This is a genomic window from Bradyrhizobium guangzhouense (assembly GCF_004114955.1).
GTDB lineage: Bacteria > Pseudomonadota > Alphaproteobacteria > Rhizobiales > Xanthobacteraceae > Bradyrhizobium > Bradyrhizobium guangzhouense.
Map to the genome: position 1 here is coordinate 2,942,683 of NZ_CP030053.1, position 56,640 is coordinate 2,999,322.

Consider the following 56,640-nt stretch of genomic DNA (forward strand, 5'->3'; position numbering starts at 1 on the left):
TGCTGTCACCGGCGAGGCAATCGACGCCGTCTGCACGCCACCGCAACGCGTCGAGACCTTCGAGCCGGACCGGGCCGTGGCGGAGGCCTATGCAGAGCGGCTTCCCGCCTGGCGCCATTTGTATCGGCCGGGCCACTAGTACCGCTTTGGTTGCGCATTTCTCCCTGTTCGCTGTTGCCCTGTGCGATCGGCTTTTGTTTAATGGGCGAACCGCGCTCGATACGAAACGCGGACAGAAAATGCATTGTGCGCCGGGAGGCACGATGAACGAGCCAATCCTCGAGATGCGAGGAGTGTCAAAATCCTTCTTCGGCATCAAGGCGCTGCGTGCGGTTGACCTAACCGTCTATGCCGGTGAGGTTCATGCCTTGATGGGCGAGAACGGCGCGGGCAAATCGACCCTGATGAAGATCCTGTCGGGGGCCTACCGGCCTGATCCCGGCGGGGAGATCCGCATCGAGGGCAAGCAGGTGCGGATCGAAGGTCCGCTCGGCGGTCGTGCCGCGGGCATTTCGATCATCTACCAGGAACTATCTTTGGCCCCCAATCTGACCGTTGCGGAGAATATTTATCTCGGCCGCGAGATGTCGCGTTCAGGTTTGCTGGCGCGCGGCACCATGCGCGAGGGCGTTGGGCCGATTCTGGAGCGGCTGGGAGCTGACTTCCAGCCGTCGACCTTGGTGGCACATCTTTCCATGGGCCAGCGCCAGCTCGTCGAGATCGCGCGTGCACTGCACGCGCGCTCGAAAATCCTGATCATGGACGAGCCGACCACGGCGCTGTCCGCCGGCGAGAGCGAGCGGCTGTTCGCCCTGATCCGTCAGCTCCGCGCCGAAGGGCTTGCCATCATCTATATCTCGCATCGTATGGACGAGGTTTACGCGCTGGGGGACCGCGTCACCGTGCTGCGCGACGGCCGCCTGGTCGGCTCGCTGGACAAGCAGGACATCCGCGCCGAAGCCATCGTCCGCATGATGGTCGGACGCGATGTCTCATCCTTCTACAAAAAGGATCACGATCCCGAGGCCGGGAAGGGGCACCCGGTGCTTACGGCAACCGACATGGCGGACGGGCAACGCGTCAAGGGCTGCTCGCTCACCGTGCATGCGGGCGAGGTGGTGGGGCTTGCCGGACTGATCGGCGCCGGCCGCACCGAGCTTGCGCATCTCATCGTTGGCGCAGCACCGAAGACATCAGGCCGTCTCGAACTTGAAGGCCAGCCAATCGACATCCGCACGCCCGGCGAGGCGCTCGAGGCCGGCATCGCCTACCTGACCGAGGATCGGAAGGCGCTTGGCCTGTTCCTCGACATGTCGTGCCTGGACAACATCAATCTCGCCGTGATCGGACGCGATGCCAAGCTCGGCTGGTTCCTGGATCGCGACAAGGCGCGCGAGCGCGCCGACAGGGCGTTTGCGGGGCTCAGTATCCGTGCCGCCAACGCCGGCGTGCCCGCAGGAGGCCTGTCCGGCGGCAACCAGCAAAAGGTGTTGTTGTCACGGTTGCTCGCCATTGCGCCAAAGGTGCTGATCCTCGACGAGCCGACGCGCGGCGTTGACGTCGGCGCCAAGTCGGAGATCTATTCCATCATCGACAATCTCGCCAAGGCCGGCACCGCGATTCTCGTCATCTCGTCCGATCTGCCTGAAATCATCGGTATCTGCGACCGCGTCCTGGTGATGCGGTCGGGGCATATCGCAGGCGAGGTCCGGCGCACCGAGACGGCGCCCTTGACTCAAGAAGACATCATGGCCCTCGCCACGGGGACGGAGCATCTCGATGCCTGACAATGGATCGACGCCGGCGAAGGCCGCGACGACGAACGGCCCCGCCGCTGCCGAGGCGACGAAGCGCCAACGCGTCAGGCTCCTGATCCGCGCGGCCGGCATGCTGCCGGTGCTGCTGCTGCTTTGCATCGGCTTCCACTACCTGTCGGACGGCCGTTTCTTCACCGGACAAAATCTCGGCATCGTTCTGCAGCAGGCTGCCGTCAACACCGTGCTCGCCGCGGGCATGACCTTCGTCATCCTCACCGGTGGCATCGATCTCTCGGTCGGCTCGATCCTGGCAGCCTCCGCGATGGCGGGCCTGACGATCTCCAAACTGCCCGAACTGGGCGCGCTTTGGCTGCCGGTCGCCGTGATCACCGGTCTTGGCTTCGGCATCGTCAATGGCGCGCTGATCGCGCTCTTGCGCCTGCCGCCCTTCATCGTCACGCTGGGCTCACTCACTGCCGTGCGCGGACTGGCGCGCCTGCTCGGCGCCGACACCACGGTGTTCAATCCGTCGATTCCCTATGCCTTCATCGGCAACGGCTCGCTTACGTTGATTCCCGGCGTGGCCTCGATTCCCTGGCTGTCGGTCATTGCGCTGCTCGTCATTTTCGTTTCGTGGGTGGTGCTGCGCCGGACCGTGCTCGGCGTGCACATCTACGCGGTCGGCGGCAATGAGAGCGCCGCGCGGCTTGCCGGCATCAAGGTCTGGGCCGTGCTGACCTTCGTCTATGGCGTATCCGGACTTTTCGCAGGCCTCGGCGGCGCCATGCAGGCGGCGCGGCTCTATGCCGCCAACGGCCTGCAGCTCGGACAAAGCTACGAGCTCGACGCCATCACCGCGGTCATCCTCGGCGGCACGTCTTTCGTCGGCGGCATCGGTTCGATCTGGGGGACGCTGGTCGGCGCGTTGATCATCGCGGTGCTCTCGAACGGCCTGATCCTCGTCGGCGTCTCCGACATCTGGCAATATGTGATCAAGGGCCTGGTGATCATCGGCGCCGTCGCGCTGGATCGCTATCGGTTGCAAGGCTCGGCCAGGACCTGAACGTTCTGCGCGCGTCCGAGCGCGCGGTGTGAAATTCGGTTGCGGCAACTGGTCTGCCGTACCGTCTTTGAAGACAGACCAGGGAGGAAGACAATGTTGAAGACGACCATGCTCGCCGGCGCCGCGATGGCGCTTGCCCTGACCATCGCTCCGGCCTCCGCCAAGGAGCTCAAATCGATCGGCGTCTCGCTGGGCTCGATGGGCAATCCGTTCTTCGTCGCGCTGTCGAAGGGCGCCGAATTCGAGGCCAAGAAGACCAATCCCAATGTGAAGATCACCACCGTCGGCTTCGAATATGACCTCGGCAAGCAGGTCACCCAGATCGACAACTTCATCGCCGCCGGCGTCGACCTGATCCTGCTCAACCCCGGCGATCCCAAGGCGATTGGACCTGCGATCAAGAAGGCGCAGGCGGCGGGCATCGTGGTGGTCGCGGTCGATACTGCGGCCGAAGGCGCCGACGCCACCGTGACGACCAACAACGTCCAGGCCGGCGAGATTTCCTGCCAGTACATCGTCGACAAGCTGGGCGGCAAGGGCGACGTCATCATCGAGAACGGGCCGCAGGTCTCGGCGGTGATCGACCGCGTCACCGGCTGCAAGAACGTGTTCGGCAAGAATGCCGGCATCAAGGTGCTGTCGAGCGATCAGGATGGCAAAGGCTCGCGCGAGGGCGGCCTGACCGTCGCGCAAGGCTATCTGACCCGCTTCCCCAAGATCGACGCCATCTTCGCCATCAATGATCCGCAGGCGATCGGCACCGACCTTGCGGCGAAACAGCAAAACCGCAGCGGCATCATCATCACCTCGGTCGACGGCGCGCCCGACATCGAGGCCTCGCTCAAGGATGCCGGCTCGCCCCAGATCCAGGCGTCGGCATCGCAGGACCCGTTCTTCATGGCGCGGCGCGCGGTGCAGATCGGTGTCGGCATCCTCAATGGGAAGAAGCCGGCCTCGACCGTCGAGCTGCTGCCCTCGAAGCTCGTGACCCGCGACAATATCAAGGATTACAAGGGCTGGACCTCGGACCGCTCGCAATAGAGCGCCCCTGCATTGGGCGGCGACCTCTTGCGGGGGCGTCGCCCATCTATCTTCGCGCGACGGCGCATTTCAGCGCCAACGGCGCGGCGGCTGCGCGAGCGGCGCAAGGCGTCCCTGTCAACGGCCGACCACGGCCTCGGCCTTGCGACTGGAATCCTCGGAAAGAGAACGGTTTAGCGCCATAGTGGGTTGACCCCGGCGAGCGATATGTCAGAGAAGGACGGGTTTTCGGCGGCCGCTGGAAGCAGGTCCAGTCAGGGCATTTTGGGACATCGCGAATGGCAAGCGCGCCGTTTGAGCTGAAGGGCAAGAGCGTCTACGTCGCCGGCCATCGCGGCATGGTGGGCAGCGCGATCGTGCGTCGGCTGGCGCGGGAGAATGTCAATCTCGTCACCGTCGACCGGCGCGAGGTCGATCTCTGCAACCAGGCGGCCGTGTTCGACTGGTTCGCCCGCGTGCGGCCGCAGGTGATTTTTCTCGCCGCGGCCAAGGTGGGCGGCATCGTCGCCAACAACACGCTGCGCGCCGAGTTCATCTACGACAACATCGCGATCGCCGCGAACGTGATCCAGGCCGCGCATCAAAACGGCGCCGAGAAGCTGATGTTCCTCGGCTCGTCCTGCATCTATCCCAAGCTGGCGCCGCAGCCGCTGCGCGAGGATGCCGTCCTCACCGGTCCGCTGGAGCCGACCAACGAGCCCTATGCGATCGCCAAGATCGCCGGCATCAAGATGGCGGAGGCCTATCGCAGCCAGTACGGCAGCGACTTCATCAACGTGATGCCGACCAACCTCTACGGCCCCGGCGACAATTATCATCCCGAATTGAGCCACGTCGTGGCAGCCCTGATCCGCCGCTTCCACGAGGCGAAAGAGTCCGGCGCAAAGAGCGTCGTCGTCTGGGGCACCGGGACGCCGCGGCGCGAGTTCCTCTATGTCGACGACATGGCGGATGCCTGCGTGCATCTGATGAAGAATTATTCCGGCAGCGACCTCATCAATATCGGCACCGGCGAGGACGTCGCCATCGCCGAGTTCGCGCGCGTGGTCGCCGGGACCGTCGGCTACCGCGGCGAGATTTCTTTCGACACCTCGCGCCCCGACGGCACGCCGCGCAAGCTGCTGGATGTCAGCAGGCTCGACAAGCTCGGCTGGCGCGCGACGACGCCGCTTCACGACGGCTTGAAGCGCGCCTACGAGGCATATCAGGCGACCCTGCTGGTTCCGGCGCAGCCGTAGGAACCATCATCGCAAGCACGAGTTGGCGGCACGGGCAGGGCGACATGCGAGACTTACCGTGCAAGACATCGTGCGCGTGCGCTCGACAGCGCAGATCGCCGGCCATCCCATTCATCCGATGCTGGTGCCGATCCCGATCGTCTGCTTCATCGGCGCGTTGCTGACCGATGTCGCCTATCTCGTCTCCGCCGAGATGATGTGGGCGGATTTCTCCGCCTGGCTTCTGCTCGCCGGTGTCATCTTCGGTGTGCTGGCCGCGATCGCAGGCCTGACCGATTTCCTCGGCAATCGCCTGGTGCGTGCGCAGGCGCCGGCCTGGCCGCATCTGATCGGCAATGCCGTGGCGATGATCCTCGCGATCATCAATCTGCTGATTCATACACGTGATGCCTGGACCTCGGTGTGGCCCTGGGGCCTGGTTCTGTCGGTGCTCACCGTGCTGATCCTGCCCGTCACCGGCTGGCTCGGCTGGGCCATGGTGTATCGCCACGGTGTGGGAGTTGCGCGATGATGTCTTTTGCCATGCGCGCGCTGTTGTGTGCCTCGCTCCTCGCTGTTCTCGCCGGCTGTAATGACGGCAGCGGCGATCCGAAGGCGCAGATCGGCGCCAATCCCGTCCTGCCCGAGATTCAGCAATATCTGCTGCCGCCGATGCACATCGCCCGCATCATCGGCTGGAAGAAGGACGAGACGCCTGATGTTGCGCAGGGCCTGCAGGCCAAGGCGTTCGCGACCGGCCTGCAGCATCCGCGCTCGATCTATGTGCTTCCTAACGGCGACGTGCTGGTGGTGGAATCCAAGGCGCCGAAGGCCGCCGCGATCAAACGGCCCAAGGAAATCGTGATGGGCTACATCGAGTCCTGGGCGACCTCGGGCGGCGACACGGGCGAGAGCAACCGCATCACGCTGCTGCGCGACACCAACGGCGACGGCGTGCCGGATACGCAGAGCGTCTTCCTCGACCATCTCAACTCGCCGTTCGGCGTCGCCCTGGTCGGCAACGATCTCTATGTCGCCAACACCGACGCGATCGTGAAATATCCCTACACCGAAGGCGACACCAAGATCACCAAGCCCGGCACGGTGCTGACGCCGCTGCCGGGCGGCCCGATCGATCACCACTGGACCAAAAGCCTCGTGGCGAGCCCCGACGGTTCGAAGCTCTATGTCGGCGTCGGCTCCAACAGCAACATCACCGAGAACGGCATGGAGGCCGAGCACAATCGCGCCGATATCCTCGAGGTCGAGCGCGCCAGCGGCCGCTGGCGGATTTTTGCGAGCGGCCTGCGTAATCCGAATGGTCTCAGCTTCGAGCCGCAGACCCACGCGCTGTGGACCGTGGTGAACGAGCGCGACGAGCTCGGCCCCGATCTCGTGCCTGATTACATGACCTCGGTGAAGGACGGCGCCTTCTATGGCTGGCCCTACAGCTATTACGGCCAGCACGTCGATCCCCGCGTCAAGCCGCAGCGGCCGGATCTCGTGGAAAAGGCGATCGTGCCCGATTATGCGCTGAGCTCGCATGTCGCACCGCTCGGACTCGCTTTCTCCACCGGCAGCAGCTTGCCGGATGCCTATCGAGGCGGCGCTTTTGTCGGCGAGCACGGCAGTTGGAATCGGCAGGTGCTGAACGGCTACAAGGTCGTCTACGTGCCGTTCACGGACGGCAGGCCGAGCGGGCCGGCACAGGACGTCGTCACCGGCTTTCTCACCAGCGACAACCAGGCGCGCGGCCGTCCCGTCGGCGTCGCCCTCGACAAGACAGGCGCGCTGCTGGTCGCCGACGACAGCGGCAACACGGTGTGGCGGGTGACGGCGGCGCATCCTCAAGTGACGCAAAGATAGGCAAGCCGCGCAGCGATAGGAGAGGGATGATGGGCCTTGCCCAATATGCGATCGTACCGGTCCAGGACGAATGGGGCGTGCTGCATGACGGCAACGTCAAGAGCAGATACGCCACGAAGGAAGCCGCGTTCGAGTCGGCCGTCGCGGCAGCATCCCTGGCGCTACGTGAGGGCCACGAAGTCCATGTCAGCGTGCCCGGCCGCGAAGCGGGCGAGAACGCGCTCGGAATCTAACCGCTTCAAACGATCAGTCGGCCGCGCCGCTTGGCGATTCCGATTGTGACCTCGGCACCCGCGTTGAAATCGATGCGGTCGGCTTCGACGCCGTCGCTGAAGATCACACCATTCTCGGCCATCAGCGAACGGATGCGCAATTGCTGCTCGGATGCGAGCCGGCCATAGACGAGACTGGTCTCTGAGTGCCGGCTCGGGAAGGGCTCGCGAACGGCAAAACGCAGCTCGGCTGCGTCCCAGGGCAGGGCGTCGTAGCCAGTCAGAGCAGGGGGCTGGCCAAAGCTGCCGGCGATTGCAAGCGAGCCGGTGACGATGCTCTTGAACCAGGCGGTCGATCCGAGTCCGGTCGAGACGATGAGCCCGCTCGAGGATTGCCGCTCCGTCGTCCCGCCGGCCGCGATCTCGTAGATCGCCGAGACATGCGTGCGCGCGCCGATGAAGAGATCGTTCACGGCATAGAGCACCTGGCCGTCGCTGAGCCGCGCCTCCGCCATCGTCACGGCCCGGCTGTCGCGCTTCTCAGCGGCGACATCAGGCAGCAGCTTTGCAAGGTCGCGCGGCGCGAAGGGCAGCAGGATGCCGTCGTAGCGCGCGGGATCCGGGTTGAGGCCAACAAGCGGATGGCCGTCGAGATATTTCATCGTGTTGGCGACGACGCCGTCCTGGCCGAGTGCGACGACGATGTCCTCAGGGGCGAAGATGAAGTTGGGAAGGAAAGCGCGCTCGATCATTTGATAGCGTCCCCATTGCTCGAGCACCCGAACCGTCGCGTGCCTTTGCGTCTGGTAGATCTCGTGCTCGCGCTCATAGTCGGAGAAGTCGGCGCCGAGATGCTCGACATAGAAGCGCGCCTGCGCCGCCGTCTGGTAACGCGCGACAAGGTCTTCCAGCCTGGTCTTGCGCGTCACCAGCACGATCTTGCGGTCATTGGCGGCGGGCATTGGCGGCCTCCGGCTTCGGCTTCTCGATCAGCTGGCTGAGCAGGTCCGGCGAGACGTTGAGCTGGCCGATCTTCTCGGCCTTCTCGGCAATGCCGGAGAAGGCCTGCGCGATCAGCTGGCCCGGCTGCATGCCTGATGCGGCGAGTGCCTGGATCACGCGGGTGTCGACACCCTCGAAGATCTTCATCAGTGCGCCGACGCGGTAGGCCTCGGCATCGGCCAGCGTGCGGGTGTTCTCGGCATTGAGGCCGACGAAATCCTTGCGCTTGCCTTCCAGCACGATGTCCGCGGCCATGCCGGCCTCGCGCAGCTCGTTGCGTTTGGCGGCAACGCTCGCCTCGGCGTCCATCTGGGTCTCGCGGATCGAGCGCTTCTTCTGCTCGACCGCGATTTCGGTGTCGAGCTCGCTCTCGCGGATGGCGCGCTCCTGCTCGACGGCGAAATTGCGCCGGGCGAAGATCGCTTCGTCCGCGTTCTTCAGGATCGCTTCGCGTGCCTGCGCCTCCAGCGCCTTTGCCGTATCGGGCGTCGGCTTGATGCCGCGGATCGAGACGCCCAGGATTTCGAGGCCAAGCGCTTCGATGTCGGCGCGCTCCCGCAATCCGTCAGCGATGATCTCGGCTATGCGATCGGAAGCCTGCAGTGCATCCTTCAATGTCAGCTCCTTGATCGCCTGCTGCGCCAGCACCTCGACCGTGCCGAGAATGCGCTCCGGCAGCTTCTCGGGATCCTCGCTCTCATAGGTCTTGCCGTCGGGCTTCACGGTGAAGTTGAGCATCGACGCCGCCTTCCGGGGCTCGCTGACGCGATAGGTGACATGGCCCTGCACGGTCAGGGTCTGAAAGTCGCGCGCGATCTGCTGAAAGATGAAGGAGGCGTCGCGGCTGCCGACGGGCACGGCGACGAGCGTGGTCACCGGCGCATAGTAGAACGCGGAAAGGCCGGTGCCCTCGGCGACGACGGCGCCGGCGCGGTACTTCATCAAATAGGTGGTGGGCTGGGCCTTGATAAATCGGATGCCGAACATGGCTGTCTCCAACGGTTGGCTATAAGTTGGTCTGAGCAACTAAGTAAGTTGGACTGTACAACTAACTATGCTACTGTCAAGGCCCAACAGGGGAGGCTGCCGGTGGGGGATGAAGATCGGACCGAAGGCATTGAAAAATCAGGGCATCTGGATTTCGTGCGCCCCCTGACCACGGTCGACGTCGTGATCTTTTCGATTCTCGGCGACAGGCTTCAGGTGCTGCTGGTGCAGCGCCCGGCCGGTGAGGGCGAGCCGTTTCCGCTCAGCCTGGCGCTGCCGGGCGGCTTCGTAGACGTCGCCAGGGATCGCGACCTCGCCGCCTGTGCGGCGCGCAAGCTGAAGGAGAAGACCGGGGTCACCAGCCCTTATCTGGAGCAGCTCGGAAGCTGGGGAAGCGCGTCGCGCGATCCGCGCGGTTGGTCGGCAACCCACGCCTATTTCGCGCTGATCCCGGCGGAGGCGGGCGCGCTCACGCCAGATGCGCGCTGGTTTCCGATTCGAGACGGCAAGCTGAAGGAGAAGCTCGCCTTCGATCACGGCGATATCCTGGCAAGCGCGATCCAGCGCCTGCGCAACAAGGTGGAATACACCTCGCTGCCCGCTTACCTGATGCCCGCGGAATTCACGCTGCCCGATTTGCAGCGCGTCTACGAGATCGTGCTCGACCGTCCGCTGGAGAAGAGCGCCTTCCGCACGAGGATCCTGTCGGCCGACATGATCGAGCCGGTCGCGAAGATGCGGCGTGGCCCGAACCGGCCGGCGCAGCTCTATCGCCTGAAGAAGAACAGCGAGCCGGTCTATTTCGTGCGGACCTTCAATCCGCCGGAGTGATGCAGCGTCCGGACGCTAGAATAACATCATGTTAGGTTTATCGCATAACTGGGTAATTGTGTTAGCCCGGCGAAAGCCTATTGTCGCGCCACTCAACACGTATCGGCAGTGACAAACGCTTGCGGGAAGTCCGCACAGTGCGCGGACACCGCTGCCCAATTTCTCCGAGAAGCCCGCCAAGGGACGCCAACAAACCGATTTGGAGGACTCCCAGGATGACCGGAATCCATCACGTGAGCCAGTCAAGGAAGGCCGCTGCGAGCGGCTGGATCGGGTCGGCTCTCGAATATTATGACTTCTTCATCTACGCGACCGCCGCTTCGCTGATCTTCCCGCAGATCTTCTTCCCTTCGGAAAATCCGATCGTCGCCATCGTCGCATCGCTGGCGACCTATGGCGTTGGCTATGTGGCCCGGCCGATCGGCGCCTTCGTGCTCGGACATTGGGGCGATACCCATGGCCGCAAGACCGTTCTGATCGTCTGCATGTTCATGATGGGTCTGTCGACCATGGCGGTGGGCCTCCTGCCGACCTATCAGCAGGTCGGCATCCTCGCGCCGATCCTGCTGGTCATCCTGCGACTGATCCAGGGCTTTGCCGTTGCCGGTGAAATCTCCGGAGCGAGCTCGATGATCCTGGAGCACGCGCCGTTCGGCCGTCGCGGCTTCTATGCGAGCTTCGCCCTGCAGGGCGTGCAGGCCGGACAGATTCTCGCGGCCGCCGTCTTCCTGCCGTTGGCGGCCTATATGCCGACCGACGCCTTCAACAGCTGGGGCTGGCGGATTCCGTTCCTGCTCAGCTTCTTCGTCATCGTCGCCGGCTATATCATCCGCCGCGAGGTCGACGAAACCCCTGCCTTTGCCCGCGAGGACAAGCGGGGAGAAACGCCGCGCTCGCCCATCATGCAGGCCATCAGGCTGAAATGGCCCGACATGCTCAGGGTCATCTGCATGGCGTTGATGAACGTCATCCCGGTGGTTGCGACCATCTTCGGTGCGGCCTACGCGGTGCAGCCGGCCTATGGCATCGGGTTTGCCAAGGACGTCTATCTGTGGATCCCGGTGCTCGGCAACATGCTGGCCATCTTCGTCATTCCCTTCGTCGGCAATCTCTCCGACAAGGTCGGCCGCAAGCCGCCGATCGTCGTGGGCGCGCTGCTCTCCGGCTTGCTCGCCTTCGGCTATCTCTACGCCATCAGCATCAAGAGCGTGCCGCTTGCGATCGTGCTGTCGCTGCTGATGTGGGGTGTGGTCTATCAGGGCTACAACGCGATCTTTCCGAGCTTCTATCCGGAGCTGTTTCCGACGCGCACCCGCGTGTCGGCGATGGCGATCTCGCAGAACATCGGCACCACCATCACCGCGCTGCTTCCGGCCTTGTTCGCGACCGTGGCGCCTCCCGGCTCGGCCAACATTCCAGTAACGGTGGGGGCGATCGCCTTCGGCATCACTGTGATCGCGGCGCTGGCAGCCGTCACGGCCCGGGAAACCTATCGTATCCACATCGACGATCTCGGTAATCCCACGGCGGTTCCGATCGCGCGGGCCGACTATGATCGGCAGCGTGCAGGCGCTGCGCGCGGTGCTGCTGCAGCACGGACCTGACGGCGGAAGCTGCGCTGCTGCAATGGTTCGCAGCGGCGCAGCTTCACGGTATAAGCTGACTGTCGATCAAAATTTTATGCGCGTGAGCGCGATCATGATGAGGTTGCCGGATGAATCCCGCTGTTGTTGCCGTCGCCATCACTGGCTCCGTTCCGCGCAAAAAGGATAATCCTGCGGTGCCGATCCTGCCGGCCGAGCAGATCGAATCGACACACCAGGCCTTCGAGGCCGGTGCCACGCTCGCCCATATCCATGTTCGCAACGACGACGAGACGCCGTCCTCCGATCCGGAGCGCTTCGCTCTGGTGCAGGAAGGCATCCGGAAGCATTGCCCTGGGATGATCGTACAGTTCTCGACCGGCGGGCGCGGCCGCGATCCCTCGGCACGTGGCTCGTCGCTCTATCTGAAGCCGGACATGGCCTCGCTGTCCACGGGATCGGTGAATTTTCCGACGATCGTCTACGAGAACAGCGCCGCGCTGGTCGAGACGCTCGCCACCGGCATGAAGACGAACGGCATCCGGCCGGAGATCGAGATCTTCGATTTGTCGCATCTGCACGGTGCCCGCCGCCTGATCGAGGCGGGGCTGATGGACGCACGCCCGCACGTGCAATTCGTGATGGGCGTCAAGAACGCGATGCCGGCCGACGAGCACGTGCTCGACATTCTGCTGGCAGAGCTGCGTCGCCTGATCCCGAAGGCGACCTGGACCGCGGCCGGGATCGGACGCCACCAAGCCGAGGTCATGGAGTGGGCCCTGGCGCGCGGCGCCGATGCCGTTCGCACCGGGCTCGAGGACAACATCAGGGTGGACAAGACGCGCCTCGCCGCCAGCAATGCGGAGCTCGTCAGCATCGCCTGCGCGGCTTTGGCGCGCCACGGCCGCCGCGCCGCGACGGCAGCGGAAGCGCGATCCTTGCTCGGGATTGTGCGGTAGGGACGACCGTCCGCGCCTGACATGCTCCTGGCTGCCTTCTGCCATTCGGCGGCCGGCGTTCCCGTTCGCTGAGTCTGCGGGTAAGACGAAGCTCACAGGCGTGATCGGCGCCTGCCGGGCAGGCGACGACTGGAATGCGGTTCTTGAAATCTGACAGCAGGCTCATCGGGGTCCTGCTGGTGCTTGCAATCACCCAACTCATTGGATGGGGTACGATCGGCCTTCCGGCCGTGGTTGGCCGCGATCTCGGAGCCGATCTTGGCATGAGCTTGCCGGCGGTGTTCGCGGGCAGCTCAGTCCTCTATGTCACCATGGGCCTGTGCGCGCCCTGGCTCGCCAAGGCTTTTACGCGATACGGCGCGCGCAAAGTCATGATGGTTGGCACTGTCGTCTCCGCGCCGGGCTACGTGGTTCTGTTTTTCGCGCGCGAGCCGATCCTCTATTTCATCGGCTGGATCTTGCTCGGCATGGGCGGCAGCGCCACGTTGTCGACCGGCGCCTATATCATGCTGAACGAGGTCGCGGGGCGGGGCGCCAAGAATGCCATCGGCGGGCTGATGCTGGTGACGGGTCTGTCCAGCAGCATTTTCTGGCCGACCACGTCATTCCTGAGCGATTGGCTCGGCTGGCGCGGCACTTGTCTCGTCTATGCGGCGATGATGCTGGCCATCAACCTTCCGCTCTATGCGTTTGTCGCGCCGCGCCGCAAAATATTGACTGACGATCCCGGCGGGGCCGTGAAGCCGGCGCCGCCGCCCGCGATTCCAAGGAGCACCTTCGGTCTCGTCGTCTGCGTGATCACGATGAACGCCTTCGTCAATTTCGGCATCAGCGCGATCCTGATCGAGCTTTTGCGGGCGGAGGGGCTTGCCCCCGCACAGGCCCTCGCATTCGGCTCGATGCTCGGCGTGATCCAGGTCAGCGCCCGCGGCCTCGACTTCCTCGGCGGCGGCCGATGGGACGGCATCACCACCGGGCTCGTTGCCGGCACGGCACTTCCCATCGCCATGGTACTGCTGATGCTGAGCGAGGGCGCGACCTGGGCGGTGGCGACCTTCATCCTGCTCTATGGCGCCGGCAGCGGTGCGATGGCGGTGGCGCGGGCGACGATCCCGCTCGTCTTCTACAACCAGGCCGAATTCGCCAAGGCAATGTCGATGATTGCACTGCCGCTCAATCTGGCCTCGGCGATCTCGCCGCCGCTGCTCGCAGGTCTGCTCACCCAGTTCGGCAGCCGCGGCGCGCTTGGCCTCACGCTGGTGTTCTCCTGCGCGACGGTGCTGATCCTGGTCCTGCTCGGACGGCGGCGCCCGCGCTTGGCTGCGGCAGCCGCGACCTGAGGCGTTCTTCGCGGCGCGGAATTCGACACTGCGGGACTGCGTCCGCTGCCGCGGCAGGGATGGCCGTATGCCGCCAGTGCAGTGCTCGGGGCAGCAAAATGGTGTATCCGCAGGGAGTGCGGGTCACGGCCAAACCTCAGGGTTTGCGCCGCCGCGCCAAGATCAGTTCTAAGATCCAGTTCCCCGGAGGAAATCGACATGTCGGCCCTGCCGCTCTCAGGCATCAAAGTTCTTGACCTCACGCGTGTGCTCGCCGGGCCGTTGTCGGCCCAGATGCTGGGCGATCTCGGCGCCGAGGTGATCAAGATCGAGCGGCCCGGCACCGGCGACGACGCGCGCGCGTTCGGCCCGCCTTACCTCGCCGACCCCGAGGGCAAGGCCAACAACAACAATTCGTTCTATCTCTGCGCCAACCGCAACAAGAAGTCGGTCACCGTCAACATCGCGAAGCCCGAAGGGCAGGCGATCATCCGCGAGCTCGCCAAGGACGTCGACGTCTTCATGGAGAACTACAAGGTCGGCGATCTCAAGCGCTACGGCCTCGACTACGAGACGATCAAGGCGATCAATCCCAAAATCATCTATTGCTCGGTGACCGGCTTCGGCCAGACCGGTCCTTATGCGCCGCGCGCCGGTTACGACGCCATTCTGCAGGCGATGGGCGGCCTGATGAGCGTCACCGGCCACATGGACGGCGAGCCGGGCGAGGGCCCGATGAAGGTCGGTCCCTCCATTGTCGATTACATGACCGGCATGAACACCTCGATCGGGATTCTCTCGGCGCTCTACCATCGCGACGCCAGCGGCGGCGTCGGGCAGCATCTCGACGTCTGTCTGTTCGACACGGTGATCGCCTCGCTCAGCCACTGGCTCCAGATCTACCTCGTCAACGGCAAGACGCCGCCGCGCCGCGGCACCTGGGGCAACGGCGGCATGCCGGCCGGCGTGTTCCGCTGCACCGACGGCGAGCTGATGCTGGTGGTCGGCAATGACGGCCAGTTCCGGAAAACCTGCGCCGTGCTCGGCGAACCCGAGCTTGCCCACGATCCGCGCTTCGTCAAGAACAACGACCGCGTCGTGCATGGCAAGGAGATCATGGCGATCTTCGCCGGCCTGTTCCTGAAGAAGCCGGTGGCCTACTGGCTCGACAAGTTGGAGGAGGCCGGCGTGCCGTCGGGCCCGATCAACAATTTCGAGCAGGTGTTTTCCGATCCCCACGTCCAGTCGCGCGGCATGCGGGTCAACGTCGAGCATCCCTTCGCGCCGAATCTCTCGCTGATCCGCAATGCGCTGACCTTCTCCGGCACCCCGATTACCGACTACCGCGCCCCGCCGCTGCTCGGCGCCGACACCAAAGACGTGCTGGCGGCCATCGGTTACGACGAGGCCAGGGTCGACGCACTGAAGGCGCAGGGGATTTTGTAATCTTCTGCGGCGGCCATGACGCACCTCGTCACGGCTCTTCCGGTGAACGCGACAGCGCATCTGTGTCGTCGCAACACCGCCCGGCACGGATGTCGGACGGCGTCGCGCCGTAGCGTTGACGAAAGCTGCGGTTGAAGTAGGACAAATCGCCGAAGCCGCACTCGAAGGCGACGGCGCCGATCGACCGGTCGAGCGGATTGGGATTGGCGAGCAGCCGAAAGGCGCGGTCGAGACGTTGTTCCAGCACATATTGGCCGAGACTCGTGCCGTCCCGCTCGAACAATTTGCGGACATAGACCGGCGAGATGTCGTGGCGCGCGGCGAGGATGTCCGCGGAGAGATTGCGCTGGGTGATGTTCGCGACAATGTCCGCCTTCAGCGCCGCGAGGCGTGCGGCAGGGACGCCGCGGACTTTCGCAACATCCGCAGCCTCGCGTGTTGCACCGACGACGACTGCGACGAGGTCGCGCAAATGCGTCGCGCACAGCGCCCGCAACGCCGGCGTCATGCCGTCAAGTTGTCCATCTCCCAGAATGGAGAGGTAGCGTGACAACAGCTTCATCGCGCCCAGATCGTCCGGCAGCAGCCGCATCAGGGACCGATCGATGTCGGCGACGGCGACCTGGGCGCGGGGGACGACGAGGGCCACGAAGTCGATCGGCCTTGCGTAGTCGCAGACCCCGGGCGATGCGTTGGACCACAGCACCGCTTCACCCGCGTGGAACACCACCTCGCGCCGGCGCTGGCTGATCATCGCTTCACCCTTGGTCATGAGCGCGAAGACGAGATCATCGCTGCCGTCGGCGACCAGCTGGGGCGTGCGGACCACGCGGTTGGCGGTACTTGCGATCGAGGCGATGGTCAGGCAGGGCAGGCAGTCGATCCTGGCCTTGCTGCGGAACGGCTCGCCCCGCGCAGGCTCCATGTCCATCTTGACGACGGAACGGCCGAACACCTCGCGCCAGGCCGGAATCTTGTCGCTGTCGACGAAAGCGTCGGTCGAGAATGTGAGGATGTCGGCCACCGGGTCTCCACAGGGCGCGCGAAATGATTCCAGAGTCCGGACTTTCTCGGAGGAATCGCGCAGCCGCTTCAGAATTCCGGCATTGTAGAGCGACGGTCACTGCCTGACTTGGACTATGTGGAACTCCACCCGCGGCCTGGATGGTACAATCGGCCGGCGCTCTAGTCCGGCCACGACTGTCTTGCGACGTCGCGGACGTCTGACGGCGAGCCGCCAAACTGGCGGCGGAAGCTGCGATTGAAATAGGAGAGGTCGCCGAAACCGCTGTCATGGGCGATCTGCGCGATGGTCAAATGGCGAAGGCGCACATTGGTCAGCATGCGATGCGCCTTGGTTAGCCGCTCGGTGAGCACGAAGACGGAGAACGACGAGCCGGCCTGCTCGAACAGCTTGCGCACATAGCGCGGTGAGATGCCGTGGCGGGTCGCGATCAGTTCCGCCGACAGATCGCTGCGCGACAAGGCCCGTACGATGTCCGCTTTGACGGCGGTCAGCCGTGCGGCAGTGGCGCCACGCTGGCGCGCGACCTCGGCGTAGTCGCCAAACGTGCCGAGCGCGAGCGCGGTGAGATCGATCAGATGATCGGATACGCTCTGTGCAACGGCGCCATCGGTCAGGACATTGTCGCTCTGGAGCACATCGACATATTGGGTGAGAAGACGCAGCGCCGCGTTGCTGCTGGGGATTGGACGGCCGAAGGCGCTGGAATAATGCGGGGCCAATCGCACGATGGCCGGGAGCGAGAGCGCAAGGGTGATGAACCGGCCTTCCGTCAACATCGTCGCGGTGACGGCTTCCCGCGGTGCGATCACGCTGGCGCTGCCGACCCCATCGAGCAGCTCTTTGCCGAACTGGGTCACCGAGGCCGCGCCGGAGCGCGGCACGCTGACGACGATGGCGTCCCGGCCGCGCGCGGCGAGCTCCTTCGTCATACGGTAGTGCGCCGGCGTCCGCCAGCCGGCGGCCAGGCCGACATTGGGCAGCTGGTCGAACGTCACGCCGGCGCGGAACGGCACGTCACTGAGCGGCTCGATTTCGACATTGGCGATGCCGCGCCCGTAGACTTCGCGCCATAGCTCCAGGCGCCTGGGCCCAGGAAGGTCGTCAGTCGAAATGCTCGCCCGTTGAAAAGTCCCGGAATCCTGCATCTGCCCCGCCGATGGCCTCCTCGCCACGTATTGGACGTTGCAGCAAGGCGACAAGTTCATCACCTCGTAGTTTGACGGGGCGCCGCCACGCGTTGCGGGCGCGGGCTGCCCGGAGATCGGGCAGGGCCGCTCAGGCCGTGCCGATGTATCCGTCAGTCCAAGACAGACGACTTGTCGTCAGGTCAGCTTGGCGGCCATCGCAGCCCGGCCGGCAGCGAGCCGCCTCGGCCCCCGAACAAGGAAACCAGATGCTGGATGCCCATCAATTGCTTTGGACGCAAATTGCCGCCGGCTTCTGCCTGCTGATTTGCGGCGCAGTGCTGTTCAATCTGATGCGCATGCGAGGCCTGATGCAGGCGGCTCGCGACTGGGACAAGGTCGAGGGCGTCATCACCGTCTCCGGGGTGGATCAGCCGCCCCAGCATGCCTCGGATGATCTGAACGACGCCACCCCGATCATCCGCTATCGCTATCGTGCCGGCGGGCGGGACCTCGAAAGTGACCAGGTCGCGATCGGCGGCCAGCCGATGATGACACGCGTGCTCGCGGGTAAATTGGTCGGAAGATATCCGGTCGGAGCCCATGTCGACGTCTATGTCGATCCGAAAAATCCGGAACAGGCCCTGCTGGAGCCGGCCGAGCCGCGCAATATCACGGCCTCAGTCGCCCTCGCGATCGCGTTCGGCCTGGCTGCGGCCGTTCTGATCGCGCATTCGATCGCCGGGCACGTGCTCTACACCAGCAAAGGTGTTCCGCTGTTCCTGTTTCCACTGCCGATCCTGGCGCTGCTCGGCGCGATCTCGGGCGTCGTCGCGTTCTTTCGCGCCCGGCAACGCGCCAGCGCCAGCATGCAATGGCCGACCACTGCCGGCATCGTCACCGCCTGTGACGTGATCGAAGAGGCCATCGCGGAAAAGAGCGATGACAAGTCGGTCGTCGCGCCGAAGATGATCCACCGCTATCAGCTCGACTTGCGCTATGCCTACCGGGTCGACAAGCGCGACTTCGTCGGGACCGAAGCGCATTGGGGAATGACTGCGATCTATGGCCGGCGCGACGTCGCGGAAAAAGCCGCGGGCCGCTACCATCGGGGACAAGCCGTCACAGTCTCTTATGATCCGGAGCGGCCGGGCACCGCCGTGCTGGAGCCGGACAGGCGAGAAGGCTCATCGGCACCGCTCGTCCTCGCGGCCATTTGCGCCGTGATCGGCGGCATATTCTCGGCGTTCTTCATCCTGGTCGGATTTGACTAGAGAGCGGATGAATCGCGCCGCCGGTTGGCATGAGCGGGATCTCGTGGTGCGCAACCGCCACACTGGCTGAAATCAGGCCCTAGTGCCGTATGAGCCGTGCCGCTGTATCCGACCGCCCAAGACAGCATTTCCGCCCCGGGTCAATTTCTCGGCGATGTCAGCTTCGACTTGCAAGACCAGGGATTGATTAATGAAATTGAAACACGCCGTGCCGCGGCCGACGATGGCGGATCGCCCTTGCATTGCGCGCTCGCTGCAACGCGCCGCGCCGCTGGTGTTGTCGGTGGCCGGAACGATTGCGCTGCAGATAGCTCCAGCGAGCGCAGCTTGCGTGCAACTCGGCAGCACCGTGACGTGCAGCGGCGCGACCACGACATCGTTCGGCACCGGCACGGAGAACAATCTGGCGCTGACGGTTCAGCCGGACGCATCGATCACGGTCGGCGCAGGCGTGTCTGCGATCCAGCTCAATGGCAGTAACACCGTCTTGAACAACGGCACCATCACCGTCGGCAACAACAGTGCCGCCATCCAGGTGTCCGACAACAATATCGTCACCAATGCCGGCGCGATCAACTCGACGGCCTTATTCAGCGACGGCATCAACGCGCTTGGCAATGCAAACACAGTGACCAATTCCGGCACGATCAGCTTGACGGGTGCGGCATATGGAATGTTCGTCAACGGCAGCGGCAACACCGTCAACAATTCCGGTGTCATTGCGGTCGGCAGTAGCGCGAACAGCGGCGCTGTGGGCGTCTGGATGCTCACCAACAACAGCCTGACAAACAGCGGAACGATCACGGCGCTCGGTCAGGGCAGCGCAGGCGTCATGTTCTGGGGCGACGGCAATACCATCACCAACATTGGGACCATCAGCGCGGCCAATGGCGCGGCGGTGTGGATGACTGGAGACAATGCCACGATCGTCAACAACGGCACGATCAGGGGCAGTGGGGCCGGCAGCTTCTCGCTGGGGACGTTCGGAACGGGCGGGACCGTCGTCACCAACAACGGGACGCTCGACGGTCAGATGCTGTTCGTCGGCTTCGGCAACACCAACGCGCTGATCAACAATGGCCTGATCACCATCACCGATCCGGCAACGCCGCTCTTCATCGGTGATCTCGGCGTCAGCGGTGCCTTCACCCAGTCGGCGCAGGGCATATTGGCGTTGCGCATCGACAACACCGGTGCCCGCGACGGCTTGTACGGCAACACGGTCAATCTCAATGGTACGCTGCGAGCCGTGCTGCAGTCCGGGCTTTATCAATCCTCGACCACCTATTCGAATGTCGTGCAGTCGTCCTCGGCCATCATCGGGCAGTTTTCCAATGTCGCAACGTCATCGGCATTCTTCAACGCGACCGCGACCTATAATCCCACCTCCGTCGACCTGACGCTGACACGCATTGGTTTCGGCAGCGTGGCGGGCGAGACCGCCAACCAGCGCGCGGTCGGCAGTGCGCTGGAGGCGGGCTATTCCACCGCGCTCTCCGGCACCGCCGCGACGTTCTACTCCAACCTGTTGCAGCTGGGCTCGGTGCGGGTGCTCGACCAGCTCTCCGGCGAGGGCACCAGCGGCACGGAGAATTCCGCCTTCGCCGCGGGGACGCAGTTCGGCCAGACCATGGACGGCCAGATGAATGCGTGGCGTACCGGTAACCGCGGCAGCGGTCCGAACGGCGCTGCGCTCGGCTATGCCGAGGAGCGCTCGGGCGGCCCGATGTCGGCCTTCGCCGCCCTGAAGGCGCCGGCGATGGCGCAGCCGCTGTGGAACATCTGGGCCTCCGGTTTCGGCGCCGCACAGTCGCTGTCGGGCAATGCGACGATCGGCAGCGCCTCGTTGAGTGACCGCGTCGGCGGCGGCTCCGTCGGTCTCGACCATCTGCTCAATCCGGACCTGCTGATTGGTCTCGCCGTCGGCGGCTCCAGCGCCAGCTTCTCGGTGAACGATCGCGCGACCAGCGGCCGGCTCGACGGCGGCCATGTCGGCGCCTACGCGATGCAGCGTTTCGGTACGACTTACCTGTCGGCGCAGATCGCCTACAGCCATTTTGGCAATTCGACCACGCGCACCATCACCGGCATCGGTGCGGACGAGATCGCCAAGGGCTCGTTCGGCAGCGATCAGCTCGGCGGCCGGTTCGAGATCGGCCGCGCCTTCGACTACGGTGCGCTGACGGCGACGCCCTATGCCGCGATCCAGGCGGCACAGCTTTGGCAGGCGGCTTATACCGAAACCAGCACCGCGGGCGCGGTGCCCGGCGTATTGGGCCTGAACTTTGCCGCGCACCGTGTGACCTCGTTGCCGAGCTTCCTTGGCGCAAAGTTCGACGGCCGCGTCGATCTCGGCAATGGCATGGTCTGGTCGCCCTTTGCCAACCTTGCCTGGGTGCATGAGTTCAGCCCGACCCGCGACGTCACGGCGACGCTGGTCAACATGCCGGCGCCGAGCTTTACGGTCGAAGGCGCGCGCGCGGCCTCCGATACCGGACGGGTCGAGCTGGGCTCGCGGCTTGCGCTCAACCACTGGTCAGAACTGTCTGGAAGGGTCACGGGCGAATTCTCGCGGGCGGGTCAGAGTTATGCCGGCATCGGATCGCTGCGCATCAGCTGGTGACCGAAGCATGACGATGGCGCGGCCTTACCTGGGGCTTGCGCGCAATCCCCAGATAAACCCGGTCCGTACTCGCACAGGCTTCCGCTTTGGCCCCGACTCAGATTCGATCTCTCCCACTGAGTTCGGGGAGACAGGTGAATGTCCTACACGATCGGGTTCCAGGCGAAGAACCAGAAGGCAATTCTGGCGACTGAAGCGGCGACAGCAAACCAGGCGGTCGCGATCATTGCCGCGCTGCGGCAAAGTGCCGAAGAGATCAAGTTCATCCGCTCGCCGCAGGAAGGCGAGATGGGCATCGAGATGCTGCTGCTGCTCGCCAAGGAAGAGGCCGAGGAGATGCCGCAGCGGGCGTAATTCCGCAGCCACACTTCGATCAGAAGCGAAGCATGCTGGCTACAGAATAATGTAGTCAGCAGCCAGTCTCGCTTGAACCGAAGGTGGCTGCCATGAAACGCGAAGCGCTCCGCGTCGAACCGATTTCGTCCTTTCTCGATCGCGTGAAGGCGCCGACTTCGCCGGTCACGCGCGCCGGCAACATGATCTTCGTCGCCGGCTTGCCGCCGTTCGATCCGGAGACGGGCGAGATCGGCGGGATGGGAATCGAGCGCCAGAGCGAGATCATCATGGAACAGATGAAGCTGTGCCTTGAGACGGCCGGCGCCTCGCTCGACAACGTCATGAAGTGCAACGTCTACTGCACCTCGACCAAGCATTTCGCGACCTTCAACGCGATCTATGCGCGCTATTTCCCTGAGGATCCACCGGCGCGGATCTTTGTCGTGACGCCGGAATGGTTCGGCCCCTTCGACGTCGAGATCGACTGCATCGCGATGAACTAACGCGCTACCGCGCCGCCACCTTCGACGGCGCCTTGGCTTCGGCCTTTCCTGCCGTCAGCGCCATCGTCGCGACGCCGACGACGCGCTGCACCACGTCTTCGACGTCGTCGAGGTCGCATCGACCTTCCGACAGCTTGGTCAGGCGCTCGCTCTCACGGATGGTGTGGTGCGCCATCGCCAGCGCGAAGTTCAGGCCCCAGTAGATATCGACGTCGCTGCGGTCGGGCAGGGACCTGCGCATCGCGCCGGCGAACTTTCGCAGATGGTCGATCTCGCGATTCTTGATGCGGCGGATCGGCGGCACGGATTCGATCGAGGCGCGGATCATGAAGCGCGCGGCCGTCGAGCGCTGGTTCTCTGGCCCCAGGCAGCCGCGCAAGGTCGGCCCGACCAGCGCGCGCAAGATCGCCTCGATCGGCGCGCGGCCGCCGCCTGCTTCTTCCGCCGCCTTCAGCTCGCGCAAGCGCTCGCGGTTGGTCGCGATCGAGCGGGTGACAAATAATTCCGCAATCAGCTCGTCCTTCGAGCCGAAATGATAGTTCACCGCCGCCAGATTGACGTTGGCCTCCGCGACGATGTCTCGCAGCGTGACGTCGCCAAAGCCGCGATCGGCATAGAGCCGTTCGGCGGCGGCGAGAATGGCGGACCTCGTATGATCGCTGGGCATGGACGCTCTCCCTGAGGGAGTTGCATTTCAAACAGTTGTATGAAACTATCGTTTGAAGGCCGGGAAAAGTCAATCCGCATGATGGAATTGCGCCGTCGATAGCGCGGCGCCGGTTCCAGGCCCCGCGATCCGCCTGATGGCGCTTGCGGGCCGGACATCGCGGGAGGACAGTCCGGCGCAAAACAGGCTTTCAAAGCGAGAGACGAGGAGCGTCCCATGGACTTCGATATGTCGCCCAAGCAGAAAGAATGGCTCGAGCGCGTGCAATCCTTCATGGCCAAGCACGTGCGTCCGGCGGTGCCGATCTATGATCAGCAGGACAAGAGCGGCGACCGCTGGAAGGTCATCCCTGTTCTCGAAGACCTCAAGAAGAAGGCGAAGGCCGAAGGCCTCTGGAACATGTTCATGCCGCCGAGCGAGCACGAGGACGACGAATTCCGCGGCGCGGGATTGACCAATCTCGAATACGCGCTGCTGTCGGAGGAGATGGGCCGCATCACCTGGGCCTCCGAAGTGTTCAACTGCTCGGCGCCCGACACCGGCAACATGGAAGTCTTCATCCGCTACGGCACCAAGGAGCAGAAGCGCAAATGGCTGCGTCCGCTGATGGACGGCGAGATCCGCTCCGCCTTCCTGATGACGGAACCGGCGGTGGCGTCCTCCGACGCCACCAATATCGAGACCCGCATCGAGAAGGATGGCGATCACTACGTCATCAACGGCCGCAAATGGTGGTCGTCGGGTGTCGGCGATCCCCGCTGCAAGATCGCGATCCTGATGGGCAAGACCGATTTCAACGCGGCCAAGCATCAGCAGCAGTCGCAGATCCTGGTTCCGCTCGACACCCCAGGCATCAAGGTCGAGAAGATGCTGCCCGTGTTCGGCTTCGACGACGCGCCGCACGGCCACGCCCAGGTGCTGCTCGAGAATGTGCGGGTCCCGAAGGAGAACATCCTGCTCGGCGAGGGCCGAGGCTTCGAGATCGCGCAGGGCCGCCTGGGACCTGGCCGTATTCATCACTGCATGCGCACCATCGGCAAGGCCGAGGAGGCGCTTGAGAAGATGGTGAAGCGGCTCTCCTCGCGCACCGCCTTCGGCAAGAGGATCGTCGAGCACTCGGTGTGGGAGCAGCGCATTGGCGAGGCCCGTACCAACATCGAGATGACCCGTCTTTTGTGCCTCAAGGCCGCCGACATGATGGACAAGGTCGGCAACAAGACCGCGCAGGCCGAGATCGCCATGATCAAGGTCGCAGCTCCGAACATGGCGCTCAAGATCATCGACGAGGCGATCCAGGCCTTCGGCGGCGCGGGCGTCTCCGACGATGCCGGCCTTGCCAAGGACTACGCCCACATCCGCACGCTGCGTCTCGCCGACGGTCCGGACGAGGTGCACAATCGCGCCATTGCAAGGCTCGAGGTTCGGAAGTATGCCAACTCTCCCAAGCATTGAGCGGGAGAGCCGGGAAGCGCTCCCGACTTGAAGATACGACAGGGCATGACTCGGTGACCGCTTGACGCAAGTGCGTCGGCGGTTACCGATTAGGATCATGTTCGGACTGAAGAGGGAGCGTCACCGTGGCTGACGGCGTCAGGAAAGACGAGGAGTTCTCGGGCACCAAGCCGGTCGAGGAGCGTCATCGCTTCGACGAGCTCAGGCTCGAGGCCTGGATGCGCGAGCACGTCGAAGGTTTTGAGGGGCCCCTGGTCGTCCTCCAGTTCAAGGGCGGCCAGTCCAATCCGACCTACCGGCTCAACACGCCGAAGCGCTCCTACGTGATGCGCCGAAAGCCCTTCGGCAAATTGCTGCCGTCGGCGCATGCGGTCGATCGCGAGTACCGCGTCATCGCCGCCCTTGGAAAGCAGGGTTTCCCTGTCGCGCATGCCTACGCGCTGTGCCAGGACGACAGCGTGATCGGCGCCGCCTTCTACATCATGTCGATGGAGGAGGGCCGCGTGTTCTGGGATCCGACGCTGCCGAGCCAGGACAATGACGCGCGGCGAAAGATCTTCACCAGCAAGATCGAGACGCTGGCCAAGCTCCACATGTACGATCCCGTTGCGATCGGTCTCGGCGATTTCGGCAAGCCGGGCAATTATTTCGCGCGGCAGATCGATCGTTGGACCAAGCAGTATCGGGCGTCCGAGACCCAGCACATTCCGGAGTTCGAGAAGGTCGCCGAATGGCTGCCCAAGACCGTGCCGGAGCAGGCGCGCGTCTCGATCGTTCATGGCGACTATCGCCTCGACAACATGATTTTCCACCCGACGGAACCGCGCGTGCTGGCCGTGCTCGACTGGGAGCTGTCGACGCTCGGCGATCCCATGGCCGACTTCACCTATCTGTTGATGCAGTGGGTCATGCCGGGCCTCGAGGGCGCCGACCTCAAGGCGCTCAACATCCCGAGCGTGGAGGAAGCCGCGCAGATCTATTGCAGCGTCACCAAGATGACGGTGCCCGATCTCAACTGGTACTTCGCTTACAATCTGTTCCGCCTCGCCGGCATCACCCAGGGCATCGCCGGCCGCGTGCGCGACGGCACCGCTGCCAACGCCAAGGCGCTGGAATCCGCCAAGCGCACCGTGCCGTTGTCGAAAGCGTCTTGGGAGTATGCGCAGAAGGCGGGCGCGGTGTAGCAACGACGAGCGCGGCTGGCGGCCGCGCTTTTTTGCTTGCTCGTAACTCGCGTGTCCCGGACGCGGTGCAGCACGAAGTGCTGCTCCGCAGAGCCGGGACCCAGTCACGTCGCCAAGGTATTCAGCTCATCCGCGAGATCGCGCCAATTCGGATCGAATCCTTCGATCAGCTTGAGTTTCCAAGCACGATGCCAGCGCTTCAGCGGCGCCAAGCGTTCTGGGTCCCGGCTCTGCGGAGCGTCACTTCGTGCCGCACCGCGTCCGGGACACGCAAGTCCCGGACCGTAGTCCCCGATTTGACAGTGCGCCGTTCGACCATATCTCCTCCGCAAGGAGATGGTCATGATCCTGCAACTGCGCATCTACGAAATGGAGCCGCCTCCATGATCGATCACGCGACGCTCATCACCTACATCCTGATCGTTCTCGGCTTCGTCTTCATTCCGGGCCCGGCGACGCTGCTGACCATGGCGCGGGCTGTCAGCTCGGGAACCAGGGTGGGCATCGCAACGGGCGCCGGCATTGCGGCCGGTGACTTGATCCACACCGGTATGGCCATTGTCGGCCTGTCGGCGATCATCGCGACCTCCGCGCTGCTGTTCAGCATCGTCAAATATGCGGGCGCGGCGTTCCTGATCTATCTCGGCATTCGCGCCATGCTGGACAAGGCGCCGATCGCGCTGAATGGCGGTGCGCCCGCCATCAGCGCCGGCCGCGCCTTCCGGCAGGCCGTGATGACCGAAGTGCTCAATCCCAAGACCGCGCTGTTCTTTCTCGCCTTCCTTCCCCAATTCGTGCGGCCGGAGCACGGCGCGATCGGATTTCAGCTTGCGACCCTCGGCGTCGTCTTCGTGCTGCTCGGCCTGCTCAGCACGGTGGTGTTTGCGCTCGGCGCCGGCCGTCTCGGCAATCTGCTGCGCCGCCATCCTGCCGTGGTGAAGTGGCAGGGCAAGGTGGTCGGGACCATCTACTGCGCCGTCGGCGTGCGGCTGGCCCTGCAGGAGCGATGAGGGGGCCGAATCCGTAGGGCGGATTAGCGTAGCGTAATCCGCCACGGCGCTGAGAGCGGAGAGCAGGGCGGACTACGCTGCGCTAATCCGCCCTACGTTCTCAATTTTTCGCACAATGCGCGATCAGCTTCTCCACGAAGCTTGCACACTTCTCCAGCTCGGCCATGGCGATGAACTCATCGGGCGTATGCGCCTGAGCGATCGAGCCCGGTCCGATCACCACCGAGGGGATATCGGCCATGCTGGTGAACAAGCTCGCCTCGGTGCCGAAAGCGACCTTGGCATGGTCGTTGCGGCCCGCGAGTTGCTTGGCCAACGTGACGATGGCCGCATCCGCTTTGGTGTCGAGGGCGGGGTAATCGAGGATCTCCTCGAAATCGATGCCGCACTCGGGATGTCCTGCCTTCATTGCCGGCTCGATCTCGGCCTTGGCCCAGGCGACGATTGCGTCCGTCACCTCCTTGGACTCGGCGATGCCGATGCCGCGGCATTCGAAATCGACCGTGCAGGTATCGGGCACGATGTTCAGCGCCGCGCCGCCATGCACGATGCTGGTCAGCAGCGTCGAGTGCGGCACATCGTAGAGACTGTTGCGTTCGGCCTCGGTCGCAAGCTTCACGGCGCGGCGGCGGATCTCGGTGATCAGCTCGGCGGCATGTTCGATCGCGTTGACGCCGTCGGGCGCGATCGAGGAGTGCCGGGCAAGGCCGTGGAACGTCGCGCGCACGCCGTGTTTGCCCTTGTGACCGATGATGACCTTCATCTCGGTCGGCTCGCCGATGAAGGCGCCGAGCGGCCTCACTTTCTTCTTGGCGATTTCGGCAAGCATCGGCCGCACCCCGACGCAGCCGATCTCCTCGTCATAGGAGATGGCGAGGTGAATCGGCGTGGTCAGTTTCGCCTCCAGCATCTCCGGCACCATGGCGAGGCAAACCGCGACAAAGCCCTTCATGTCGGTGGTGCCGCGCCCGTACAGCTTGCCGTCGCGTTCGACCAGCTTGAACGGATCGTGGCTCCAGTCCTGGCCCACGACGGGCACGACGTCGGTATGCCCCGAGAGCACGAGACCGGGCTTATCCTCCGGTCCGATCGTGACCCACAGGGAAGCTTTCGTCCCGGTCTCGTCGGTGATGCGCTCGCCCTTGACACCGAGGAAGGCGAGATAACTTTCGATATGCGCGATCAGGGGCAAATTGGTGCGGTCGCTGATCGTGTCGAAGGTAACGAGCTCGGCAAGCATGTTGCGGATGCGATCAGGGCGTGAGCTCGGAAAGATCGGATTGGGCATTGTCACTTCTTGTCGGAGATTACGGAGGCTCAATTTGCCTGCATGAACCATACCAATGTGACGGCCAGTCCCGCAAATCAACATCGAGGTTCCGGGCTACGAGGCCACAACACCTTGCGTTGCCTGACGGGCAAAACACCCTAGGCGTAGGGCAATATCCGCCGGCAAAAACATTCCACTTTGCCGAAATTCGGAAATGACGTATGTGTCGCGCAACCCGGCCCATGGAAGAGGGGCGTATCGCGATCGCCACGACGCGGGCCGGACGGCGGTGGACGTAGGGTCACATCGGCGCGAAGGGTTTTGCTGGGCGGGCAACCGCGAGTGGGACCGTCGCGCAGACGACCGGTGTGATCGGCGTACGGCAAAATCGTGTGGTCCTGGCGCCCGGGTCTGTGCGTCAAGGCTCGTGGTGATGCGGGTGGCCCAACCGGTCCCTCGTATTGGCGATCTGCGAGCCGACGGGGATAGTGCCTCGCTCCCCGGGGAGAGCACGACATAAGCCGTAAAACCACTGCGCAGGGAAGGCCGGATGTTTCGGCTTCACCTGTATGCCGCTGTGCAGCCTCTTCTTTTAGGTGTCGCACAGTGGACCGCGGGTGCCAGCCTTGCACCCGGTCTTCCCTGCGCCCTCTTTCAGAGGAGGGTGACGTGGTGAAACAAGACTCGGGCGAATTGAGCCGCGAGGATGCGGAGGTGTGTCTGCGATGAAGATGCGGATTGAAAGAGCGACGCCGCTACCACTCGCTCCGTCATTGCGAGCGCAGCGAAGCAATCCAGAGATGTATCCGCGGAAAGACTCTGGATTGCTTCGCTGCGCTCGCAATGACGATGTTGATGCAGGTGTGCCCAAAGCAACCGTCTCGTGCCCCGGACGCAGCGCAGCGTCCCCGGCGATGCGAAGCATGTCCGGTGCGGTGCGCTGCAGAGCCGGGGCCCATGCATCAGCGAGCTCTGTGGCTTCCTGGGTCCCGGCTCTGCGCAGCAGCGTAAGAACGCTGCAGCGCGTCCGGGACACGAGACCTCAGTTAAACCGGCTTGCCCGTATACGGCATCGATGCCGTGAGACCACCGTCCACGGGGAACGCTTGCCCATTCACATACGACGCCTCGTCGCTCGCCAGAAACAGTCCCATCGCGGCGAGCTCGTGCGGCTGACCGGGGCGCTTCAGCGGATTGAGCTGGCCGATCTTGTCCTGGGTGCCACGCTCCTTGGCGCGGTCGAAGATCGGTTTGGTCATGCCGGTTTCGATCAGGCCGGGGCACACCGCATTGATGCGCACGCCGGTGCCGGTGAGCGAATAGGCCGTGGTCTGCACGAGGCTGATCACGCCGGCCTTGCTCGCGGCATAAGGATGACCGCTGGCGCCGGCCTTGAGGCCCGCGACGGATGCCGTCAGCACGATGGCGCCGGATTGCTGCTTCACCATATGCGGCATCGCATGTTTCACCGCGAGGAACGGCCCGATCAGATTGACCCGCAGCACCTCCTGCCAATGCTCGACGGTCTGCTCGCCGAGCGGAACGAGGCCGCCGGAGATGCCGGCATTGGCCCAGATCACGTCCAGCCTTCCGTGCGTCTTCACGGCCTTGTCGATGACAGCCATGACGTCCTTCTCGGAGCCCGCGTCGGCGATCATCGCTTCGGCGACGCCGCCGGCCTTCTTCACCTCGTCGACGGTCTCTTTCACCGCCTCGGTGCGATCGACCGCGATCAGCTTGGCGCCTTCCCTGGTGAACAGCAGCGATGCCGCGCGACCGATGCCGCTGCCGGCGCCGGTGATGATGACGGATTTGCCTTGCAGGCGGCCCATGCGTTTCTCCCTCTGCTGCGTACGCGACGCTTGCCGCGCGACGGAATTTCAAACAAGATTTCAAACAGTAAAGTGTCTTGAGACACGTTCACACCTCACGTACAGCGACATGACACGGGATGGAAGGGTTTCGATGGCAGCCGAAGACAAGCCAGATGTGGTCACGACACGGTGGTGGTGGGTCCGGCATGCGCCGGTGCGCAATGACGGCGGCAATATCTACGGACAGAGCGATCTTCCCTGCGACACCAGCGACACCTACGTCTTCAATGCCGTTGCCAAGGTGTTGCCGCGCCAGGCGGTCTGGTATTCGAGCAATCTGATGCGCACGCATCAAACGGCCGAAGCGATCTGGGAGGCGGGCTATCCGCGGCCTGCGTCGATGACATGGGAAGCGGACCTCGCCGAGCAGAATCTCGGCCGCTGGCAGGGCATGAATCGCGCCGCCTTCATTGCCAGCCGTCCGGTCGGCTCGAACTGGTTCGCCGACATCAATGAGCCCGCACCCGGGGGCGAGAGCTTCATGGATCTCTATAACAGGACGCGCCGGACCATCGATCGCATCAACAACGAGGCGGCGGGGCAGGACGTGATCGCGGTCGCGCATGGCGGCACCATCAAGGCGGCCATCGGCCTTGCGCTCGACGGCCAGGTCGAGCGGGCGCTGTCGTTCGACATCGACAATGTCTCGATCACGCGGCTCGACTATTTCGCAAGCCCCGAGCGCTCGGTCTGGCGGCTGCCGATGGTGAACCAGCAGCCCTGGATCGCCGACGATGCCCATGCCGAGATGCATCAGCCGTCGGGGCCGGAAGTCAAGAAGCTCGCGTGATTTGAACCGTCATTCCGGGACGGTCCGCAGGACCGGGCTATGGTGCGCAATTGCGCACCTGAGAATCTCGAAGTGGATACGAAGACCAATCTGGGAGGAAAGCATGACCTTGTTCGACATGAAGGGTAAAGTTGCCGTCATCACCGGCTCGACGCGCGGTATCGGGCTTGCGATCGCCGAGCGCATGGCCGAGCACGGCGCCAAGGTCGTGATCTCCTCGCGCAAGGCCGATGTCTGCGAGCAGGTCGCCAAGGACATCAACGACAAGTACGGCAAGGGCACCGCGGTGGCGATCGCCGCCAACATCTCGTCGAAGGAGAATCTGCAAAACCTCGTCGACGAGAGCAACCGCGCCTTCGGCAGGATCGACGTGCTGGTCTGCAACGCGGCGTCGAATCCGTATTACGGTCCGCTCGCCGGCATCTCCGACGATCAGTTCAGGAAAATTCTCGACAACAACATCGTCGCCAACAACTGGCTGATCTCGATGGTGGTGCCGCAGATGATCGAGCGCAAGGACGGCTCGGTGATCATCGTCTCCTCGATCGGCGGATTGAAGGGCTCAACCATCCTCGGCGCCTACGCGATCTCGAAGGCCGCCGACATGCAGCTCGCCCGCAACCTCGCTTGCGAATACGGCAAGCACAACATCCGCGTGAACTGCATCGCGCCCGGCCTGATCAAGACCGACTTTGCCAAGGCGCTGTGGGACAATCCGGAGAACCTGAAGGCCTCGACCTCGCGCTCGCCGCTGCTCCGCATCGGCATCCCCGACGAGATCGCAGGCGCCGCCGTGTTCCTCGGCTCGAAGGCCGGCGACTTCATGACCGGCCAGACCATGGTGATCGACGGCGGCGCGACGATCAGTTGACGCGATAGAGCGGGAGAGGGCACGCAGCGCGCTTCCACCAGCTGTCATCGCCCGCGAAGCCGGGCGATCCAGTATCCCAGAGGCCGGCGATCGAAAGCTCGCTCTCGCAACATCCGTCTCGGCGTACTGGATGCCCCGGTCAAGGCCGGGGCATGACGGCGAGAAAGTGGATATAGCGTCGCTTAAGCAAGCGAGCTCAATCCACCGCCGCGTAAACCAGATCCCGCACAAGGGTCCGTGTAAAATCACGTTGTCCCGGGCCCTGGCTCATGAACACCGTGAGCAGATCCTCCTTCGGATCGATCCAGAAGAACGTGCCGGCAATGCCGCTCCAGAAATAGTTGCCGACGCTGCCAGGGAAGGGCGCGATGCCGGCCTCGCGACGCACGGCAAAGCCGAGACCGAAGCCGTGGCCGGGCGACAGCAGCGTGCCGTTGGTCTGAACGTGAGGTCCTAGATGATCCGACGCCATCAGTTCCAGCGTCTTGCGGCCGATGATCCTGGCGCCGTCGAGCGTGCCGCCATTGCGCAGCATCAGCGCGAAGCGGGCGTAGTCCATCGTGGTCGAGACCAGGCCGCCGCCACCGGACTCCATCACAGGCTGCTCGAGCATGTTGAACAGTGCGACCTTGTCGCCGGTCCAGGGATCGGCTTCGAACGGCTGGGCGAGCCTGCCCGCGTTGGCCTCGGAGGTCGAGAAGCCGGTCTCGCTCATCTGCAAGGGCGCAAGGATGCGCTCCGCGAGGAATGCGCCGAGCGATTTGCCGGTGATGACCTCGATGATGCGGCCCAGGATGTCGGTGGAGCGGCTGTAGTTGAATTCGTCGCCGGGATGGCAGACCAGCGGGAAGCTCGCCACCAGCGCGGCGTGCTCGGCATTGGTGATCTTGCGGCTGCGGACGCGGGACTCCTGGTAGAGCTTGTGCACGGGGCCGTCGCCCTGGTGCTCGTAGGTGAGACCCGAGGTGTGGCGGAGCAGATCCTGCACCGTCATCGCCCGCTTCGGCGCAACCAGTTCCAGTCCGCCGCCGCTGACCACGCCGACCTTCTGATTGGCGAACTCCGGGATGAATTTGGCAACGGGATCGCCGAGCAGGAGGTGGCCGTCCTCGACCAGCGCCATGATGCCGACCGACACGATCGGCTTGGTCATCGAGAAGATCCGGAAGATCGAATCCAGCGCCATCGGCGCCGCCGCCGTCGGGCTCTGTTTGCCGAGCGCCTCGAACCAGCCGACCTGGCCGCCTCTGGCCACCAGAACGGTCACGCCGGGGATGGTTCCCTTGTCGATCTCGCGCTTGAACGCATCCGACATCGCCTGCAGGCGGGGCCGCGACAGGCCGAGGGTTTCGGGGCGGGCGTCCGGCAGGGCAGGTGTCCGGGCTGCAGCGGCGGCTGTCGTGGCGGCGTGGGCGTTCATGAGGGCTCCCGGGTGTTGTTTCTTGTCGTTCGGGCGCAACACTGGCCCAGAAGCGGCGCTGTGAACAAGCGGCGCCAATGCGCTTCTCCCTTGCAATCCGGTCGTCCCCTGTGCTTGAAAGCGCCCCTGAGCCGCGGCGACGCAGGTTCGTAGGAGTGTAGCTCAATTGGTAGAGCACCGGTCTCCAAAACCGGGGGTCGCAGGTTCGAGCCCTGCCACTCCTGCCAGCAAAATCAAATAGTTAAGTTGGTCTGGCAGGCAGGGGATCAAGCATCCCTTCCGGGCGGTCCGGAGCGTCCCTCGCGATCGGGGCCGGGATGCTGGATCAGCGTGCGGTGGTCCGACCGGCTTCAACGGAATCCTGGCTGAGATCGACGTCCCGAATGGGCGCGCGGCGCAGCAGCGCGAAGATGGTCCCGCAGAGCTCGAAATAGGTGCGCAGGCGCAGCGCGCGGGACGAACCCTTCAGCTCCGCATTGAGGCTGACCGGCACCTGAACATGGGTCAGGCCCAGCTGCAGCAGCGAGATCAAGGCGCAGATCTGATAGCCATAGCCGTCCGCCTTGACCGCGATCTGGCGCAGCCATTTCACGGGGTAGACGATCATGCTGTGGTAGTCGGACAGCCAGAATCCGAACAGGCAGTTGAGGATCAGGCGCAGCGTATGCGACTGGATCGAGCGATTGACGGAACGGTCGGACTGGTTGTCGCGATAAGTGATGACGATGTCGGCGGCGCCGGCGGCCTTGAACATCCGCGCGATGCCTTCGTTCTGGAAGGCATGGTCGCCGGGAACAAGCGTGATTGCATCGAACTTCGCGCGCGACAAGGCATATCCGAAGCCGGCACCGACGCCGCGCCGTTCGATGTTGTGATGCACGATGATCCGCGGCTCGCCGGCGGCATACGAGTCCATGATCGCGCCGGTCGCGTCGGTGCTGCCGTCGTCGATCAGGAAGATCTCGAAATCGTCCAGCAACTCGCGGGCCAGCGGCAGCACCCCATCAATCGTGTCGGCGATCTTGTCCTGCTCGTTCAGCGCCGGAATGACGATCGTGAGCCGTTTTGCTGCCCTGGAAGATATCATCGAATGCCGCCGTCGCCGGCTACTCTCATGGTTGAAGCGCAAGCGGCAACCTTAAGTGATCGAGTGCCGGCAAACAATGCCGCCTCCCGCAGGTCGGGCAGGAGAGTGGCATTCGGGCCACTATTCGCTGAACTCGTAGAGCCCGGAGTTCCCGATTCCGAAGGCCCGGCGCAGGCGCCCGATCCGATTGGCCATGGTCCGCCCCGCAGCCGTCGCGGCGAATCGCGAATCTGATTGCTCGACCAGCCCGCCGTCGACGAGGATTTTGGTCCGTCCGTAGAACAGATCCGGAACCTGCCGTTCGACCACATCGGAAAGCGGTGCCGTTCGGCCCGGCCGATCGACAAGTCCGAGCAGGATGTCCAGTGACACCGATTTATACGCCGCACCGAAGGCGAAAACATAGGCCATGACGCCGAATCCGAAAATCGACGCCGCGTCCCAATACCGGAAATCCGGCAGGGTCAAAACGCCCAACAGCACGCCCAGCATATGCGAAAGCAGAGCGGCAAGCCCGAGCAGCATCACCGGCGCGAGCGACCAGGCGCGGATACGCGCCGTGATCTGAAGGGCAGGCGCCAGCAGCGCAAAGACAACCACAGCGACGAGACCGACAGCGAATGACATCGTGCCCGTCATCCGAGACCCGTCGACAAACGAACGAGCTTCACGAGACGTGCCACCGCAAGTCCTTTAGCCGTCGGAGTCAATTTGCCGTCGGCACTCGTCACCATGCCGGCGCCGATCAGAAGCTTCAGTCGATTGTGTGCGAAGGTACCGAGATCCCCGCCTTGCATATAAGCCCCGGCCCATTGCTCCGAGGTGAGGGGACGTCCGACCTGGACCAGCGCCGTAAGCAGCGTCAGGGTAAAACCCCAGGCCAGCAGGCTGAACAGGATGTAGCAAAGCATCATCGCCGTCGCGAGCAGGAAGAAGCCGCCAACCACGTCGGCGAACTGTCGTTGCCCCGGCAGCGCAATGCAGGCGATCACGAACAGAATGATGGCGCTGAGACAGCCCATTCGAAAACGACGGCCCGCTCCGCGAATAGCCGCGATACGTGCGTAACACACCAGCAGCAGCGGAAGTCCGGCACTCAGACAAATCGCAGTGGTCTGTGCAGGCCCCGGTAGGAAGTTCATCGCGGAAAATCGCCTCGGACGCCTCGGTGCTGCCGCAGCCGGCGCGGTGTCTATAGGAGGTCGCATTTTATGGGTCAATGATCAATTGATCCTCCGCATCAGGCTCTTGCGGTAGTCGGATGGGCGTGCGAACTCTTGCCGCCGATGCCGTCCTCGATCCATCCCAGCACATCTTCAATGCGCCGCGCGACAGCAGTCTTGCTGGCGCTGCTATTGGCCGCGCATGCGCCGATGCTGCTGAACGACGGCCTCTTCATGGACGATTGGCTGGTGCTCAAGGCCGGTCCGGGCTTCGTGATCGACATCGATTTCCTGCTCCACGGCGCAGGCCATCCGGTCTTCTACAGCTACGACGCGATCGCCAACTGGACCGGCGCGCCGATTGCCGTGATGTTGTCGCTGGCGCTCGCCGGAATTGTCTTCGGCGCGACGTCTCTGGCGCTGGCTGCAACGCGGCTCGACCTGCTCGATCGCGCCGAGGCGGTCGGCTTCGCGCTGATGGTGTGGACTTATCCCGGCTATCAGCTCTGGGCGGGCAAGGCGAATGCGGTCTACGTGCTTAGCTTTGGACTCTTGTTCGTCGGGACCTTGCTGCTGACGCTGGCCTACGGCGCGCGCGGAGTGCGGTGCGCGTTGCTGCGCCTGGCCTGCGCGCTCGCGTTCCTTCTGGGGTTTGCGCTCAATTCGACGATCGTGCTCTATGCCTTTGTCGTGCTGGGCCTCTTCGTCGCAATATGGCTGCGCGGCGAGCCGACGCACGGCCTTGTCCGGCGCACCTGGCTGGCTGGCTGGTGCTGTGCCGGTCGCTATCCGGACCTGGTGATGCTTCCCCTGATTTATTGGGGCGCGCTCAACATCTGGTTCAAGCGTAGCGGCGTATATGCGCAGTATTACAATGCCCATTTCCCGAGGCCCGGCGAATTGCTGAACGGCTGGGAGACATTTTTTCTCGCCGGCTACAGCGACGTTGCGCTTCACGCGATCGAGGCCGCGGACGCGGTGCCAAAGCTCTTTATCGCAGCCGCGCTCCTGGTCGGGATTGCTTTGTTCCTGCTGCGCGCCGATATGAAAGCGACCGCGCCGCGATACGCCAGCCTCTTGCCGTTCGCGCTCGCCGTGGTCGTGTTCCTGGTATTGTCGCTGCCCTATCTGATCGCCGGCATTTCGCCGTCTTCGACGAATTTCTACGAGAGCCGTCATCTTCTGATGTTTGGTCTGCCGTTGGCGCTGACGCTGCTTGCCATCAAGCGGGGAGCAGAGCGCTGGATTGGTCCGAGCGCTGCCATTGTCCTCGTGTTCGGATCGGGAGCGGTGCTGTCGATTGGCCTGCTATGGACCGACTACGCCTTCATGCAAGCCAGGACCCTGAAGCAACAGGCCTTGGCGCATCATCTCGCCCACCAGCCGCAGCCGGCGGCGACGGTCTTTGCACTCGATGACGGCTTCGTCGACTACCCGTCACGCCACACGAGCTTCGGCTTCACCGAGGTCACCGGCACCCTTCGCCTCGTCTGGGGCAATCAGCCCTTCCTGGGATTTGCCCTGCGCGCTGAACGGCCGACCGTCTTGCGAGAGGTGCAAGCGGCGCGGACTGGGCCGAACAGCGCCTTTGCTCACCTCGACCCGTCTGGGCCGCAGGCGACGATCTCGATGCAGCCGGGGCCGGCCGCGGCGCCCAATCTGGCTCTGGCCAGGAAATACTACACGTGCCGACTGTTGGCGCGTTGCGACGTCTCGCAATTGCTGGATCAACTCGCGCAGGTGAGCATCAAGGTGGGACCTATCGCCGGCATTCTGCCGCTCGAGGCTACGAAGCCTATCCGATGATGTTCCGCTTCCAGATCGTCTCCGCGAGGGCGATGTCTGCAATCGAATCCGCGCCAGAGGCCAGCGGCATTCGGCGTGCGGCAACGTCGGACACGAATGCATCGGCTTGACGGCGAAATGCCCAGCTGCTCTCGCGCGCCAGCCGTGTCCGATGACCATCCTGATCGAGACTGATCTGCGCCTCGTCCTCGGCAAAGGGAGGGGGCAGTTCGATGGTGATGGCCCCGCGTTCGAAATCGATCGTCAGGCCTTCGCGCCAAGGCCCCTCGGATCCGTTCGCGAGCTCCAGCACGCAGGCGATGCCGTCGAAGTCGAGCGTAATGCGCGAGGCTGCCGAGAGGTCGATCTTGCTGTTGACGACGTCGGGCGAGGGCCCGAGCAGATAGCGCGTCAGATTGATGATGTGGCTGAAGACATTCAGGAAGACATCGTAGTCCGGTCGCATCGCGGCTGGCAGCCAGTCCGGCCCGTCCTGCCAGAGCTCAAGCCCGTCGGGGCGCGCCTCAGCGGTCATCACAAAGGTGTCGCGCGATCCCCCGGTGTTGCCGCCGAAGCACCAGCCGCGCGCACCGATGATACGTCCGAGCGACTGATCCGTCCGAAGGCGCGTCAGCTCGGCCAGCGCGCGGGCCACGCCGGCATCGTGACGCTTCATGTAGCCGATCGCGTAGACGAGGCTCCGCCGCCGCGCGGCTTCGATCAGGGACGCAGCCTGGATCGTCGTATAGGCCATCGGCTTTTCCGACAATACGTGGCGGCCGCTGTCGAGTGCGTCCAGAACGATCGGGCCGGTCGCACGTCGCTTCGTCACGACCACGACGGCGGAGACCTCGCGATCCGCGAGCAACTCGTGATGGGAGCCGTAGATCCGAGAGACGCCGAATTTCCGTGCAGCGGCGGCTGCGAGATCAGGCCGGAGATCAGCGATCGCGACGACACGACAGGCGGGATTGGCGGCGAAATTGGCAAGGTGGCACATCTGGCCGACCATGCCCGTTCCTATGATGCCAATGCCTGGCCTCACGTGCTAGGCTCCATCCACGCGCTTCCGCAAGACGAGGAAATGCGCCGGCTGTCCCCAGGCGGTGAGGAACGCCTGGTCGGATTGGGTGAGGGCGGTGATCCCTGCCATATCCCGCTGCGCGATCGCGCTGAAGATATGGTGGAAGCTCTCGATCGTCGCTGCAAAAGCCTCGAGTTCGACCGCGTCGTCGGCAAGAATCTCGGTGTCTTGGATTGTCGCGCGCAGCGACGCGAGGCTCGCGATCACGCGAGGCAGGCTCTCGCCGAACGGATCGTCGATCATCCGATCGACATCGAGCACCAGCGCTTCGATCGAAGCCGAGATCGCGCTCACTGCTTCGGCCTTGCCGACCAGATAGAGCTTGCGTCCGCCGAGGAAGCTGAGGCGGCTGCGGCGAAGGTGGTGTATCGCGCGCAGCAGTTTCTCGTCGGCGGACAGGACTTTTTTGTGCCAGTAAACGTCAAGGCTGTCGCGGTAAGATGGCCACGCCGAATGGATATCGAATCCCTGACCGTGCGCCGCCGTGCACAAGGCCGCCGCGTCGAGGAAGTAGCGGTGCCGGACGAAGGGGTTCTCGAGCACGTCCATCAGCCACGATTCGAAGCTGCGGGTGTGCGGGATGCTGTCCCACTTCGCTTCGAACAGCGCTTTCGCGGTTTCGAGAGCAGGTCGGCCTGTCAGCACCTTGCCGGCGGCGTGAATCGCCTTGAGTGCAAGTTCGAAGAAGCCGCCGTAGCGTTCGTAATAGGAAGTGACGGCGTAACCGCCAGGATTGAGCAGCCGGTGAAAGATGCCGAGCCAGTTTTCGGTCGGCTGCACCGTGTAGATGAATCCTTCGGCATCGATGATGTCGAAGCGACGATCGCTGCGGAATCCCTCGACATCCGACGATACGAGCTCGCGCAGACGTGTCGTCTGGCTGAAATGCGCGAAGTAAGCCTGAATTTTCGCGTGCGCATGCCGGTTCGGCTCGGCGAGCGTCAAGCTGGCACCCCAACTGGAAAACACCAGGGCGTTCTCGCCGGAATCGGGCCCGAACTCCAGCACGTCGGCGTCGCGGAACAGGCGCGGCGGTAGCACCAGCTTGTCCGAAAACAACTCGCGCCGCTGGCCGGCATAGGCTTCGAGCTCGGCGGACGATTTGAAATTCCCGAACGTCGGCAGTACGTCCTGACGTTCGTAATAGTTGAAGAGCTTGTCCTCAGCCATGCAGCGACCCTGAGACCGCATCGAGCCGGTCGAGCTCACTCCAGATGTCGGACGGCGCAAAGATCGAGACGATCTGGAGCGGACGTTTCAAATTCTCGCGCAGCCGGTTGCTGACCTTGTCTTCGTTCTCCTGGTTCACGGCGAGAAGACAAACCAGAGGAGCGGATCTGCCAGTGAGGTCTTCCGGCGAGCGGATCGGAATCCCGGTGCCGGGCAGGAACAATCCCTGGCGCTCCTTCTGGTCGTCGACCGAGAGATCGACGAGCTCCGCAAGTTCGTGGGCATTCGTGAAGGTGCAAGCGCGGCAGCCGGCGCCGTAGATTGCGATCTCGGCGCCGCTGGCGCGGGCCTTGGCCAGGATCGGGCGGAGACGAGCGCCGTACTCCCTCGCGCGCTGTCCGAATTTCTCGCCGACGCCGGCCGGCGCAGGCGGCGCTGTCACTGCGCCGACGGCACGGCGGGCAGCGATGGCGAGGCTGCCGCCACTGAAATTGTATTTCTTGACGGATACCGCCTCGAAGCCATGGCGCGCCAGCAGCGCGAGCAGCGTCGGTTCGGTGAAGTAGCTGACGTGCTCCTCCCAGAGGACCGAAAGGTCGCCCACCATGGAGCCGGGCGCGAAATCAGGCACGTCGATGAACAGCAGTCCGTCGTCGCTGAGCGCGATTTTCACACAGGCGAAGAAGTTCTCGAAATCGACGATGTGTTCCAGCACCTGGCGCGAGACCACGAGATCGAACTTGCCGGCTTGCGCGACCGCGTCGTGGGCCATCTCCGGGCTGAGCATATCGGCATAGACCTTGATGCCGCGCTCGCTGGCGATCTTGCCCGACACCGGATTGGGCTCGACGCCAACCATGACCTTCGCGCCGCGCTCGCGCAGCCTGTCCATGAACAGGCCGTCGTTGCATCCGATCTCGAACACGGATTGATGCTTCGAGAATTTCGCGATGGTATCGAGCTCATCGACCTGGTGCGGCTCCGGCTTCCAGCTGCTGAAATTGTAGTTGAACTGCCGGTACAGAATGTCGGGGTCGATCGGCTTGACGATCTGGGGCAGGCCGCAATCGCCGCAGGCCAGCACCTCGAACGGATAGCGCTCGTCCTGCTCGTCCCTGCTGTGCCGGAGCCGATGGGCAATCGGCATCTGTCCGAGATCGATGACCGGACGCAGGTTCGTCGAGTGGCAAAGGCGGCAATGGTCGGTCACTGATTATTCTCGCATTTGGGCAGGCCTGACGAGGCGATTTTCAACGAAACTGGCAGGGCCGGCAATCGAGATGTTTCCGGATATATCCGGTGCCAGACCACGGAGCTGTCCTCAAGCCGATACGCGCACTCAATAGGGAGCAGGTACCAGTCGTCAGAACGTCTTGCAAGGCGCGCCGGCCGGAGCGCCAGCGGCGTCGGGCATCATGCGGTCCGGAGTTGGGCGGCGAGACCAACCATCTGCGGTCGACAATCTATCTTTGCGTCAGCCAGTCCGCGGCGGTCGCACCAACCTTCGTGACGTAGTCGTGGACCGCAGCGGCGTCGCTGCCATCCGGGGCCCAGTCGGGAAATGCCGTGCGGGATGGGTCAAACGGGCCGGCAGTGGTTTCGTGGAACACCAGCCATTCGGAGGTGATCAGGATCGAGTGGAACACCTGTTCGGGCATCCGGTAGTAGCAGCGCTTGCCATGGCCGTAAGGCGCCATTTCGAGCACGTCGCGAATCTGCCCGTCATCCTCGAAGATCACCACCTGTGCGGTGCCCTCGATGACGTGGAACGATTCCGGTTTGCCAAAATGCTTGTGGGGCCGGACATAGGCCTCGCGATGGTGCACGATCAGCATCTCGTGCAGACCGGACAAGGGATCGGGATGGGTGCAGAGCCGGCTGCGCAGGCGCGGGTTGCCGGCGGCGATGCGCTTCAGCTCCGCGATGGTGGCGTCGTCCGCGGTGACGATGGCATCGTCCGAATAATAGACTTCCGGATTTTGTGCGCGAAGCGAGGTTGACCGGCGCGGGCCCGCTTCATTCGAAGAAGATGAACCCATGGTCGCCTCGGTAGCCGCATTTGTCGTAGATCCAGGCCCACGTCTCCGGACCGTGGAAGCTCAGGCAGGTAAGCTGCCAATAGAGCAGGTTCGCCTTCTCGCGCTCGTTGCGGAACGATTCCACCATCAGATATTTCGAGGCGTCGCGTCCGACGCGCTCGATCTCCGATACGGCGCGGAACACGTCCTCGAGCGGAAGATTGTGCAGCACGCCGAGCGACACCACGAGATCGAAACTATGGTCGGGGTAGGGCAGTTCGACAGCGCTGCCGACCCTCAGCTGCGGCCGCACTTCCTCCTTGGCATTGGCGATGCCGTAGTCGGAAATGTCGATGCCTGCGATGGTGAGATCGGGCACAAGCTGGGTGAACTCGTAGAGTAGATAGCCCTTGCCGCAGCCGACATCGAGCACGCTCATGCCGGGCTTGATGCCGTAGCGATCGATCAGGGTCTGCGCGAGCGGGCGCCAGCGTCCGTCATAGCGATAGCCGCCGTAGCCATAGCGGCGGTCCCCGTCCCAATAGTCGCGTCCCCATTGCCGCGCAACAGTCGCGGATTCCGCCTTGTCGTGCTCGACCACGCGCTGGACGTAGTCGCGCTTGGTCGACGCGTGCATCGGCTGGAGCAGGTTGATCTCGGTCATTGTCCCCAGCCGGTATGCAGCATCGTCACAGGATCGTCGCGTATTTGTTGACGAGCAGGATGTCCTCGACCGCCTGAATGCCCTCGCGCGAGGACAGCGTGATCTCCTCGACGGCTGCATGCAGGTCGCAGCCTTCGCGCAGCACGCGGTCGTAGATCTCCCGCCGCCGCGCCTCGTCGGCCGGCAACATGAAGATACTGTACAGGATCAGGCCATTCAGTCGGGGCAGTTCGTCGAGGATGTCCTCGAGCACCATGTAGCTGCCCGGCATGATGTGCTCGGCGGCGCTCAGCAGATATTGCAGGTTCTTGCGCCGCGCGTAGTCGCGGATCACGATGTTCTGGACGTGCTGCGGGCTGCGGCTGCCGTTCAGCGGCCTGGCGCCGATGTAGCCGCGATGGCCGGCTCGTTCAGCCATGGAAGCCTCCGGGCAGCTTGTATTGCATGCCGACGCGCGTCGCCGGACGCAGCAGGATCGGCTCGAAGAACTCCCCGAAGCGCTTGTCCGCGTAGGGCGACATGATGCTCTTGAAGCGGCAGTTCATGCTCCAGCGCGTGCCGGGCTCCTCGTTGACGCGATTGCCGTGCATCAGCGTCTGGTTGAACAGCATCACGTGACCGTAGGGAATCTCGATGAAGGTCGCGTGCGGCTTGATCGTCTTGTAGAGTTCTTCGGCGCTGCGCAGGCTTGCCATGCGGTCCTGCATCTCGCCGTTCAGGGAGGGCGGCAGCAGATACATCGATTTGGTGCGCTGGACGTCGACAAGTGGCACCCACACCACGACCTCGAAGGGCGAGTCGCCCGACCAGACGTCGGAATGGGTGGCGAGCAGCGACGAGCTGTCGCCGGGAAGCTGGATACTGAGATTGACGCGGCGCTGCATGCACAGCTCGTTGCCGACGATGGTCTCGATCGTCGAGCGCGCCAGGCGGAAATAGGTCGGTCGGAACCACGGCTCGGCATTGAGGCCGTTGAAGACGTGCAGTCGCAGGCCGTTGAGATCGTCGACGCTCACCCGCGCGTGGATGCTGTCGAGCATCGCATAGGGGTCGTTGCTGGGTGGCAGCTTCAGATAGTCGGCCGCGAGCTCGGCGGCGCGCCGCTGGATTCGATCGAGCCCGTTGCGGTCATCGGCCCGTGTGGTGACGAAGCCGTCGTCGATGAAACGCTGCGCCAGCGCCTGCTCGTCGGGTTGAAGGAAGTCCGTATCCATCATGCAAAATACTCCCGGGCGGTCGCGCAAATATAGCTGATGTCGGCAGCCGAGAGGAACTGGTTGATGGGAAGCGTGAGGATCTGATCGGCCTGCCGCTCCGTCACCGGGAACGCGCCACGACCGTGACCCAGATGCGCAGCCGCCGGCTGGAGGTGGATCGGTACCGGATAATGGATTGCGGTCTCGATGCCCTTGTCGGCAAGATATTTCTGGAAGTCGTTGCGACGGTCAGTCTGCACGACGAAGGTGTGGAAGGTGTTGAACTCGATGTTGCGGCAGGGTGGAACGAACAACGGCAGGCCGGTGAGCTCGGCGCGGTATTGCGCGGCGTTGCGGCGACGACGTTCGATCACCGAGGGCAGGTGACGCAGGCGAATCCGCAGCACCTCGGCCTGGAGCGTGTCGAGCCGCGAGACGATGCCCCATTCCTGGACGTCGCTGCGGTTGATCAGGCCGTGATTGCGCAGCCGACGGATTCGTGCGGCGAGCTCGGCATCGGCCGTGACGAGAAATCCGGCGTCGCCGGCGGCATTGAGATTCTTCAGCGGATGCGCGGAGAAGCAACCGAACGTTCCCATGGTGCCGCTCATGCGGCCGTCATAGGTCGAGCCGACGGCCTGCGCGCTGTCCTCGATCACGGCAAGCGCGTGCTTGCGCGCGATCGCCATCAGCGGGTTCATGTCGGCCATGCGCCCGGTCAGGTGGACCGGCATGATCGCCTTGGTCCGCGGGGTCACGGCAGCCTCGACCGCGGCGGGATCGATGTTCTGGTCCGGCAGCACGTCGGCAAACACAGGCGTCGCACCGACCGCGATGATCGCGGCGGTCGATGCCACGAACGAATTCGGCGGGGTGATGACCTCGTCGCCGGGACCGATGTCGAGTGCCCGCATGGCCAGGATCAGCGCATCGGTGCCGGAATTCAGCGTCACGACATGCGGCGAGCCGAGATAGGAGGCCAATTCCTCCTCGAGCTTTGCGACCGCAGCGCCCCCGATGAAATCGCCGCGGGAAAACACCGCCTCGACCGCCTGCATGATTTCGCTGCGCTCTTCCTCGAATTGTGCGGGAAGATCGACGTAGCCGATGCGGCGGCGGGCAGTATCAGCGTCCATGGCAGAACTTCCTGACGGTCTCGATGACGCGATCCTGCTGTGCGCGCGTCAGATGCTGGTCGACGGGGAAGCTGATGACCTCCTTGGCGTGACGATCGGTGACCGGGAAGGTGCCCGGCGCGTAGCCGAGATGCTTGAGGCCTTCCTGCTGATACAGCGGGATCGGGTAGTGGATCTTGGCCTCGATGCCGTTGTCCAGGCAGTATTTGTAGAGTTCGTCGCGGCGTTCGGCGAACACCATGTACAGATGGTAGACGTGCTTCACTTTGGGACGGCGCGGCGGAACGCGCACGCCCGGCAGGCCGGCAAGCCCTGCGTCGTAATACGCCGCGTTCTCGATCCGGCGCCGCGTGATCTCGCTGGTCTGGCCGATCAGCCAGTTGCCGACGACGGCCTGAAGGGAATCCAGCCGCGAATTGCAGCCGAGGATCGCGATCTCGTCGCGATTCTTCATGCCGTGGTTGCGGATCAGGCGGAGCTTTTCGTTCATGCCGTCGTCATTGGTGACGACGACGCCGGCATCGCCCCAGACGTTGAGGTTTTTGAGCGGATGGAGCGAGAAGCCGGCGGCGATGCCGTGGGTGCCTGACCGCTTGCCAGCGAACTCCGACAGGATGCCCTGGCACGCGTCCTCGACGACGGGAATGTTGTGACGTTGGGCGATCGCCATCAGCTTGCCCATGTCAGTGACTTCGCCGGTCAACTGAACCGGCATGATCGCCTTGGTCTTCCCGGTGATGGCGGCTTCGACGTAGTCGACATTCATGCAGAATGAATCGTCGCAGTCGACCAGCACGGGCGTTGCGCCGGTCTCGGCGATCGCGCCGACAGTCGCAATGAAGGTGTTGGCGGCGGTGATGACCTCGTCGCCATGGCCGATGCCGAGCGCTTTCAGCGGCAGCTTGAGGGCGTCGGTGCCGGATCCGACGCCGATGGCGTGACGTACGCCGATCAGCTCGGCAAAGCGCTTCTCGAATTCGGCGACAGGCTTGCCAAGGGTAAAGTCGCCCGTTGCGACCAGCCGGCCGATCTCCGCCAGGATAGGCGCGGGGTCGGAGAATTGCTCGAGCAGATAGGAATATCGAACGTCGTACATGTGGCCCGTCAGGTGGAATGGAGTTGAGGAGCTGAGGTGTGGGAGGCGGCGAGCGCGCGCTCGATCGAGGTCGCGATGGCGCTTGGCGAGAGTCCGTGCTTCTTCAGCAGCGAGTCCTGTGAGCCGTAATTGTGCATGAAGCGATCCGGCAGCGACAGCCGCAGCATCGCCGGCAGGTTTGATCCGAGCTTGTCGATCAAGGCCTCCGCGACCGCACTGCCGAGCCCGCCGGAGGGGACGTGCTCCTCGAGCGTCACCAGCAGGCGCGTCCCGCCAGCGGCTTGCAGCAGTGCGTCGGCGTCGAGCGGCTTCACCGTATGCATGTGCAGGATGCCGGCACGGATGCCTTGCGCGGCGAGCAGGTCGGCCGCGGCAAGGGCGCGCTGGAGCATGATGCCGGTCGTGACCATCACGACCTCGCCGGGCGGCCGCATCAGGATGGCCTTGCCGATCTCGAACCTGTGTTCCGCCTTCGAGACGATCGCATCGCCGCCCTTGCCGAGGCGGATGTAGATCGGACCCTTCCAGTCCAGCGTCTCCTCCATCATGCGCGCGGCTTCGTCGGCATCGCACGGGCAGATCACCGTCATGTTCGGCAGCGCCCGCATGATGGCGATGTCCTCGATCGCCTGGTGCGTCGGGCCGAGCGGTGCGTAGACGAGGCCGCCGCCATTGGCGATCAGGCGCACCGGCATATTATGCAGACAGAGATCGACGGCGACCTGCTCGTAACAGCGCCGCGTCAGGAAAGTCGCGATGGTGTTGACGTAAGGCACGAAGCCCTCCATCGCCAGGCCCGCTGACATGCCGATGATGTGCGCTTCCGAAATGCCTTCGATCAGATGACGCTTGGGAAACTCCTTGCTCATCGCGCGTAGTGTGCCGGCGCCCGGGTCGGAGCCGATGTAAAGCACCCGCTCGTCGCGCGCGGCGAGCTTGTGGACCATGTTCATCGCGGTGTTGCGCATGGGCAGCCGATCAAAAATCGCCGACAGCGACGCGGATGGCGTCGAGCTCGCTGTCGGACAGCTTGTTCTTGTGATGCCAGTCGGCGTTGGATTCTGCGGGGGGCAGACCCTTGCCCTTGACGGTATGGCAGATGATCGCTGTCGGCTTTCCCGCAACGGCCGGCACCTGCTTCAGCGTGGTGCGCAGGGCGCCAACATCGTGGCCGTTGAGCTCCTGCACGGCAAAGCCGAAGCTGCGCCATTTGTCGGCGAGCGGCTCCAGCGGCAGCACGTAGTCGGTGGGCCCGTAGCTCTGCAGCTTGTTGTAGTCGATCAGCGCGACCAGATTGTCGAGGCCGTGCTTGGCCGCGCCCATGGCGGCTTCCCACACCGATCCCTCGTTGATCTCGCCGTCGCCGAGCAGGACGAAGGTCCGGTAGCTGCGCTCGCGCAGGCGTGCGGCAAGTGCGAGCCCGACACCGATCGAAAGGCCATGCCCGAGCGCGCCGGTCGACGCCTCGACACCCGGCACCATCCCGTATTCGGGATGCCCGCCGAGGATGCTGTCGGGGCCGCAAAAGCCGTCCAGCTCCGACAGCGGGAAGAAGCCGCGATCGGCAAGCAGCGCATAGAGCGCCAGACAACCGTGGCCCTTGCTGAGGATCGCGCGGTCGCGGTTCGGATCCCGTGGATTCTTCGGATCGATGCGCAGCACGTCGTCGTAGAGAACACGGACCATCTCGATCAGCGACAAGGCCGGACCGACATGTCCGCGCCCCGCGGAGCGGACGGAACCGAGGACCAGGCGGCGCAGATAAAGACTGCGCTCGTCCAGCGTGCAGGTGAGGGCGGCTTCAGCGTGGGGTGAGATCTGGATCAATTTGGCAAATCGCTTGATGGAGCCGGCGGGCTTTGTCGAGCTGACCGGCAAGGCGGACCGTCAGATCGCCACCTTGCGCAGCCAAGGCGCGTCGGGAGCGGGTTTCCGGCAAATAGGCATTCAGGACAATCAGGCACCAAATCGCCCCGAACACAGGATACAGTACGTCACGGCGGATCGCAAACGAGTCGTCCTCCGCCTCGAAGGCGCGTGACAGCCGTTCGATCAGGCGCTTTGCGCTTGTTGCGGGCAGATTGCTACCGGGATGGATCGCCGTGTCGGACACCAGTTTGACCGGATCGTCCCAGCCGAAATATTCGAAGTCGATGAAGCGCAGCCGGCCGTCTTCGCCGCGCAGCGCATTGTGCAATCCGAAATCCGACGGGCTGAGTGCGCGATGCGCCGGCGCAATATCCGCCGCCGGATCACGGCCCAGGTCCGCATAGCGCCGGCGGAGCTGACGGATCGCAATATCTGTGCTGGGAATCAGGCTGCCGTCGACGAAGGCACGAAGGTCGGAATCATTCTCCGAGGCACGCCTCAAGCTGTCCAGGCGTTGCTCGTACTGGGCGATCGCTTCCTCGGGCGAAAAGATGCTCGCCGATGCGTTCCTCAAATCACGCGCGCCCTCGGCAAAGCGCAGCTTCTGCAGCGCGACCAGAAAGTCGGCGAGCTGATCGGCGTCGTCGTCCTGCGGGCGCAGCACGGCGGGCTCGCCGTCGAACCATTGATACAGGGCGCAGAATGCATCCGCGTCCTTCGCCACCGGCCGCGGTGTCGAATCGATGCCGTGGCGCGACAGAAACACGAGCGCATCATATTCCTGCCCCAGGCGATCGCGCCCGTCGGATGGATAATGCTTGAGGGCGAGCGGCGGTCCCCCGGCCATCTCCAGCCGAAACACTCTGTTGTTGCCGCCTGCGCGCGCCGGATGGACGGCTACGACACGGGCCCCGGCGAGGCGGCTGCCGATCGCCATCGCAACCGATCCGCCGATGTCGGGTTCGCTCATGCCGCAAATACCTCGCGGCGGATCTCGGCCCAAGTCGCGATCGGCTTGCACCGTGCGGGGCAGGGGCGCTGCGATCGCGTGAACAGGATCGAGCGCGTTGTCGTCGGGAAGTGCGGTTGCTCGAACACATCGACGAGATCGTCGATGAAGACATCGAGCTTCAGGCTTGCGAGCCGGTCGACCTTGCCGGCCTGCGTGTCCTCGAAATAGACGTCGCCTGCGGAAAGCGCCGCATCAGCAGTGTCGATCAAGCCTGCCCCTCGCAGCCAGCTGCGCGCGGCGTCGCGCAGGTCGGTGCGATCCGGATCCTGATGGCCGTAGCGGGTCTTGTGGCTGACGATGTAGACCTTCGCGCCGGCCAGGCTGCACGTAGCCAGAAATTCCTGCACGCCCGGATAGACTTCGGCGCCACCAATTCCCTTGCCGTAGACGAAGCCCTGCAGACCCTGCCAGGCAAGCTCGCCGCCCTCGCGGGATCGCAGGTGATCCCGTACCTCGTTCTTCAAACCGTCCCAGCCCTCCGGCACCAGCCCACGCTGACGCGCGACGGCGGCAAAAACCTTGTCGTAGCAGATGATCGTGTTGTCGAAGTCGATGCCGATCCGCACGCCGCTCACTTCAGGCTGATGTTCTGCATCATCTTGATGTTGAAGTACCGGGGGTCGTTGAGCGAGTTCGGAAGGCGGCCGGACTTGAAGGCGTCGACGAGGCCGGACACGGCCTGCTCGATCGTGTGGGTCGGCGCGAATCCGAGTTCGCGGCGGATCTTCTCCGAGGAGACGTGATAGGAGCGCAGATCGTCGGTGGGTTCGACGGCGATTTCGACGTTGTTGCCGACCACCGACTTGACGATGTCGGCGATCTTCATCAGCGAGTGGTTCTCGTAGCCGATGTTGTAGGTCTTGCCGTCGATCTTGGCGTCGTCCTGCTGAAGCAGGAACAGATAGGCAGCGGACATGTCCTCGATGTGCAGATTGGGCCGGCGCTGTGTCCCGCCGAACACGCGGATGCGGCCGGTGTTGACCGCAAGATTGGTCAAGATGTTGACGACGACGTCGAGCCGCTGCCGCGGTGCGTAACCGCAGACGGTGGCGGGGCGCACCGTGCACGCGACGAAGCCGGAAGCGGCCTCGTCGGCGAGATCGGTCTCGCACATCGCCTTGAACTTCGAGTAGTCCGTGAGCGGTTCGCAGGACAAATCCTCGGTCACTTCGGCTTCGTCCTTGATGCCGTAGACGCTCGAGGAGGATGCGTAGATGAAGCGCTTGATGCCCGCTTTCTTCGCGGCGCGCACCATCGGCCGGAAGCAGTCGTAGTTGATGGACTTGCCGAGTGCCGGATCGAGCTCGAACGAGGGATCGTTGGAGATGCAGGCGAGATGGATCACCGCATCATTGCCGCGCAGCGCCTCGTTGATCGCGGCTTCATCGCGGATGTCGCCCTTGATCAGACGAAGGTTCGGATTGTTGCGAACCGTGTCGAAGACGGATTCACCGTACATGAACAGGTCAAGCACCGTGACCTTGTGGCCCGCTGCCAGCAGCTGGGGCACCAGCACGCTGCCGACATAGCCGGCGCCGCCCGTGACCATCACGTTCCATTTTTGACCAATCACTGCCGTTCTCCAGATCTTCGTTTGCGCTACTTCAACAACGCCGTCACGAACTTGACCAGCGGCGCCTTTTCGACCGAGTTGCGATGACCGACAATGCCGACCTTGATCGCGCCCGCCGCATTGCCAATGAAGGCGACGTCCTCGATATTGCCGCCGGCCGCCACCAATGGGGCCGTAATCGTCAGGAAGGCGTCGCCCGCGCCGACGGTGTCGACGACGGTCTTGGTGAAAGCGGGAACGCGCGCGACGCCGGTCTTCGCCGAGAAGGGATAACAGCCGAAGGATCCGTGCGTGATGATCATGTTATCGCAGTCGATCTTGCGGTGCAGGCCGTTCTCGATCACGGAAGCGATGTCGCTGAACTTGTCGGTGGCGGCCAGGCGCGCTTCCGGCGCGTCGATGCAGATGTAGTCGGCCCGCGGATATTTCGTGACGAGATTGTAGCCGTGATTTCCGCTGTTGCTCTGGGCGTTGACAGCCAGGAACTTGGAATTCGCGATCAGCGTGTCGATGGTGGTGGAGGCGATCATGCCGTGTCCGAAATCGGTGACGATGACGACGTCAGCGCCGCGGATACGTTCCGCGGTGACTCTGTCGATCTCTTCCCGCTGCTCCTCGCCGACCGGCGTGTCGTCCATGGTGTAGACTTCGAACAATTTGTGCAGATAGCCGAGTTCGACGTAGCGGAGCTTGCGGGTGGTCGGTCGGTTCTCGACGCGAATCGGCGTCAGCGTGACGTTCGGGCGGATATGGGCGCGCAGGAAGGCTTCGGGATAGTCGTCGCCGCCGAGCGTCGTGACGATCTCGACCGACTTGCAGAAGCTCGCGACGTGGTTCGCAGCGGCGATCACCCCGCCGGCAAACTGCTCCCGGTTCTTGAACAGGGTCGCGACGATGTTCTCCTTGGATGCCTTTCCGAGAGCCGAGACGTACTGGTATTCGTCGATGATGGTGTCTCCGACCAGCACGACGTGCATGTCCTGCATCTTGTCGATCAGCTTCAGGAGGCGTTCGGCGCCGCCGCCTTCGCGCACCTTCTGGAGGTAGTCGCGCAGAGGGGGATCGTAGATGTCGAAGTAGCGGTTGAGCAGCGTCGACGAGCTGAAGGTCACGTCGCGCGTGAAGACGATCCGCCCGCCATGGCGCTCGACGGTCTCGCGTTCGGTGGCGATCTTGCCGGTGACGTCATCCTCCGGATTTTCGTAGTCCGAGCCCTTGACGTAGATATCGGGGCGCACGGTATCGAGGATGGGCTCGGCGCTCGAGGTCTGGTTGATGCCGACCCAGTCGACGGTGCCGAGCGCGGCGAGCATCTCGGCGCGCATGTTCTCCGGAAAGATCGGCCGGCCCGGACCCTTGTTGACGTGGCGGTCGGCGGTGACCGTCACCATGACGACGTCGGCTTCCTTGCGCGCCGCTTGAACGTGGCGGACGTGACCGAGATGCACGAGATCGAACACGCCGTGGCACAGCGCGACGGTCTTGCCTTGCGCTTGCGCTGTCCGCGCGATCTCACCGAGCTCCTCGATCGTCTTGATTTTCTCGTGCGGCGCCGGATGGCCGTTCGGTTTGTTTGTCGGAGCAGTGCTCATCTAAATCATCCAAAGCGCCGATCGGTCTTTGGTGACCGGCGGGCTTGATCGGTTGGCGGCAATCCCATCAAGTGCGAATGAAACGGCTCAACCGCTTGCTTCTTGCGGCTTGCCGGGCGCCGCGCCACTGTCGTCACCCAGATATTTGAACCAGTCCTTGGTGGCATCCGCAATCTTGTCGACAGTCCACAGCGGGGCGTCCTTGTACTGGTCCATCGATGTCAGCATCGTCGCGACGCCTTCCTCGAACTTCACCTTCGGCGTCCATTTCAACACCCGCTTGATCTTGGTGATGTCGGCATAAGTGCAGTCGGGCTCGCCGGGCCGCTTCGGAATGTGGACCTTGTCGCCACCAAGCAACTCGACCAGCCGGTTCACGCTGTAGGTGTTGTCCGAGCCGACGTTAAAGACCTCGTGCGAGATGTCGGAGCGTGCGGCAGTCACGAAGGCATCAGCGACATCGCTGACGAAGGTAAAATCACGCGTCTGCTCGCCGTCGCCGACAACGGTGAACGGCTTGCCGGCGAGCTTCTGCGCCATGAAGACACCGAACACGGCGCCGTACGTTCCGGTGGTGCGGTGGCGCGGCCCGTAGACGTTGAACAGACGCAGCGCTACGGCCGGCAGCTTGTAGACTTGGCACCAGTGCATGACGCACTGCTCACCGAGATTCTTGGTAAGCGCGTAGGGGTACATCGGCCTGATATCGGCTCCCTCCGGCGTCGGATAGACGTCGGGAATGCCGTAGCAGGACGATGACGCTGCGTAGACGAAGCGGCGAACGCCGGCGTGACGCGCCGCCTCGAGGACGTTGACAGTGCCGTCGACATTGGCGCGGTGATAGGGGATCGGCGACTCAATCGAGGGAACGATATCGGCCAATGCTGCCAGGTGGAACACCCAGTCGATACCGGAGAAATACGGCCTGATCTGCTCGAGGTCGGTGACATCGGCGCGGACCACTTTCAACCGGCTTGATGTGGCGCGCGAAGCCAGGTTCTCGGGCCGCCCGATGACGAAATTATCGAGCGCGATGACCTCATGGCCGTCATCGAGAAGGCGATCGACAAGATGACTTCCGATGAAGCCGGCGCCGCCAGTTACGATGCATTTCATGGGGAACATCCGTGCCGCGAATGCCCAGCGAAATAGGCCCGCCAATGTTGAGTGAAACCCGAATCCGACTACCAGCCACCCGCAAACTTTGCAAGCATTATACCTTTGCAATCCCTAGTAATAATCGGTATCAAGCCGGCATGTCGAGCCGTCAATCCATGCCCGTCGAGCCCGTCGATCCCGAGCACAAGGCGTTCCTCGTCGACTACATGGGGCGCCTGCATCGTGCGACCGCGGTCGATGATGGTGTCTTCGCCAAGATCGCCGCGACCCGCGCCATCTGGCTGCGCGCGCGAGAGCAGGGCGGGCGTGTGATCTTCATCGGCAATGGCGGCTCCGCCGGCATAGCCTCGCACCTTGCGATCGATCTGGCGAAGAATGCTTCGGTGCCGGCGCACTGCTTCAGCGACGCAAGCATGATGTCGTGTCTCGCCAACGACTACGGCTTCGAGGACTGGCTGGCGCATGCGGTGCGCCTCAGCGCGCGCGCCGGCGACTGTCTCGTGGCGATCAGTTCGTCCGGACGCTCCAAGAACATTCTCAATGCGGTCGCGCAGGCGCGGGCGATGAAGCTCGACGTCGTCACGCTTTCGGGCATGAACGCGGACAATCCGCTGCGCGGTCTCGGCGACGTCAATTTCTGGGTCGACAGCCGCAGCTACAACATCGTGGAGACCGCGCACCAGTTCTGGATGATGGCCGCGATCGACCTCATCATCGGTCGCGCTGAATATCCGGCGTCCTGAGGCGAGAGGTTGATGCAATCGCGGTTCAAGCAGGCTATCCTGTTCTCGGTGAAGCTGCTGCTTTCGATCGCGGTGCTGGCCTACATCGCCCGCGGTCTGAACCTGCGTCAGCTGCGCATGCATCTCCTCTCGGTTGATCCAGCCATGTTCGTCCTGGCGCTGGTCTTGATCTTCTCTCAGACCTTCGTCCTCAACGGCCGCTGGGAACTGATCATGCGTGCGCTTGGCGTGTCGCTGGATTGGCTCGCCGGTTGGCGGATCCTCATGATCAGCATGTGGTTCAATCAGGTGCTTCCGTCATCGGTCGGCGGCGATGCTGTGCGGATGTGGTTGCTGCGGCAGCGTGGCGTGCAATGGCCGGAGGCGGTCAAGGGTGTGGCGGCGGATCGCTTCACGGCTTTGATCGGGTTGATAGCATTGATGGTGGTGGGGCTGCCCGTGCTGATGTTGCGGGTGTCCAATCAGGCTGCAATCCTGGCGATTGGCGCGCTGACGGTCGCGGGCGTGGCCGGCACCCTGGTGTTGTTGACGCTCGATCGGCTGCCGAAGCGGCTGATTGCACTGCCCGCGATCGCAAGCTTCGTTCGCTTCGGCGCGCTCGTCCGGTTTCTTCTGTTGCAGTTTGAACGTCGCGGAGCCTTGTTCGGTTCGGCGCTGCTGATTCATCTCGTGACCGCTGCGGCCTGTTATGCCCTGGCGCGCGGTGTCGGAGCGCAGCTCTCGCCGCTGGAGGCCGGCATCCTGATTCCGCCCGTGGTATTGCTGACCGCCGTACCGATCTCGATCAGCGGCTGGGGGGTTCGCGAGGGCGCCATGGTTGCCTGTCTCGGGCTTGCCGGCGTGCCGTCCGAGCAGGCGCTGTCGGTCTCGCTGCTGCTGGGTGCCATCAGCGTGCTCATCGGGCTCGTGGGTGGCGTGATCTGGCTGGCCAGCCCGGAGCGCGGTTCGTATTCTGCCGACAAGGCCGCCAAAGCTGCTAACGACAATGCCGTGGCCGACGCATCACCGGGTTTCGGACCAGGGCAGGGCGAGCAAGCGTCGAGTCATCCATGACCCGCTTGAACCCGTCGCCATCGATCTGGTCTTCGCAGGGTGAGATTGCCTCACTCGTTCGTATGTCTCGTTTTCCGGTTCAATCATGAAAAACCTGTTCTACGTCCGTCACACCTGCCGCCTGTGTCATTCGGACAAGCAAGAGCTGGTGGTCCCGATGGCCGGCATGCCGATCGGAACGCCGAACTTCCAGGTCCCGAATGCCAGTGTCGACGATCCGGTGTTTCGCGCGGCGGTTCCGATGGCGTTGCATCTTTGCCGGGACTGCGGCCACCTCCAGATTCTTCATGTCGGGAATCCAGAGGTTCAGTACCGCAACTATGTCTATACCACCTCGCTCTCGCTCGGCCTGCGCGAGCATTTCGCGGGCTACGCCAATGACGTCCTGAACCGCTTTGCGATTCCGCCGGGCTCGCTGGTCGTCGAGCTCGGGAGCAACGACGGATCGCTGCTCGGCTTCTTCAAAGAGCGCGGCATGCGGGTGCTGGGAGTCGATCCTGCCGTCGACATCGCGCGGCGCGCGACGGAAGCGGGCATCGAAACCATCGGCGATTTCTTCACCGACACCATTGGCCAGCGCATCCTGAAGAGCCATGGCGCGGCCAGCGTCGTGATTGCCAACAACATGATCGCCAATGTCGACGATCTCGATCCACTGGTGATCGGGGTTCGCGACGTGCTGGCGCCGGACGGACTGTTCGTGTTCGAGACGCAATACGGTGTTGACGTCACCGAGAAGAACCTGCTCGATACCGTCTATCACGAGCATCTGTCGTATTTTAACATCAAGCCGCTGACGCGCTTCTTCGCACGGCTCGGGATGGAGTTGATCGACGTCCAGCACATCTGGACCAAGGGCGGCTCGATCCGCGTGACGGTTCAGCGCGCGGGGGGCGCCAAGAAACCGTCGGCGGAAGTCGCCCGCTTCATCGCCGAGGAGGACCGGCTCGGCGTCGATCAGCCGGCCTATTACGCGCCCTACGTCAAGAGAATCGCAGCCATCCGCGACGAGCTGGTCGCGATGGCCGATGCCGCCCATGCGCGCGGTCAATTGGTTGCGGGCTACGGCGTTTCGGTCGGCACCACGACGCTGCTGCCGCAGTTCGGCCTGGAGAACAAGATCGACTTCCTGGTGGACGACGATCCCAAGAAGGGGAACGTGATGGCGGGCCCAGGGTACGACATCCCGATCCTGCCCCCCGCCGCGCTCTATGAGCGCAAGCCGGCGTTCGTCGTCGTCTTCGCCTGGCGCTATGTGGACCCGATCCGGGCCAAGCACGCCCGCTATTTCGCCGAGGGCGGAAAGTTCGTCGTGCCGCTGCCGGGCATTTCCAAGGTCGATAGTGCCGTCTGAGGGGCGGTCGCCGAGAGCGCTTAAGGCGAGGGCGCTGTAGGCCGATCTGCAGGGAGCCGGTCAAAGCCTTTTGGGACGCGCCCGCAACGGACAGCTAAGCCTTTGATCGGCTTGGGCTCTGCCCGGCCGTCCCGGCAAGGTCGGTTGGACCGGGAAGGCTCCCTCGATCTTGACCTCTGACCTTATCCGCAGTAGATACCGCGCACTCGCAGCCGGCCCGTTAGACGCGGATCTCCGGCGCGGCTTTGAAATCCCCGAACAACAGAGCCCGGTTTTCCGGCTCATCCTTCGAGACAGAGGGCTGGGCCACAGGCGGCTGTTCGGATCCCCGAAATCCTTATTGGCGTCTCAAACGATGGCAGTCAGCCCGTTCAAGTTCTTGCAGGAAGTGCGCTCGGAGACCGCCAAGGTCACCTGGCCGACCCGTCGTGAGACCACGATCACCACCATCATGGTGTTCGTGATGGTCGCCGTGGCCTCGATCTTCTTCTTCGCCGCCGACCAGATCATCCGCTACCTCATCACCTTCCTTTTGGGCATTCACTGATGGCAACAGCCGCCGCAACCCAATCGTCCGACAAGCGCTGGTATATCGTCCACGCATATTCGAACTTCGAGAAGAAGGTCGCCGAATCGATTCGCGAGCAGGCCAAGCAGCGCGGGCTCGAGGAGCTGTTCGAGCTGGTGCTGGTTCCGACCGAGAAGGTCACGGAAGTGCGCCGCGGCCGCAAGATCGACGCCGAGCGCAAGTTCTTCCCGGGCTACGTGCTGGTGAAGATGAAGCTGACCGACGAGGCGTTTCATCTGATCAAGAACACCCCGAAAGTCACGGGCTTCCTCGGCGCGGAAAACAAGCCGATGCCGATCTCGGAATCCGAGGCCATGCGCATCTTGCACCAGGTGCAGGAGGGCGTGGAACGGCCGAAGGCGTCGGTGTCGTTCGAGATCGGCGAGAACGTGCGCGTGGCCGACGGCCCGTTCGCCTCGTTCTCGGGGGTGGTCGAGGAAATCGACGAGGCGCGCTCGCGCGTGAAGGTCGCGGTATCGATCTTCGGCCGCGCGACGCCCGTGGAACTGGAATTCGGTCAGGTCGAGAAGGTCTGACCGGGTACGCGTGAGACCTCGGTCTCGCGCAAAGAGAGGCCGTGGGAGGGAGAGGGCGGTTGCCAGCCGCATCCGACCCAGACCACGAACCTGAAACCGCCGGCGTCAGCCGGC

Annotated in this window: 55 protein-coding genes and 1 tRNA gene (1 of these 56 only partly in view); 29 read left to right on the plus strand and 27 right to left on the minus strand. The window is 63.8% G+C overall.

What is annotated here, in order from left to right:
- The 8 genes from xylB to XH91_RS14170 form a co-directional block, all read left to right on the plus strand.
- Window positions 1–139: the 3' end of a xylulokinase gene (gene xylB, locus XH91_RS14135; protein ID WP_128951160.1), read on the plus strand. Its footprint begins 1,307 nt before the window's first position; only the last 139 of its 1,446 coding nucleotides appear in the window; its start codon lies off the left edge, out of view; it ends in the stop codon at window positions 137–139.
- Window positions 140–263: 124 nt separating this feature from the next.
- Window positions 264–1,787 carry a sugar ABC transporter ATP-binding protein gene (locus XH91_RS14140; protein WP_128951161.1) on the plus strand — a complete coding sequence of 508 codons (1,524 nt, stop codon included), beginning with the start codon at window positions 264–266 and terminating at the stop codon, window positions 1,785–1,787.
- Window positions 1,780–2,820 (plus strand): ABC transporter permease subunit, encoded by a 1,041-nt coding sequence (locus tag XH91_RS14145; RefSeq protein WP_128951162.1) that lies wholly within the window; start codon window positions 1,780–1,782, stop codon window positions 2,818–2,820. The genes XH91_RS14140 and XH91_RS14145 overlap by 8 nt, the downstream gene beginning before the upstream one ends.
- A gap of 93 nt (window positions 2,821–2,913) precedes the next feature.
- Window positions 2,914–3,861 carry an ABC transporter substrate-binding protein gene (locus XH91_RS14150; protein ID WP_128951163.1) on the plus strand — a complete coding sequence of 316 codons (948 nt, stop codon included), beginning with the start codon at window positions 2,914–2,916 and terminating at the stop codon, window positions 3,859–3,861.
- A 278-nt stretch (window positions 3,862–4,139) separates the two neighbouring features.
- Complete coding sequence (fcl, locus tag XH91_RS14155) at window positions 4,140–5,099, plus strand: GDP-L-fucose synthase (protein WP_128951164.1); 960 nt, start codon at window positions 4,140–4,142, stop codon at window positions 5,097–5,099.
- 58 nt (window positions 5,100–5,157) lie between these two features.
- Window positions 5,158–5,610, plus strand: coding sequence for a DUF2231 domain-containing protein (locus XH91_RS14160; RefSeq protein ID WP_128951165.1), 453 nt, complete (start codon window positions 5,158–5,160; stop codon window positions 5,608–5,610).
- Window positions 5,607–6,944, plus strand: a complete 1,338-nt coding sequence (locus XH91_RS14165; RefSeq protein ID WP_128951166.1) for a PQQ-dependent sugar dehydrogenase — start codon at window positions 5,607–5,609, stop codon at window positions 6,942–6,944. Before XH91_RS14160 ends, XH91_RS14165 begins: the two co-directional genes overlap by 4 nt.
- A 29-nt stretch (window positions 6,945–6,973) precedes the next feature.
- Window positions 6,974–7,177: a hypothetical protein gene (locus XH91_RS14170; RefSeq protein WP_128951167.1), complete on the plus strand. Its 204-nt coding sequence runs from the start codon at window positions 6,974–6,976 to the stop codon at window positions 7,175–7,177.
- A 5-nt stretch (window positions 7,178–7,182) separates the two neighbouring features.
- On the opposite strand, the gene XH91_RS14175 is transcribed toward XH91_RS14170, so the two are convergent.
- Both XH91_RS14175 and XH91_RS14180 read right to left on the minus strand, forming a co-directional pair.
- Window positions 7,183–8,118 (minus strand): diacylglycerol kinase catalytic domain-containing protein, encoded by a 936-nt coding sequence (locus XH91_RS14175; protein ID WP_128951168.1) that lies wholly within the window; start codon window positions 8,116–8,118, stop codon window positions 7,183–7,185.
- On the minus strand, window positions 8,102–9,145 hold the full coding sequence (locus tag XH91_RS14180; protein ID WP_128951169.1) for an SPFH domain-containing protein: 1,044 nt from the start codon (window positions 9,143–9,145) through the stop codon (window positions 8,102–8,104). The genes XH91_RS14175 and XH91_RS14180 overlap by 17 nt, the downstream gene beginning before the upstream one ends.
- 102 nt (window positions 9,146–9,247) lie before the next feature.
- Here XH91_RS14180 and XH91_RS14185 point away from each other — a divergent pair, with 102 nt between their 5' ends.
- From XH91_RS14185 to XH91_RS14205, 5 genes are all read left to right on the plus strand, one after another.
- Entirely contained in the window at window positions 9,248–9,976 is a 729-nt protein-coding gene (locus XH91_RS14185; RefSeq protein ID WP_164935599.1) for an NUDIX hydrolase, read from the plus strand.
- 215 nt (window positions 9,977–10,191) lie between these two features.
- Window positions 10,192–11,580 carry an MFS transporter gene (locus XH91_RS14190; protein WP_128951170.1) on the plus strand — a complete coding sequence of 463 codons (1,389 nt, stop codon included), beginning with the start codon at window positions 10,192–10,194 and terminating at the stop codon, window positions 11,578–11,580.
- Window positions 11,581–11,690: 110 nt separating this feature from the next.
- Window positions 11,691–12,518 carry a 3-oxoadipate:acetyl-CoA acetyltransferase gene (locus XH91_RS14195; RefSeq protein WP_128951171.1) on the plus strand — a complete coding sequence of 276 codons (828 nt, stop codon included), beginning with the start codon at window positions 11,691–11,693 and terminating at the stop codon, window positions 12,516–12,518.
- 134 nt (window positions 12,519–12,652) lie between these two features.
- Window positions 12,653–13,858, plus strand: coding sequence for an MFS transporter (locus XH91_RS14200; protein ID WP_128951172.1), 1,206 nt, complete (start codon window positions 12,653–12,655; stop codon window positions 13,856–13,858).
- 198 nt (window positions 13,859–14,056) lie between these two features.
- Window positions 14,057–15,283 carry a CaiB/BaiF CoA transferase family protein gene (locus XH91_RS14205; RefSeq protein ID WP_128951173.1) on the plus strand — a complete coding sequence of 409 codons (1,227 nt, stop codon included), beginning with the start codon at window positions 14,057–14,059 and terminating at the stop codon, window positions 15,281–15,283.
- A 28-nt stretch (window positions 15,284–15,311) separates the two neighbouring features.
- Here the strand turns inward: XH91_RS14205 and XH91_RS14210 are convergent, their stop codons facing one another.
- Both XH91_RS14210 and XH91_RS14215 read right to left on the minus strand, forming a co-directional pair.
- Window positions 15,312–16,307: a helix-turn-helix domain-containing protein gene (locus tag XH91_RS14210; RefSeq protein ID WP_128951174.1), complete on the minus strand. Its 996-nt coding sequence runs from the start codon at window positions 16,305–16,307 to the stop codon at window positions 15,312–15,314.
- 161 nt (window positions 16,308–16,468) lie between these two features.
- Window positions 16,469–17,455, minus strand: coding sequence for an AraC family transcriptional regulator (locus XH91_RS14215; protein WP_164938293.1), 987 nt, complete (start codon window positions 17,453–17,455; stop codon window positions 16,469–16,471).
- Window positions 17,456–17,703: 248 nt separating this feature from the next.
- On the opposite strand from XH91_RS14215, the gene XH91_RS14220 reads away from it, so the two are divergent.
- The 4 genes from XH91_RS14220 (at window position 17,704) to XH91_RS14235 (ending at window position 22,170) form a co-directional block, all read left to right on the plus strand.
- Complete coding sequence (locus XH91_RS14220; RefSeq protein WP_128951176.1) at window positions 17,704–18,708, plus strand: DUF3592 domain-containing protein; 1,005 nt, start codon at window positions 17,704–17,706, stop codon at window positions 18,706–18,708.
- 190 nt (window positions 18,709–18,898) lie between these two features.
- On the plus strand, window positions 18,899–21,331 hold the full coding sequence (locus XH91_RS14225) for an autotransporter outer membrane beta-barrel domain-containing protein (protein ID WP_128951177.1): 2,433 nt from the start codon (window positions 18,899–18,901) through the stop codon (window positions 21,329–21,331).
- Between the two features lie 138 nt (window positions 21,332–21,469).
- Window positions 21,470–21,685 (plus strand): hypothetical protein, encoded by a 216-nt coding sequence (locus XH91_RS14230; protein ID WP_128951178.1) that lies wholly within the window; start codon window positions 21,470–21,472, stop codon window positions 21,683–21,685.
- A 92-nt stretch (window positions 21,686–21,777) separates the two neighbouring features.
- A complete protein-coding gene (locus tag XH91_RS14235; RefSeq protein ID WP_164934186.1) occupies window positions 21,778–22,170 on the plus strand; it encodes a RidA family protein in 393 nt (130 codons plus the stop codon).
- Window positions 22,171–22,174: 4 nt separating this feature from the next.
- Here XH91_RS14235 and XH91_RS14240 read toward each other — a convergent pair whose 3' ends face one another.
- Window positions 22,175–22,837, minus strand: coding sequence for a TetR/AcrR family transcriptional regulator (locus tag XH91_RS14240; protein WP_128951180.1), 663 nt, complete (start codon window positions 22,835–22,837; stop codon window positions 22,175–22,177).
- Between the two features lie 216 nt (window positions 22,838–23,053).
- Between XH91_RS14240 and XH91_RS14245 the strand changes: the two genes are divergently transcribed.
- From XH91_RS14245 to XH91_RS14260, 3 genes are all read left to right on the plus strand, one after another.
- Window positions 23,054–24,289 (plus strand): acyl-CoA dehydrogenase family protein, encoded by a 1,236-nt coding sequence (locus tag XH91_RS14245; RefSeq protein ID WP_128951181.1) that lies wholly within the window; start codon window positions 23,054–23,056, stop codon window positions 24,287–24,289.
- 125 nt (window positions 24,290–24,414) lie between these two features.
- Window positions 24,415–25,473: a phosphotransferase family protein gene (locus tag XH91_RS14250; RefSeq protein WP_128951182.1), complete on the plus strand. Its 1,059-nt coding sequence runs from the start codon at window positions 24,415–24,417 to the stop codon at window positions 25,471–25,473.
- 383 nt (window positions 25,474–25,856) lie between these two features.
- Complete coding sequence (locus XH91_RS14260; RefSeq protein WP_128951183.1) at window positions 25,857–26,483, plus strand: LysE family translocator; 627 nt, start codon at window positions 25,857–25,859, stop codon at window positions 26,481–26,483.
- Between the two features lie 100 nt (window positions 26,484–26,583).
- Here the strand turns inward: XH91_RS14260 and argE are convergent, their stop codons facing one another.
- Together argE and XH91_RS14275 are read right to left on the minus strand one after the other, a co-directional pair.
- Window positions 26,584–27,771 carry an acetylornithine deacetylase gene (gene argE, locus XH91_RS14265; RefSeq protein ID WP_128951184.1) on the minus strand — a complete coding sequence of 396 codons (1,188 nt, stop codon included), beginning with the start codon at window positions 27,769–27,771 and terminating at the stop codon, window positions 26,584–26,586.
- A gap of 1,028 nt (window positions 27,772–28,799) precedes the next feature.
- Window positions 28,800–29,585 carry an SDR family NAD(P)-dependent oxidoreductase gene (locus tag XH91_RS14275; RefSeq protein WP_128951185.1) on the minus strand — a complete coding sequence of 262 codons (786 nt, stop codon included), beginning with the start codon at window positions 29,583–29,585 and terminating at the stop codon, window positions 28,800–28,802.
- Between the two features lie 133 nt (window positions 29,586–29,718).
- Here XH91_RS14275 and XH91_RS14280 point away from each other — a divergent pair, with 133 nt between their 5' ends.
- A complete protein-coding gene (locus tag XH91_RS14280; protein ID WP_164934185.1) occupies window positions 29,719–30,417 on the plus strand; it encodes a histidine phosphatase family protein in 699 nt (232 codons plus the stop codon).
- Window positions 30,418–30,520: 103 nt separating this feature from the next.
- Window positions 30,521–31,288: an SDR family NAD(P)-dependent oxidoreductase gene (locus XH91_RS14285; RefSeq protein WP_128951187.1), complete on the plus strand. Its 768-nt coding sequence runs from the start codon at window positions 30,521–30,523 to the stop codon at window positions 31,286–31,288.
- A 196-nt stretch (window positions 31,289–31,484) separates the two neighbouring features.
- On the opposite strand, the gene XH91_RS14290 is transcribed toward XH91_RS14285, so the two are convergent.
- Window positions 31,485–32,708, minus strand: a complete 1,224-nt coding sequence (locus XH91_RS14290) for a serine hydrolase domain-containing protein (protein ID WP_128951188.1) — start codon at window positions 32,706–32,708, stop codon at window positions 31,485–31,487.
- A gap of 151 nt (window positions 32,709–32,859) precedes the next feature.
- On the opposite strand from XH91_RS14290, the gene XH91_RS14295 reads away from it, so the two are divergent.
- Window positions 32,860–32,935 (plus strand) — tRNA-Trp (locus XH91_RS14295).
- Between the two features lie 98 nt (window positions 32,936–33,033).
- On the opposite strand, the gene XH91_RS14300 is transcribed toward XH91_RS14295, so the two are convergent.
- The 3 genes from XH91_RS14300 to XH91_RS14310 all read right to left on the minus strand — a co-directional run bounded on the left by XH91_RS14300 (window position 33,034) and on the right by XH91_RS14310 (window position 34,937).
- Entirely contained in the window at window positions 33,034–33,795 is a 762-nt protein-coding gene (locus tag XH91_RS14300) for a glycosyltransferase family 2 protein (RefSeq protein WP_128951189.1), read from the minus strand.
- A 120-nt stretch (window positions 33,796–33,915) separates the two neighbouring features.
- On the minus strand, window positions 33,916–34,434 hold the full coding sequence (locus XH91_RS14305) for a hypothetical protein (RefSeq protein WP_245477332.1): 519 nt from the start codon (window positions 34,432–34,434) through the stop codon (window positions 33,916–33,918).
- A complete protein-coding gene (locus tag XH91_RS14310) occupies window positions 34,431–34,937 on the minus strand; it encodes a hypothetical protein (RefSeq protein WP_128951190.1) in 507 nt (168 codons plus the stop codon). The genes XH91_RS14305 and XH91_RS14310 overlap by 4 nt, the downstream gene beginning before the upstream one ends.
- A 177-nt stretch (window positions 34,938–35,114) precedes the next feature.
- Between XH91_RS14310 and XH91_RS14315 the strand changes: the two genes are divergently transcribed.
- Entirely contained in the window at window positions 35,115–36,764 is a 1,650-nt protein-coding gene (locus XH91_RS14315; RefSeq protein WP_164934079.1) for a hypothetical protein, read from the plus strand.
- Here XH91_RS14315 and XH91_RS14320 read toward each other — a convergent pair.
- The 16 genes from XH91_RS14320 to XH91_RS14395 all read right to left on the minus strand — a co-directional run bounded on the left by XH91_RS14320 (window position 36,754) and on the right by XH91_RS14395 (window position 52,269).
- Window positions 36,754–37,788, minus strand: coding sequence for a Gfo/Idh/MocA family protein (locus tag XH91_RS14320; RefSeq protein ID WP_128951192.1), 1,035 nt, complete (start codon window positions 37,786–37,788; stop codon window positions 36,754–36,756). The two genes, XH91_RS14315 and XH91_RS14320, sit on opposite strands and share 11 nt — an antisense overlap.
- A 3-nt stretch (window positions 37,789–37,791) precedes the next feature.
- On the minus strand, window positions 37,792–39,018 hold the full coding sequence (locus XH91_RS14325) for a class I SAM-dependent methyltransferase (protein ID WP_347339930.1): 1,227 nt from the start codon (window positions 39,016–39,018) through the stop codon (window positions 37,792–37,794).
- Complete coding sequence (locus XH91_RS14330; RefSeq protein ID WP_128951194.1) at window positions 38,990–40,207, minus strand: class I SAM-dependent methyltransferase; 1,218 nt, start codon at window positions 40,205–40,207, stop codon at window positions 38,990–38,992. Before XH91_RS14330 ends, XH91_RS14325 begins: the two co-directional genes overlap by 29 nt.
- Before the next feature lie 253 nt (window positions 40,208–40,460).
- Window positions 40,461–41,036 carry a WbuC family cupin fold metalloprotein gene (locus XH91_RS14335; RefSeq protein ID WP_128951195.1) on the minus strand — a complete coding sequence of 192 codons (576 nt, stop codon included), beginning with the start codon at window positions 41,034–41,036 and terminating at the stop codon, window positions 40,461–40,463.
- The gene (locus XH91_RS14340) at window positions 41,014–41,679 is read right to left on the minus strand and encodes a class I SAM-dependent methyltransferase (protein ID WP_128951196.1); all 666 of its coding nucleotides are present in this window, start codon (window positions 41,677–41,679) and stop codon (window positions 41,014–41,016) included. Before XH91_RS14340 ends, XH91_RS14335 begins: the two co-directional genes overlap by 23 nt.
- Window positions 41,680–41,704: 25 nt before the next feature.
- Window positions 41,705–42,097, minus strand: a complete 393-nt coding sequence (locus XH91_RS14345; RefSeq protein ID WP_128951197.1) for an LIC12192 family sporadic carbohydrate cluster protein — start codon at window positions 42,095–42,097, stop codon at window positions 41,705–41,707.
- Window positions 42,090–42,896, minus strand: coding sequence for a sporadic carbohydrate cluster 2OG-Fe(II) oxygenase (locus XH91_RS14350; RefSeq protein ID WP_128951198.1), 807 nt, complete (start codon window positions 42,894–42,896; stop codon window positions 42,090–42,092). The genes XH91_RS14345 and XH91_RS14350 overlap by 8 nt, the downstream gene beginning before the upstream one ends.
- Window positions 42,893–44,011, minus strand: coding sequence for a DegT/DnrJ/EryC1/StrS family aminotransferase (locus XH91_RS14355; protein WP_128951199.1), 1,119 nt, complete (start codon window positions 44,009–44,011; stop codon window positions 42,893–42,895). Before XH91_RS14355 ends, XH91_RS14350 begins: the two co-directional genes overlap by 4 nt.
- Window positions 44,001–45,107, minus strand: coding sequence for a DegT/DnrJ/EryC1/StrS family aminotransferase (locus XH91_RS14360; RefSeq protein WP_128951200.1), 1,107 nt, complete (start codon window positions 45,105–45,107; stop codon window positions 44,001–44,003). Before XH91_RS14360 ends, XH91_RS14355 begins: the two co-directional genes overlap by 11 nt.
- 8 nt (window positions 45,108–45,115) lie before the next feature.
- Window positions 45,116–46,075, minus strand: coding sequence for a transketolase family protein (locus XH91_RS14365; RefSeq protein WP_128951201.1), 960 nt, complete (start codon window positions 46,073–46,075; stop codon window positions 45,116–45,118).
- A gap of 10 nt (window positions 46,076–46,085) precedes the next feature.
- Window positions 46,086–46,934 carry a transketolase gene (locus XH91_RS14370; protein WP_128951202.1) on the minus strand — a complete coding sequence of 283 codons (849 nt, stop codon included), beginning with the start codon at window positions 46,932–46,934 and terminating at the stop codon, window positions 46,086–46,088.
- Window positions 46,909–47,946, minus strand: coding sequence for a phosphotransferase (locus tag XH91_RS14375; RefSeq protein WP_164934078.1), 1,038 nt, complete (start codon window positions 47,944–47,946; stop codon window positions 46,909–46,911). Before XH91_RS14375 ends, XH91_RS14370 begins: the two co-directional genes overlap by 26 nt.
- On the minus strand, window positions 47,943–48,554 hold the full coding sequence (locus XH91_RS14380) for an HAD family hydrolase (RefSeq protein ID WP_245477333.1): 612 nt from the start codon (window positions 48,552–48,554) through the stop codon (window positions 47,943–47,945). The genes XH91_RS14375 and XH91_RS14380 overlap by 4 nt, the downstream gene beginning before the upstream one ends.
- A gap of 5 nt (window positions 48,555–48,559) precedes the next feature.
- Window positions 48,560–49,561 carry an NAD-dependent epimerase/dehydratase family protein gene (locus XH91_RS14385; protein ID WP_128951204.1) on the minus strand — a complete coding sequence of 334 codons (1,002 nt, stop codon included), beginning with the start codon at window positions 49,559–49,561 and terminating at the stop codon, window positions 48,560–48,562.
- 26 nt (window positions 49,562–49,587) lie between these two features.
- Entirely contained in the window at window positions 49,588–51,153 is a 1,566-nt protein-coding gene (locus tag XH91_RS14390) for a PfkB family carbohydrate kinase (RefSeq protein ID WP_128951205.1), read from the minus strand.
- An 87-nt stretch (window positions 51,154–51,240) separates the two neighbouring features.
- The gene (locus XH91_RS14395) at window positions 51,241–52,269 is read right to left on the minus strand and encodes an SDR family oxidoreductase (protein WP_128951206.1); all 1,029 of its coding nucleotides are present in this window, start codon (window positions 52,267–52,269) and stop codon (window positions 51,241–51,243) included.
- Window positions 52,270–52,427: 158 nt separating this feature from the next.
- On the opposite strand from XH91_RS14395, the gene XH91_RS14400 reads away from it, so the two are divergent.
- From XH91_RS14400 to nusG, 5 genes are all read left to right on the plus strand, one after another.
- Window positions 52,428–53,015, plus strand: a complete 588-nt coding sequence (locus XH91_RS14400) for an SIS domain-containing protein (protein ID WP_206733538.1) — start codon at window positions 52,428–52,430, stop codon at window positions 53,013–53,015.
- Window positions 53,016–53,027: 12 nt separating this feature from the next.
- Window positions 53,028–54,068, plus strand: a complete 1,041-nt coding sequence (locus XH91_RS14405; protein WP_128951208.1) for a lysylphosphatidylglycerol synthase transmembrane domain-containing protein — start codon at window positions 53,028–53,030, stop codon at window positions 54,066–54,068.
- An 85-nt stretch (window positions 54,069–54,153) separates the two neighbouring features.
- Window positions 54,154–55,422 carry a class I SAM-dependent methyltransferase gene (locus XH91_RS14410; protein ID WP_128951209.1) on the plus strand — a complete coding sequence of 423 codons (1,269 nt, stop codon included), beginning with the start codon at window positions 54,154–54,156 and terminating at the stop codon, window positions 55,420–55,422.
- Between the two features lie 355 nt (window positions 55,423–55,777).
- A complete protein-coding gene (secE, locus tag XH91_RS14415; RefSeq protein WP_007611620.1) occupies window positions 55,778–55,969 on the plus strand; it encodes a preprotein translocase subunit SecE in 192 nt (63 codons plus the stop codon).
- Complete coding sequence (gene nusG, locus XH91_RS14420) at window positions 55,969–56,526, plus strand: transcription termination/antitermination protein NusG (protein WP_015685389.1); 558 nt, start codon at window positions 55,969–55,971, stop codon at window positions 56,524–56,526. The genes secE and nusG overlap by 1 nt, the downstream gene beginning before the upstream one ends.
- The last annotated feature ends 114 nt before the right edge of the window (window positions 56,527–56,640 follow it).

Coding starts and splice junctions, on each gene's coding strand:
- XH91_RS14140 (WP_128951161.1), top strand. CDS start 264: ATGAACGAGCCAATCCTCGAGATGCGAGGAGTGTCAAAATCCTTCTTC.
- XH91_RS14145 (WP_128951162.1), top strand. CDS start 1,780: ATGCCTGACAATGGATCGACGCCGGCGAAGGCCGCGACGACGAACGGC.
- XH91_RS14150 (WP_128951163.1), top strand. CDS start 2,914: ATGTTGAAGACGACCATGCTCGCCGGCGCCGCGATGGCGCTTGCCCTG.
- fcl (WP_128951164.1), top strand. CDS start 4,140: ATGGCAAGCGCGCCGTTTGAGCTGAAGGGCAAGAGCGTCTACGTCGCC.
- XH91_RS14165 (WP_128951166.1), top strand. CDS start 5,607: ATGATGTCTTTTGCCATGCGCGCGCTGTTGTGTGCCTCGCTCCTCGCT.
- XH91_RS14170 (WP_128951167.1), top strand. CDS start 6,974: ATGGGCCTTGCCCAATATGCGATCGTACCGGTCCAGGACGAATGGGGC.
- XH91_RS14175 (WP_128951168.1), bottom strand. CDS start 8,118: ATGCCCGCCGCCAATGACCGCAAGATCGTGCTGGTGACGCGCAAGACC.
- XH91_RS14180 (WP_128951169.1), bottom strand. CDS start 9,145: ATGTTCGGCATCCGATTTATCAAGGCCCAGCCCACCACCTATTTGATG.
- XH91_RS14190 (WP_128951170.1), top strand. CDS start 10,192: ATGACCGGAATCCATCACGTGAGCCAGTCAAGGAAGGCCGCTGCGAGC.
- XH91_RS14195 (WP_128951171.1), top strand. CDS start 11,691: ATGAATCCCGCTGTTGTTGCCGTCGCCATCACTGGCTCCGTTCCGCGC.
- XH91_RS14200 (WP_128951172.1), top strand. CDS start 12,653: ATGCGGTTCTTGAAATCTGACAGCAGGCTCATCGGGGTCCTGCTGGTG.
- XH91_RS14205 (WP_128951173.1), top strand. CDS start 14,057: ATGTCGGCCCTGCCGCTCTCAGGCATCAAAGTTCTTGACCTCACGCGT.
- XH91_RS14215 (WP_164938293.1), bottom strand. CDS start 17,455: ATGCAGGATTCCGGGACTTTTCAACGGGCGAGCATTTCGACTGACGAC.
- XH91_RS14220 (WP_128951176.1), top strand. CDS start 17,704: ATGCTGGATGCCCATCAATTGCTTTGGACGCAAATTGCCGCCGGCTTC.
- XH91_RS14225 (WP_128951177.1), top strand. CDS start 18,899: ATGAAATTGAAACACGCCGTGCCGCGGCCGACGATGGCGGATCGCCCT.
- XH91_RS14230 (WP_128951178.1), top strand. CDS start 21,470: ATGTCCTACACGATCGGGTTCCAGGCGAAGAACCAGAAGGCAATTCTG.
- XH91_RS14235 (WP_164934186.1), top strand. CDS start 21,778: ATGAAACGCGAAGCGCTCCGCGTCGAACCGATTTCGTCCTTTCTCGAT.
- XH91_RS14240 (WP_128951180.1), bottom strand. CDS start 22,837: ATGCCCAGCGATCATACGAGGTCCGCCATTCTCGCCGCCGCCGAACGG.
- XH91_RS14245 (WP_128951181.1), top strand. CDS start 23,054: ATGGACTTCGATATGTCGCCCAAGCAGAAAGAATGGCTCGAGCGCGTG.
- XH91_RS14260 (WP_128951183.1), top strand. CDS start 25,857: ATGATCGATCACGCGACGCTCATCACCTACATCCTGATCGTTCTCGGC.
- argE (WP_128951184.1), bottom strand. CDS start 27,771: ATGCCCAATCCGATCTTTCCGAGCTCACGCCCTGATCGCATCCGCAAC.
- XH91_RS14275 (WP_128951185.1), bottom strand. CDS start 29,585: ATGGGCCGCCTGCAAGGCAAATCCGTCATCATCACCGGCGCCGGCAGC.
- XH91_RS14280 (WP_164934185.1), top strand. CDS start 29,719: ATGGCAGCCGAAGACAAGCCAGATGTGGTCACGACACGGTGGTGGTGG.
- XH91_RS14285 (WP_128951187.1), top strand. CDS start 30,521: ATGACCTTGTTCGACATGAAGGGTAAAGTTGCCGTCATCACCGGCTCG.
- XH91_RS14290 (WP_128951188.1), bottom strand. CDS start 32,708: ATGAACGCCCACGCCGCCACGACAGCCGCCGCTGCAGCCCGGACACCT.
- XH91_RS14300 (WP_128951189.1), bottom strand. CDS start 33,795: ATGATATCTTCCAGGGCAGCAAAACGGCTCACGATCGTCATTCCGGCG.
- XH91_RS14305 (WP_245477332.1), bottom strand. CDS start 34,434: ATGACGGGCACGATGTCATTCGCTGTCGGTCTCGTCGCTGTGGTTGTC.
- XH91_RS14310 (WP_128951190.1), bottom strand. CDS start 34,937: ATGAACTTCCTACCGGGGCCTGCACAGACCACTGCGATTTGTCTGAGT.
- XH91_RS14315 (WP_164934079.1), top strand. CDS start 35,115: ATGCGCCGCGCGACAGCAGTCTTGCTGGCGCTGCTATTGGCCGCGCAT.
- XH91_RS14325 (WP_347339930.1), bottom strand. CDS start 39,018: ATGCGGTCTCAGGGTCGCTGCATGGCTGAGGACAAGCTCTTCAACTAT.
- XH91_RS14335 (WP_128951195.1), bottom strand. CDS start 41,036: ATGGGTTCATCTTCTTCGAATGAAGCGGGCCCGCGCCGGTCAACCTCG.
- XH91_RS14340 (WP_128951196.1), bottom strand. CDS start 41,679: ATGACCGAGATCAACCTGCTCCAGCCGATGCACGCGTCGACCAAGCGC.
- XH91_RS14345 (WP_128951197.1), bottom strand. CDS start 42,097: ATGGCTGAACGAGCCGGCCATCGCGGCTACATCGGCGCCAGGCCGCTG.
- XH91_RS14350 (WP_128951198.1), bottom strand. CDS start 42,896: ATGATGGATACGGACTTCCTTCAACCCGACGAGCAGGCGCTGGCGCAG.
- XH91_RS14355 (WP_128951199.1), bottom strand. CDS start 44,011: ATGGACGCTGATACTGCCCGCCGCCGCATCGGCTACGTCGATCTTCCC.
- XH91_RS14360 (WP_128951200.1), bottom strand. CDS start 45,107: ATGTACGACGTTCGATATTCCTATCTGCTCGAGCAATTCTCCGACCCC.
- XH91_RS14365 (WP_128951201.1), bottom strand. CDS start 46,075: ATGCGCAACACCGCGATGAACATGGTCCACAAGCTCGCCGCGCGCGAC.
- XH91_RS14375 (WP_164934078.1), bottom strand. CDS start 47,946: ATGAGCGAACCCGACATCGGCGGATCGGTTGCGATGGCGATCGGCAGC.
- XH91_RS14390 (WP_128951205.1), bottom strand. CDS start 51,153: ATGAGCACTGCTCCGACAAACAAACCGAACGGCCATCCGGCGCCGCAC.
- XH91_RS14395 (WP_128951206.1), bottom strand. CDS start 52,269: ATGAAATGCATCGTAACTGGCGGCGCCGGCTTCATCGGAAGTCATCTT.
- XH91_RS14400 (WP_206733538.1), top strand. CDS start 52,428: ATGCCCGTCGAGCCCGTCGATCCCGAGCACAAGGCGTTCCTCGTCGAC.
- XH91_RS14405 (WP_128951208.1), top strand. CDS start 53,028: ATGCAATCGCGGTTCAAGCAGGCTATCCTGTTCTCGGTGAAGCTGCTG.
- XH91_RS14410 (WP_128951209.1), top strand. CDS start 54,154: ATGAAAAACCTGTTCTACGTCCGTCACACCTGCCGCCTGTGTCATTCG.
- secE (WP_007611620.1), top strand. CDS start 55,778: ATGGCAGTCAGCCCGTTCAAGTTCTTGCAGGAAGTGCGCTCGGAGACC.
- nusG (WP_015685389.1), top strand. CDS start 55,969: ATGGCAACAGCCGCCGCAACCCAATCGTCCGACAAGCGCTGGTATATC.